Here is a 56,368-nt window from a genome sequence, read left to right on the forward strand (position 1 = left end):
CTTTCGATCGGCCTGTGGCTCGGCAATGCCGTCTCCGTCGGCGCGATTGCCGTTGCGATCGGTCTCGCGCTGCGCATGAACGGCATGTCGCAGTGGATCATGTGGGAAGTTTCCGCGCTCTTCGAGAATATCGGCGTCGTCATCGATGGCATGGACATGATGGCGAAGGAGCGGGATGTCGTCGACAAACCGAATGCGAAGCCGCTGCAGACGCGGAAGGGGCGCATCGATTTCGACGGCATCCGCTTCCATTACGGCAAGGACAACGGCGTCATCGAGAACCTGACCCTGTCGATCGCCGCCGGCGAGAAGATCGGCCTGGTGGGCCGTTCGGGTGCCGGCAAGACAACGCTGATCAACCTTCTGCTGCGGTTCTACGACGTGGAGGCGGGCCGTGTGCTCATCGATGGACATGATGTTTCTGACGTTACGCAGGACAGCCTGCGATCCCATATCGGCGTGGTGACGCAGGATACCTCGCTGCTGCACCGGTCCATTCGCGACAACATCGCTTATGGTAAGCCGAAAGCGAGCGATGCGGAGATCATTGAGGCGGCGAAGCGCGCCAATGCCTGGGGTTTCATTTCGGAACTGAGCGACCAGCAGGGTCGGACCGGGCTCGACGCACATGTAGGCGAGCGGGGCGTGAAACTGTCGGGCGGCCAGCGGCAGCGCATCGCGATCGCACGCGTGTTTCTGAAGGATGCGCCGATCCTGGTACTCGACGAGGCGACGTCCGCGCTCGATTCCGAGGTGGAAGCCGCGATCCAGGAGAACCTGTTCGACCTGATGGAGGGCAAGACGGTCATCGCGATCGCCCACCGCCTGTCAACGATCGCGGAGATGGATCGGCTCGTTGTGCTCGACGAAGGCCGGATCGTCGAGACTGGCACGCATGGCGAGCTGGCGGGGCGCGGAGGTCTCTATTCGGACCTGTGGTCGCGCCAGTCCGGCGGGTTCATCTCGACCGAACCCCGACAGGACGAAGCGGCCGAATAGCCATTCCTCAGGCAAAGGCACGTTCCCACGATTGCGGGAGCGTGCCAGCGCATTATATGCGGGTCGATGGTCAAGCGCATTTTCCGGCTGTTCGAAGGCTGGGTGGATCCCTTTCGCGAAACGCAGAACCTCCAGCCGCCCTCCAGCGTGCTGGCCTTTATCTGGTTTTATATCCGCCAGGCGCGCTGGCCCTTCTTCGCCATGCTGGTGCTTGGCGGCCTCGTCGCCCTGCTGGAAGCGGCGCTCTTCTATTTCGTCGGCCGGATCGTCGATCTGCTCGACACGGTCGAGCGTGCCAGCGGCTGGGACGGTCTAATCGCCATACATGGTCCCGAACTGCTCTTCATGCTGTTCGTCATCGTCGTGGCCCGCTTCGTGATCACCGCGCTTGCGGCGCTCGTCGAAGAGCAGACCATCGTGCCAGGGTTTTACAATCTCGTGCGCTGGCAGGCCTATTCGCATGTGGCGCGCCAAAGCCTCAGCTTCTTCCAGAACGATTTTGCAGGCCGTGTGGTCACCAAAGTGTGGCAAGCGGGGCAGGCGACCGGCGATTTCATGGTCAGCCTGCTGCAGGTCGTCTGGTTCGTGATCATTTATACTGCGACGACCATGGCGCTGATCGCGCAGCTCGATTGGCGGCTTTCCGCCATGGTCGGGCTCTGGATCGCAGCGTTTTGCGGGCTTGCCTATTTTTTCGTGCCGCGCATCCGCCGCTGGGCGCGGGCGTCCGCCGAGGCGTCGTCGATGCTGAACGGCCGGCTCGTCGACAGCTACCAGAACATGCAGACGCTGAAACTCTTTGCCCGGGAAGACGAAAACGACCGCTATATCCGTGACGGTTTCGACCGCTTCATCGCGGCCATCATCCCGTTTACGCGAAACCTGACGGCGGTTCGCGCGACACTCGCGCTTCTGTCGGGCCTGATGATCGCGATGATCGGTGCCTTTTCGGTCCACCTCTGGTTGACGGGTGCCGTAACCAGCGGCGCGGTCGCCTTTACCATGGCGCTCGTCTTGCGGCTGAACATGCTGCTCGGCCGCATGATGACGCAGCTGAACGGCCTGATGCGCAATTTCGGCACGATCCAGAATTCGGCCGAACTGGTGGCCCAGCCGATCGGTCTCGTCGACCACGCCGGGGCGGAGACGCTCACCGTCCATCGACCGAGCATCGCGTTCGAGAACGTCACCTTCCACTATGGCAAGGGCTCGGGCGTCATCGACAATCTGTCGCTGACGATCAAGCCCGGCGAAAAGGTGGGCGTCATCGGCCGGTCCGGTGCCGGCAAATCCACGCTGGTCAGCCTTTTGCTCAGGTTCTTCGATCTGGAGGGCGGCCGCATCCTGATCGATGGCCAGGACATCGCAAAGGTGACCCAGGAAAGCTTGCGGGCACTGATCGGCATGGTCACGCAGGACACATCGCTGCTGCATCGCTCGATCCGCGACAATATTCGCTTCGGACGTCCGGATGCGGACGACGCCCTGTTGCTGAAGGCCGCGGAGCGCGCAGAGGCGGCGGGCTTTATCGGCAAGCTCGAAGATGCCAGGGGGCGCACCGGTTTCGACGCGCATGTGGGCGAGCGCGGGGTGAAGCTTTCGGGCGGCCAGCGACAGAGGATCGCGATCGCGCGCGTGATGCTCAAGGACGCACCGATCCTCATCCTCGACGAGGCGACGTCGGCACTCGATTCCGAGGTGGAAGCCGCGATCCAGGACAATCTGGCGCGCCTGATGGAAGGTAAGACGGTGATTGCGATCGCGCACCGCCTGTCCACGATCGCGGCGATGGATCGGCTGATCGTCATGGACGAAGGCCGGATCATCGAAGACGGCACGCACAAGGAGCTCGTCGCGCGCGGCGGCCTCTATGCGGACCTCTGGTCGCGCCAGTCGGGTGGCTTCATCGCAGGAGACATGGCAGCGGAATAGGGCCACTGTTGCCACATTGTGGCGTTCGGACCGCAAAGAGCTTGTGGAACCTCAGCGTGCGGGCGCGACAATCTGCCCATATGACTGTGACGAGACTGGACATAATTTGACTGTGAGCATAGAACGCGCCCAATTGACGGGCGATCGGCGAGGGCTGTCGCGCGGGGGAATTGTCTCCTGTTCCACAGGCCGCAGCCGCGTTGCTGCGACGTCCGCCATGATCATGCGCAAAGGATGTTTGAGCCGTGAGCGAACACGAAACGACAGCAGACCTCAGCGGTGAGCCCACCCGCCGGGACTTTCTTTATCTGACGACGGGCATGGTAGGTGTCGTCGGTGCGGCGGCAGTCGCCTGGCCGTTCATCGACCAGATGCGCCCAGACGCATCGACCCTCGCCCTCGCTTCGATCGATGTCGACGTTTCCGGCGTTCAGCCCGGCATGTCGCTGACGGTTCAGTGGCGCGGACGCCCGGTCTTCATTCGCAACCGTACGGAAGAAGAAGTCGCCGAAGCCCAGGCCGTCGAGCTTTCCGATCTGAAGGATCCGACGTCGCAGAACGAAAATGCGCCTTCCGAGCCTGCCACCGATCTCTACCGTTCCGCCGGTGAAGGCCGCGAGAACTGGATCGTGATGATCGGTTCGTGCACGCATCTCGGTTGCGTGCCGCTCGGTCAGGCAGGCGATTTCGGTGGCTGGTTCTGCCCATGCCACGGCTCGCACTACGATACCGCGGGCCGCATCCGTACCGGTCCTGCGCCGCTCAATCTGCCGATTCCCCCCTATACATTCGCATCCGACACGATGATCACGATCGGCTGAGGCGAGGAGAGATTTCCAACATGAGCGGTGAACACTCTACCTACGTACCTGCGTCCGGCGTCGGCCGGTGGATGGACAGCCGGCTGCCATTGCCGCGGCTGTTGCACGATTCGTTCGTCTCCTATCCGGTCCCGCGCAACCTGAACTACGCCTACACGTTCGGCGGCATTCTTATGGTCATGCTGGTCATCCAGATCCTGACCGGTATCGTGCTGGCCATGCACTATGCGGCGGAAACAGGCGTTGCCTTCGATTCCGTCGAAAAGATCATGCGCGACGTCAACTCCGGCTGGCTGCTGCGCTACATGCACGCCAATGGCGCGTCGTTCTTCTTCATCGCCGTCTACATCCACATCGCTCGTGGTCTCTACTACGGCTCCTACAAGGCGCCGCGCGAAGTGCTCTGGATCCTCGGCGTTGTGATCCTGCTTCTCATGATGGCAACGGCCTTCATGGGTTACGTTCTTCCTTGGGGCCAGATGTCCTTCTGGGGTGCGACCGTCATCACCGGCTTCTTCACGGCATTCCCGGTCATCGGTGAGCCGATCCAGCAGCTGCTGCTTGGTGGCTTCGCGGTCGACAATCCGACCCTGAACCGCTTCTTCTCGCTGCACTACCTGCTGCCGTTCATGATTGCCGGCGTCGTGATCCTCCACGTCTGGGCGCTCCATGTGACGGGCCAGACGAACCCGACGGGCGTCGACGTGAAGACCAAGACCGACACGGTCGCCTTCACGCCTTACGCCACGACGAAGGATGCGCTTGCACTGGTCGTGTTCCTGGCGGTCTATGCCTACTTCATCTTCTACATCCCGAACTATCTCGGGCATGCGGACAACTACATCCCTGCCAATGCGCTGGTGACGCCGTCGCACATCGTTCCGGAATGGTACTTCCTGCCGTTCTACGCGATCCTGCGCGCCATCACCTTCAACATCGGACCGATCGACTCCAAGCTCGGCGGCGTTCTGGCCATGTTCGGCTCGATCATCGTCCTGTTCTTCCTGCCCTGGCTCGACACGTCCAAGGTTCGGTCGGCTGTCTATCGCCCATGGTACAAGCTGTTCTTCTGGATCTTCGCCGTGAACGCCGTCTTCCTCGGCTGGCTCGGCTCGCGCCCGGCAGAAGGCTGGTACGTGACGGCTTCGCAGCTTTCCACCCTCTACTACTTCGCATTCTTCCTGATCATCATGCCGCTTCTCGGCATGTTCGAGACGCCGCGTCGCGTCCCGAATTCGATCTCGGAAGCCGTGCTTGCGAAGAATGCTGGTGCGGGCCGACCTGCCGCAGCGCCTGCTTCGCCGGAACACCGTGGTTGACGTCCAGACGAGTCTGAAAGGAAATTCTCATGAAAATTCGTCTGGCTAGCCTTCTGTCGGCCGCCTTGGCCGTCGGTATCGCCTTCACGGCGACACTCGGCGCGCAGGCTGCGGAAGGTGAGACCCCGCATTACCCGATCAACAAGCCGCGTCACGTGGACTGGTCGTTTGCAGGTCCGTTCGGCACCTACGACAAGGGCCAGTTGCAGCGTGGCCTGAAGGTCTACACGGAAGTTTGCGCCGTCTGTCACTCGATGAACCGCGTTGCTTTCCGCAGCCTCGCCGATCTCGGCTACTCCGAAGATCAGGTTCGCACCTTCGCGGCCCAGTACGAGGTTCAGGACGGTCCGGACGCCAATGGCGACATGTTCACGCGTCCGGCAACTGGCTCCGACCACTTTCCGGCACCGTTCGCCAACCCCCAGGCCGCTGCAGCGGCGATGGGCGGCGCCATTCCGCCGGACTTCTCGTTGCTCGCCAAGGCACGCGCGGTCGAGCGCGGGTTCCCGAACTTCGTCTTCGACATCTTCACGATGTATGCCGAGAACGGTCCCGATTATCTGTACTCGCTGCTGACGGGATACACGGATGCGCCGGAAGGGGTGACGATCCCCGAGGGCACCTACTACAATCCGTACTATATCGCGGGTCCTTCGCTTGCGATGGCGCCGCCGCTCTCCGACGGCCTCGTGACCTATGACGATGGTTCGCCGGAGACGCTCGACCAGTATGCGGCCGACGTCAGTGCCTTCTTGATGTGGGCGGCCGAGCCGCACCTTGAAGATCGTAAGCAGACCGGCTTCCGGGTCGTTATCTTCCTGCTGATCTTTGCCGTGCTGTTGTTCTTCACCAAGAAAGCGGTGTGGTCGCGGACGGATCATTGATCCGGTTTCCAAAACCAGTCATTGAGAAAAAGGCGTCACAAGAGTGGCGCCTTTTTCATGTCCACCACGCGCGTGCTTCGCGCTCCGAAACGTCCCAACTGGTCTCAGATTTCTGTTCATGCGTTTTCGGGACGGCGAGCCGTTAGCCGCTCTGTCTTGTCACGCGCCACGCCCTGTAGGAGAGCTTGATGGAAAACCGCTATCGCGACCTCGTTTCGTCCATCCGCGCCATTCCGGATTATCCGAAGCCGGGCATCGTCTTCCGTGACATCACGACGCTGCTTGGCGATCCGCGGGCGTTTCGCCGGGCGGTGGATGATCTCGTGCATCCCTATGCTGGCACCAAGATTGACAAGATTGCGGGGATAGAGGCACGCGGGTTCATTCTCGGCGGCGCGGTTGCGCATCAGCTCTCGGCCGGCTTCGTGCCGATCCGCAAGAAGGGAAAGTTGCCGCACGACACGGTGCGGATCGCCTACAGCCTGGAATACGGCGTGGACGAGATGGAGATGCATCGCGACGCGATCACGCCTGGCGAGAAGGTCATCGTCGTCGACGATCTTATCGCCACAGGGGGAACGGCCGAGGCCGCCTGCAAGCTTCTGACGCAGATGGGGGCGGATATCGTTGCGGCTTGCTTCGTGATCGATCTGCCGGAGCTGGGCGGACGCAAGAAGCTCGAAGACATGGGCATCGACGTGCGCACCCTCGTCTCCTTCGAAGGGCACTAAGCCCCAACGGTCTCTCAGATCTGGATCAGCACAGCGCTGTCGAATTCCATGACGCGCTCGCCTTGAGCGTTTTCGGCAAAGTTGCGCGTTTCGACGATGCCCCAGCCGGGCTTTGAGCGCAGTTCTCGGGCGTTCACGACGTCGCAGCCGAAGCGGATCGTCTCACTGGCGAAAACCGGCTTCAGCCAGCGCATGTTGCGGATGCCGGGGGAGGGGCCGAGGATCGGCGGAGTGCCGCCTTCCGCCTTGATGCGCGCGGTTTCCTTTTCGCGGAAATCGCAGATCTTGCGCATCCAGACGGCGCCAGTATGCCAACCGGACGCACAGAGGCCGCCGAAGAGGCTCTCTTTCGCTGCGGCAGCATCCACATGGAATGGCTGCGGGTCGAATGCTTTTCCGAAGGCGATGATCTCTTCGGCGGTAAAGGTGTGCGTGCCGAAATCCTGACGCGCGCCGATCTCGTAATAATCAAGCGGGCTCATGCCGTGGCTCCTGCCGTGGTGTGGTCACGACGGCGGATCATGGTCGGCTGCTTCGTCTCGCAGACGAGTTCGCCGCGCTGGTTATAGAGCTTGTTTTCGATCGTCACGATGCCGATCTGGGGTCGCGACGCTGACGGGCGAGCCTCCAGCACGGTGCAGGTGCCGGTGAGCGTATCGCCGGCAAGCACGGGCTTCTTCCATTCCGCGTAATCAATGCCTGGGCCGCCTTCGGAAGCCGTGCGGCGGATCATGGCATCGTACATCATGCGGTGCAGGATGGCGCATGTGTGCCAGCCGGACGCTGCCAGGCCGCCGAGAATGCTTGCCTTGCCGGCTTCTTCGCTCAGATGCATCGGCTGCGGATCGAACTGGCGGGCAAACTCGACGATCTCTTCCGCCGAGACCGTGACCGGACCAAGCTCGAAAGAGCGGCCGGGTTCCATGTCCTCGAAATGGATGAAGCTTTGATCGTACATGGCGGGTCTGGCGGTCGCTTACGTGTTGAAGCGGAACAGGAGAACGTCGCCGTCCTGAACGACATATTCCTTGCCTTCGTCGCGCGCCCTGCCGGCTTCCTTGGCGGGCACTTCGCCGCCGAGCTCGACATAGTCGTCATAGGCGATCGTCTGTGCGCGGATGAAGCCACGCTCGAAGTCCGAATGGATGACGCCGGCGGCCTGGGGGGCCTTGGAACCACGCTTCACGGTCCAGGCGCGCGTTTCCTTCGGGCCGGCCGTGAAATAGGTGATGAGCTCGAGCAGGCGGTAGCCCGCGCGAATGAGGCGATCGAGGCCGGGCTCTTCGAGGCCCATGGCGTCGAGGAATTCGCGCGCTTCGGCTTCCGGCAGCTGGGCCACTTCCGACTCGATCGCGGCGGAGATGACCACTGCCTCGGCGCCCTGGGCGGCAGCCATCTCGGCGACAGCCTTCGTGTGCGCGTTGCCTTCCGCCGCATCGCCTTCGGCGACGTTGCAAACGTAGAGCACGGGCTTCGAGGTCAAAAGGTTGAGCGTGCGCAAGATCTTCAGGTCTTCCGCAGCCATGCCCTCGAGCAGCAGGCGCACGGGCTTGCCTTCCTGCAGAAGCTTCAGCGACGCTTCCATCATCGGCAGGAGCAGAGCGGCTTCCTTGTCCTTGCCGGTTGCGCGCTTGCGGGTCTGTTCGGTGCGGCGCTCGAGGCTCTCCAGATCGGCGAGCATCAGCTCCGTCTCGATTGTTTCGGCATCGGCGACCGGATCGATCCGGCCTTCCACATGGGTGATGTCGTCATCCTCGAAGCAGCGCAGCACGTGGACAATGGCATCCACTTCGCGGATGTTGGCGAGGAACTGGTTGCCGAGGCCTTCGCCCTTCGAGGCGCCGCGCACGAGGCCAGCGATGTCGACGAAAGAGATCCGCGTCGGGATGATCTCCTTCGACTTCGCGATCGCCGCGATCTTGCGCATCCGCTCATCGGGCACTGCAACTTCGCCGGTGTTCGGCTCGATGGTGCAGAACGGATAGTTCGCTGCCTGGGCTGCCGCCGTCTTGGTCAGCGCGTTGAAAAGCGTCGACTTGCCGACATTGGGCAGTCCGACGATGCCGCATTTGAAACCCATGGATGGTGCGTCCGCTATTGCTTAAAAGATGATTGGGTGGCGTATGCGGGAAGGGGTCGACGATCGTCAACCGCTTTCACCGTCACTCGCCGTTCTTGTTGCCGAAGAGCCGCTTCAGCATGTCTGCCATCGGGCCGGAAACCGGCTGATTTGTGCCCATGGGGCGGTTGGCCTGTCGGATGTGGCTTTTTGCCTTGCCAGCGCCTGAAGTCTTTGCGGAAGGCGCATCGCCGGTATTTTCCGAAGAGCTGCCGATCGCGGTGGCGATCTTGTTCATGAAGCCGGCATCGTCGCCTGAGACGAGAAGCCCCGCATGGGTGCCAATCGCATCGAGCAGCGGATCGCGCCAGACTGCATCCGCCTTCGCAAAATCGCCGAGCACATGGTTGTGCACGAGCTCCTTCGCGCCCGGATGGCCGATGCCGAGGCGCACGCGGCGGTAGTCCTTGCCCACATGCGCATCGAGCGACTTGATGCCGTTGTGGCCGCCATGGCCGCCGCCGGTCTTGATCCTAACCTTGCCGGGCGCAAGGTCGAGCTCGTCATAGATCACGGTCAGCGCATCCGGGCCGAGCTTGTAAAAGCGCAAGGCCTCGCCAACGGATTCGCCCGACAGGTTCATGAAGGTCTGCGGCTTGACCAGCAGAACCCGCTCGCCGCCGATCTCGCCCTCCGCGATCTCGGCCTTGAACTTCTTCGACCAGCCGGAAAAGCCCTGAGCCCGCGCGATCGCGTCGACGGCCATGAAGCCGATATTGTGGCGGTTTGCCTGATAGCGCGAACCGGGATTTCCGAGCCCTGCAATCACCAGCATGCGCGTGATCCTTACCTTGCGGCTGTTTCAAGGTCGTATAAAGCGATCGGCCCGGAGCGCCAAGCGTCCGGGCCGACCCAAAGACAACAGGGACAAGAAGAATTACTTCTCTTCGCCGCCTTCTTCTTCTGCTTCGTCGTTCTGCTCGATGGCTTCGACTTCATCGGCTTCCGGCGCTTCCTGGCCTTCAGCTTCTTCCTCGGCCGTCAGGACAGCCGGAGCAGCGATCGTTGCGATGGTGAAATCGCGATCGGTGATCGTCGGCTCGACGCCTTCCGGAAGGGTGATGTTGGAGATGTGGATGCCGTCGCCGATTTCGAGACCGGTGAGGTCTGCAACAAAAGCGTCCGGGATCTTGTTTGCCGGGCAGTGAACTTCGACCGTGTGGCGCACGACGTTGAGGACGCCGCCTTGCTTGATGCCGGGCGAGGCTTCTTCGTTTTCGAAATGAACCGGGACTTCGACCGTGACGACCGTGTTCTTGCCGACGCGCAGAAAGTCGACATGCATGGTGAAGTCACGGACGGGATCCAGCTGGTAGTCCTTGGGGAGAACCTGGATCTTCTTGCCATCCACGTCGATCGTTGCAACCGTGGTCATGAAACCACCGCCACGGATCTTCAGCGTCACTTCCTTGGAGGGAAGCGTGATGGCCATTGGGGGCTGCTTGTCACCGTAGATGACTGCAGGGACTTTGCCGTTGCGGCGGAGTTCACGGGCGGACCCCTTACCAACCCGTTCGCGCGCCTCGGCCTTGAGCTCGTATGTGTCGCTCATGGCATTTCCTTTCGAGGTATGATCTGGAGCGCCCCGCCTTTCCATTTCAGGAAAGTCGCGGAACGTGGAACCGCTCATGTCGAGAGATCCATCCGCGTTGCCTCCAAGGGTGTCTACGCGGACGGCGCGTCTATAACCGACAGGTGGAAAAAGCGCAAGCACGGGCGGCTTTCGCGGCCATACGTCAAATTTTGAAAAGCCTTGCCTTGTGATCAAGGCTGCGGCCGGTAGAACGACACGGAACTGTTACACGGGCGCGGCATGGGCGCCTGAGTAAAACGCATCTTATCAGGACCGCGACGATGACAGTGCAGCGATCGACGATGACCAGCGACAATCTCGCTGCCGAACGGCCAACCGTCGAGATGGGCGAGCTCTTTCAAACCTTCGGCAAGATCGGGCTTCTCTCCTTTGGGGGGCCTGCGGGCCAGATCGCGCTCATGCATCGCATTCTGGTCGATGAAAAACGCTGGTTGTCCGAGCCGCAGTTCCTTCATGCGCTGAATTTCTGCATGCTGCTGCCCGGCCCCGAGGCCATGCAGCTCGCGACCTATTCGGGATGGCTTCTGAAAGGTGTCCGCGGCGGACTTCTGGCTGGGCTTCTCTTCGTCTTGCCCGGCTTTTTCGTGCTGCTGGGGCTTTCGATCCTCTACATCACGCTGGGCGATGTCCCGATCGTCGATGGGTTGCTGTTCGGCCTGAAGGCAGCGGTTCTCGCAATCGTGCTGGAAGCAATGATCAAGGTCGCCAAGCGCGCGCTGCACGGACGCTTCGCCTATGCCATCGCGGTTGCCGCTTTCGTGGCGATAGCGTTTCTGCAGGTGCCGTTCCCGCTGATCATCGCGACCGCAGGCCTTGTGGGTATCCTTCGTCATCGCCTCTCGGGTGCAGGTCCGGATAATGCAACGGATGTGGTGCTTCCGGAACCGCGCGTGCCGGTGTCGGCGACCCTGAAGACGCTCGCCATCTGGGGCGCAATCTGGCTCGGGCCGCTTGCTCTGCTGCTCGTTTTCTTCGGGCGAGCGCAGGTGTTTGCGGATCAGGCTCTGTTCTTTTCGCAAACCGCGATCGTCACATTCGGCGGGGCCTATGCGGTGCTTGCCTATGTGGCGCAGCAGGCGGTTGAGTTTTATGGCTGGCTGCGGCCGGACGAGATGCTGACGGGCCTGGGACTGGCTGAGACGACGCCGGGGCCGCTCATTCTCGTGCTCGTTTTCGTCGGCTTCCTGGGCGCATCGCGCATGTCCGGTCTCGATCCGGTCACGGGCGGCATTCTCGGCGGCACGACAGCGCTCTTCTTCACGTTCATTCCCTGCTTCCTCTGGATCTTCGTCGGCGCGCCTTACATCGAGCGCCTGCGCGGCGTGAAATGGCTTTCGGCAGCACTTTCTGCCATCACGGCAGCCGTGGTGGGCGTTATCGCCAATCTTGCCGTCTGGTTCGGCCTGCAGGTTCTCTTTGGCGAAACGTCGAGTGTCGATTGGGGCCCGTTCTCGCTCCCTTCGTTCGATCCGGCGGCGCTGGATATTGCGGCTCTTGCCATCGCGGTCGCCGCCGGCATTGCGCTCATCCGGTTTCACCTCAACATCTTTCTCGTTCTCGGAGCGGCTGCAGCCGCGGGCGTGGTTCTCACGCTCGGCTGAAGATCCGGCAGCGGAAATTCCGCTCCATCGGTGGACAAAGCCGGATGCTTGACCGAAGGTGCGGCCCGAATTACGCAACGGCATTTCCTGACACTGACACGGATTGAAATAATCATGCCCGCATATCGCTCCCGCACCACGACCCATGGCCGCAACATGGCCGGCGCGCGCGGCCTCTGGCGCGCCACCGGCATGAAGGACGGCGATTTTGGCAAGCCGATCATCGCGGTCGTGAACTCCTTCACCCAGTTCGTGCCGGGCCACGTGCACCTCAAGGATCTCGGCCAGCTCGTCGCGCGCGAAATCGAGGCCGCCGGCGGTGTCGCCAAGGAGTTCAACACGATCGCGGTCGATGACGGCATCGCCATGGGCCATGACGGCATGCTCTATTCGCTGCCGTCGCGCGAGATCATCGCCGACAGCGTGGAGTACATGGTCAACGCGCATTGCGCGGACGCCATGGTCTGCATCTCCAACTGCGACAAGATCACGCCGGGCATGCTGAACGCTGCCATGCGCCTCAACATCCCTGCCGTCTTCGTGTCCGGCGGGCCAATGGAAGCCGGCAAGGTGGTGCTGAACGGTAAGGTGAAGGCGCTCGACCTCGTGGATGCGATGGTGGCTGCAGCCGACGACAGCGTGTCCGACGAAGACGTCAAGGCGATCGAACGCTCCGCCTGCCCGACCTGCGGCTCGTGCTCAGGCATGTTCACGGCCAATTCGATGAACTGCCTGACCGAAGCCCTCGGCCTCTCGCTGCCGGGCAACGGCTCCACGCTCGCCACGCATGCGGATCGCAAGCGGCTGTTCGTGGAGGCCGGTCACCTTATCGTCGATATCGCCAAGCGCTATTACGAGCAGGAGGACGAAAGCGTCCTGCCGCGCAATGTCGCGAACAAGCGGGCCTTTGAAAACGCCATGTCGCTCGATATCGCCATGGGCGGTTCGACCAACACCGTGCTGCATATCCTCGCCGCCGCCCACGAGGGCGGGATCGATTTCACCATGGACGACATCGACCAGCTGTCGCGCAAGGTGCCGTGCCTGTCGAAGGTGGCGCCGGCGAAGTCGGATGTGCACATGGAAGACGTCCACCGGGCAGGCGGCATCATGTCCATCCTGGGCGAACTGGAAAAGGGTGGGCTCATCCATCGCGACAGTCCGACCGTGCATGCCGCGACGCTCGGCGATGCGATCGACCATTGGGACATCGGCCGCACCTCGAGCGAGACGGTGCGGAAGTTCTTCAGCGCGGCACCCGGTGGCATTCCGACCCAGGTGGCCTTCAGCCAGGAGGCGCGTTGGGAAGAGCTCGACATCGACCGCGAAAACGGCGTCATCCGCTCCGTCGCCAATCCCTTCTCCAAGGATGGCGGCTTGGCCGTGCTCAAGGGCAACATCGCGCTCGACGGCTGCATCGTGAAGACGGCGGGCGTCGACGAGTCGATCCTGAAATTCACCGGGCCGGCAGTCGTCTTCGAAAGCCAGGATGCAGCGGTGAAGGGCATTCTCGGCAATGAGGTGAAGGCCGGTGACGTCGTCGTCATCCGCTACGAAGGCCCGAAAGGTGGGCCCGGCATGCAGGAAATGCTCTACCCGACGAGCTATTTGAAGTCGAAAGGCCTCGGCAAGGCCTGTGCGCTCGTCACCGATGGCCGCTTCTCGGGCGGCACGTCCGGTCTCTCCATCGGCCATGCATCGCCGGAAGCGGCGCAGGGCGGGATGATCGGGCTGGTGCGGGACGGCGACATGATCGAGATCGATATCCCGAACCGGACGATCAATCTCGCCGTCTCCGAAGACGAGCTCGCTGCGCGTCGCACCGAACAGGACAAGCTCGGCTGGAAGCCGGCGGCACCGCGCAAGCGCAACGTCACAACCGCGCTCAAGGCCTACGCCGCCTTCGCATCGAGCGCCGATAAGGGCGCGGTGCGGATCTTGCCGGAGTAGGAGCTCTCCACGGTCCAATCGTGAAAAAGGCCGGGCGCATCGCCCGGCCTTTTTTCGTTAAAGCGATCGGAATGTTGATCAGTCGAAGAGGCTGGAGACCGACTCTTCCGCTGCGGTGCGGTTGATGGCTTCGCCGATCAGGTTCGCCGTCGTGATGACGCGGATGTTGTGGGCCGCCTGGACCGCTGGCGACGGCTGGATGCTGTCGGTGATGACCAGCTCTTTCAGCTTGGAGGAGGTGACGCGGGCGACCGCGCCGCCGGACAGCACGCCGTGGGTGATGTAGGCGGTGACGCTCGTCGCGCCCTGGTTCAACAGCGCTTCGGCCGCGTTGCAGAGCGTGCCGCCGGAATCGACGATGTCGTCGATCAGCAGGCAGTCGCGGCCGACGATGTCGCCGATCACGTTCATCACTTCGGACTCACCGGGCCGGTCGCGGCGCTTGTCCACGATGGCGAGTTGCGCGTCGAGGCGCTTTGCCAGCGAGCGGGCACGCACCACGCCGCCGACGTCGGGCGACACGACGGTGATGTTCGAGAGATCGTAGTGTTCCTTCACGTCGCGCGAGAGGATCGGCACGGCGTAGAGGTTGTCGGTCGGGATATCGAAGAAGCCCTGGATCTGGCCAGCGTGGAGATCGAGCGTCAGAACGCGATCGGCGCCGGCATGGGTAATCAGATTGGCCACAAGCTTTGCCGAGATCGGCGTGCGCGGACCGGGTTTGCGATCCTGGCGGGCATAGCCGAAATAGGGGAGCACCGCGGTGATGCGGCGGGCCGACGACCGGCGGAACGCGTCGATCATGATCAACAGTTCCATGAGGTGGTCGTTGGCGGGGTAGGAGGTCGACTGGACGACGAAGACGTCTTCGCCGCGCACGTTCTCCTGGATCTCGACGAAGATTTCCTGGTCCGCGAAGCGGCGGACGCTGGCCTTGCCGAGTTGTAGATTGAGATAGGTGCAGATGGAGTCGGCAAGCATCCTGTTGGAATTGCCCGCGAAGATTTTCATGATTGTCCGCCCGTGCTGCGCGCCGTTGCCGGCCTTTTAGCCAGTCTCGTCTCGATTGCAAGCCGCGGCGGCAGATTGTTCGCCAAGGATCAGCCCTGCCGCTGGCTTTCCCACAGTGTGAAGGCTTGAAGGCTCTGCTCAGCCACGCTCTCCATGGCTGCGCTCGGGATGTCATCCCAGGACGTCGCGCCTGCCTGGCTCGGCTTTTCGGCTTCGATCGTGCCGCGAATGCGGTGGAGACGGTTGCCGCTGCCGTCGAGCACGTCCCAGACGTAATAGACCGTGTTGGTGGTCTCGCCGCGCTCGGCCGACAAATAGCCTTTCAGCACGTAGGCGCTGGTTTCGTCCTGGAAAGGCAGGACAGTCAGGCCCAGCCGTCCCGCTTCGGTGCGCAAGCGGCGTGACATCGGTGTCACGGCTTCCAGCGGAGCACCGATGATCGGCATGAAGCGGATTGTCGGCGTGGCGGACTGGTCTGAGGTCGGTGGGACAAGGGCGAGCTCGGCACCATCGCCTTCGCCAGCCGGTGTCGCGTAGGTCGCAGCGTCGATTTCGATCGGGCTGGTCGGATTGCTGCTTTGACCGGCTGTCTCGATGGCGGCAACAGGGCCATCGGTCGATGTGCAGGCGGCCAGCCCGGCAAAGAGGCCGAGCGCCAAGATGATCCGGATCGGTCCGGGAGCACGCCTCATGCCGTTATCCCTGTCGTCTCAACGTCCCGTTTGCAGCTGGGCACACAAGTGCAGCCCCGGGCCAACTTATGGTTCGGGGCGTTCGGCCAAGTCAACGCTGAATAAGTTCAAGCTTATGTTTGGACAGCGCTTCCGGCGCGCCCGGCGTCGTCAGATAGGTTTGCCCGAGCGTCATGGCGACGCCTGCGTCGGAGTCCATGATGATCATGTGGACGAAGAGCGACATGTCCGGCTCGATCGGCTGCGGGCTGCCCTGGTAAAACATCTGGTGTTCCATCCATGACGGCGCAAAGCGCGCGCCGAGCGAGTAGCCGCAAGCGTTCAGCCGGTGACGGGCAAGGCCACGCTCATCCATCACCCTGGCATGAACGTCGAAAACCTCGCCAAAGGTGTGACCCGTCGTCAGCACCGGCTCGATCTGCTGGATCGCATCGAGGCAGGCGTCGAAAAGCTCGATGTGGCGCTGCTTGGGCTTGCCGATCATGATCGTGCGCATCATGGCGGCATGGTAGCGCGCGCTGGTGCCGGCCCACTCGAGCGTCAGTTGATCGGTCTTGTTGAGCTTGCGACGACCCGATTTGGAGCGGCAGAGCAGGGCATCGTCGCCCGAGCCGATGATGAACTCATTGCCGGGATACTCGCCGTCGCCAGCCAGTACGGCGCCCTGCATGGCAGCCAACAGATCCGCTTCGCGTGCACCGGGCTCGATCAGCGGCAAGGCCGCGTCGAGCGCGGCATCGGCGAGCTTTGCCGCCTTGCGCACATGCACGATCTCGGCCGGGCTCTTGGTAAGGCGCAGATTGCTGACGACGTAGGATGCATCGATGATCTTGCCGAAGGATTGGAGCTGGTTGTCCAGTCGGCGCGTGTTCGTTCCGGTCAGCCCGTGCGTGTCGTATTCGACGCCGATGCGCGCGCCGAGCAGGTCCATCTCGTCGAGCAGGTTCTTCAGTTCCACCGTCGGATCGGCGTTGGCGCGATCGGTCCACACGGTGATGTTCTCGATCGTGGACGTGTGGCGTGCCTGACGAAGATCGGCCGAGCGCGTCAGAAGGCTCATCTGCCCATCGGCCTTCACGATCAGGCTCTGGAAGAAGCAGAAGCCGAAGGTGTCGTAACCGGTCAGCCAGTACATGCTCTCCTGGGCAAACAAAAGCAGCGCGTCGAGCCGCTCCTCCTTCATGGCCATGAGCAACCGTTCGAGACGGCCGGAATATTCTTCCGGGGCAAAGCGCGGGGCCATGGGGGTTACTCCGTGATTGCGATCGCTGCGATCTGCCGACCGTAGTCCGGCTCGCCGCGATGGGTGGTGCGCCTATAGGAGAAGAAGGCGGCCTCGTCTTCATAGGTGCAGTGGCCGGTCGATTCTGCCGCGACGCCGGCCCGCTTCAAACGGTGAAGCGTGTAGGCCGGCAGATCGAACATGGCATGCCCGGCACGATCGGAATCGGCAAAAAAGCGCTGGTTGTCGGGATCAGCGTCTGTGAAACGCTCCACGAACTCCGGGCCGACCTCGTAATTGCGCACGCTGATGGATGGGCCGAGGCTTGCTCGGATCGACCGACGGTCGGCACCAAGGTTCTCCATGGCGGCGATCGTATTTTCCAGCACGCCGGTCAGGGCGCCGCGCCAACCTGCGTGTGCCGCTCCGACGACGCCTGCATCCGGGTCGCAGAACAGGATGGGTCCGCAATCGGCCGTCAAGACGCCGATGACGACGCCGGGGATGTTGGTGACCACGGCGTCCGCCTTCGGGCGCTCGTCCCCGAAAGAGCCGGTGGCGACAACCACATCCGGCGAATGGATCTGATGCGGCGTGGCGAGATCGTCGATCGACCGGTTGAAATGGCCGCAGACACGCACGCGATTCTCGATGACTGCATCCCGCTCGTCATTGGAGCCGAGGCCCACATTAAGGCCCTGATAGATCCCTTGGGAAACACCGCCGTGGCGGGTGAAAAACCCATGTCTGATAGGGGTTCCGCTCGTCGCCTGCGCGATCAGATCGCTCTCGATCGGCTGGGGTGGTGAAGTGGCAAGCATCAATCGTCCCGTCCCTTGGTCGAAGCGCGGCGATGGTGGCGACGGCTCGGCAGTCTGTCAATCATCAAGCTCAGCGGCCCTTGGCGGCGGGTTCGCCGAAGCGTGCAAAGGGAGCGAAATCCATCGGCTGGCCGGAGATCGCAAGCACCTTGAACAATTCGCCCATCCGCCCTGGCCCCGTCCCTGCGATACGGTCCACCGCAACTTCGATCGCCTTTTGCGTTTCCCGGTCCTTGTCCGCACCGAGCCGGCCCGCGCGATCAAGTAGACCAAGGCCGAGGAGAAAGTCGCTCTGGCAGGTCAGGCCGAGCACGTGTGCGCCCGAAGCCTGTGCAGCGGCGCTAAGGCTCGCGAAATCCACATGGCTGGTCAGGTCGGCTTCGCCGGGATGCGCCAGCGGATCGTCAAAGGCGTGGTTGCGCATGGCCTGCAGGGTGTCGCCGAAACCCGCCACGCGATGACCGTAGTCGATGACAGCGGCAAGCCCGCCTTGAGCGCGAAGTTTCGTCGCGAGCGCGGCCATGAACGCTTCGCGAATGGGCGAGGCTTCGAACACGGTGCCCTCAGGCTGGCTTTCCCAGTCATGAGGGAGAGCGCTTGCCTCGATTACCGCCGGTCCGATGCCGAAGGTGAGCTCTCCTGCCAGGTCGAGGCCAATGACCTTTTCGCGAAAGGCCGATCCGGATTTGACGAACTGCCGGATCGGAAGCGCGTCGAACAGCTCGTTGGCGGCAAGCAGCATGTGCCCCTTCGGCACATCTTCGAGGCGCTCGTGCCATGAGCAGCGATCGGCATAATCCCGCAGCGTTTCGGCCTGGATGGCGCGAAGCCGCGGGCTCGTCTCCACGAGGTGGGCGCTCCAGCCGGCCATGTCGGCGCCCAGCACCTTGCGGATCGTGCGCAGCATGTCCTTCATCAGCGTGCCGCGGCCCGGTCCCAGTTCCACCAGGCGCACCGGTCTAGGCATTCCGGCCGCCTGCCAGCCGCCGAGCAGGAAGATCGCGATCATTTCGCCGAAAAGCTGCGTGACCTCCGGTGCGGTAATGAAATCACCAGACGCACCGAACGGCTCGCGGGTCATGTAATAGCCGTGTTGCGGATCGGACAGGCATATATGGAAGTAGTCGGAGACGCTGAGCGGTCCGCCCGTTTCGATCAGGCGGACGATCTTGTCGGCAAGTGGTGTCTTGCGCGGTGGGCGCCCGCTCATGTCAGGATGGAGCGCCACTGGTCGAAGCCGCCTTGCGGCCACCAGCCGTGGCCATGGCCCACAGGCCAGCAGCGAGCATCGGCAACGACAGCAGCATGCCCATGGTCAGCCAGCCGCCCGATAGGTAGCCGATATGAGCGTCCGGTTCGCGGAAGAACTCCACGAAAATGCGCGAGGCCGCATAACCGGCGACGAACGTGCCGGCAATGAAGCCCGGCTGCTTCAGCTTGCGGCCGAAATGGATGAGCAGCCAGATCACGACGAAGAGCACGACGCCTTCAAGCGCTGCCTCGTAGAGCTGGCTTGGATGGCGCGGCTCCGGTCCGCCTGTCGGGAAGACGAACGCCCATGGCACGTCCGTCGGCCGTCCCCAGAGCTCCGAATTGATGAAGTTCGCGAGGCGTCCGAACAGAAGGCCGACCGGAACGACGGCAGCCACGGTGTCGAGCAGCGTCCAGGCCGGGATCTGGCGCGATCGCGCAAACAGGATGATCGCGATCGTCGTGCCGAGGAAGCCGCCATGGAATGACATGCCCCCGGTCCAGACGGCGAAGATCGACAGGGGGTTCGCGAGGAAACTCGCGAAATCGTAAAACAGCACATAACCGATGCGCCCGCCGGCGACGATGCCGACCGCCGCCCACAACAGGAAGTCATCGAGATCCGTCAGCGTCATGGGCGCCCGGCCTGTCGGCCACAGACGCTCGTTCGCGACGAGCCTGCGGGCATAGATCCAGCCGAGGATGATGCCGGCCACATAGGCCAGTCCGTACCAGCGAACGGCAATCGGGCCGATCTGCACGATGACGGGATCGATCGTCGGGAAGGGGAGGACCGCAAGCGGTGTCAGGAGATAGTCCAAGCTCTCGGAACCCTGGTTGATGGCGGGCGGAAGATGACGGTGGAACGTGGTGTGGTCAAGGCGCGAGACACAAACGTCCCGACCATCCTCTATTCGCTTGAATTTAGGGCCTCGCGCTCCTAGTTCGAAGGCTTAAAGGTCGTGGTCGGCCTGACAGAGACAGAAAGGGTACTTCATGGCCTCCGGATCGAACCGAATCCTCGACGAATTCGCCAAGCTGATGACCGACGCCGCCGGCACGGCGCAAAGCGTGCGGCAGGAATTCGAAACGGCATTCCGCAGCCAGGCCGAACGCGTCTTGAACACGATGGACGTGGTCAAGCGCGAGGAATTCGAGGCCGTGCGCGACATGGCGATCAAGGCGCGCGACGAGAACGAGCGTCTCCTCAAGCGCATCGAAGCCCTCGAAGGCAAACTCGCGTCGAGCACGACCGCCACAGGCACGACCGCGACGGGCACGACCGACAAGATCGGCTGATCGTCGCTGGATCATCGGTGCTGGCCCGGGACATGCCGCGGGTCGTCGACACACTTATCCATAGATTTTTAATCATGCCCTTCCGGCTCCGGCCGGAGGGAAAAAGACGAGGCGGCAGAGTCAGTTATGACTCACCGCTGAATCTGTCTGGCAGGAACTGTCCACACCCCATTTCCATCCTCCGCCGTGACAGGGCTGGCGCAAGCAATCTCCCGTTATAGACTGATTTTTAATGATGATTCGAAACGGGCTCTTTGAGTTCGGCTTGGCGCATGATGCGCTTGGTGAACACGGATCGTCGTCCAAGGGGTAGGTCCGGCAAGACTGTCGCATAAGCGCCGCGGTTTCCTGATGAGAGGGATACGGGTGCGATGGTTCCGGCTGACAAAGGGTGTGGCATGAGCCTTCAGGAAGTGAGCTTCGAACGCGCAACGAATCCGGTCGATATGATCGAGTTCGTAGCTGCGACGAACCAATGGTCGTTCGAACGCTCAGGCGAAGACGAAATCGCCATGACAGTCGAAGGCAAGTGGTCCGACTACCACATCTCCTTCTCCTGGATGGAAGAGTTCGAGGCGCTGCATCTGGCCTGCGCCTTCGACATGAAGGTTGCGCCGAGCCGCGTCACCGAGGTCGTGCGGCTTCTGTCGCTGGTCAACAGCCAGGTGCTGATGGGCCATTTCGATCTGTGGGAGCAGGAAGACGTCGTGATCTTCCGTCAGTCGCTGCTGCTGGCCGGCGGTGCGGAGCCGACCAACCAGCAGGTGGAAGTGCTGCTTTCGAGCGCGCTCGAGACTTGCGAGATCTATTTCCAGGCTTTCCAGTTCGTGGTCTGGTCCGGCATGGAAGCGAAGAGCGCTCTGGAAACGGTTCTGTTCGAGACCGTCGGCGAGGCTTGAGGCCTTGGCGATCGGAGATATCGCAGCACACGGGCCTGTCGTCCTCGTTGGCGCAGGCAATATGGGCGGCGCCATGCTGCGCGGCTGGGTCGCCGCCGGCCTGTCGGGCGCGGATATCCGCATCGTCGATCCAAATCCATCTCCAGCGATGTCGGCCTATTGCGAGGCATCGGGCATCCAGATCGATGCGGCCGCTTCCGGTGACGTGAAGGCCGGCATCCTCTTTGTCGCGGTCAAGCCGCAGGCCATGGCGGCAGTGCTGCCGACCCTGCGTCCCCTTGTCGATGCACGAACGGTTGTCGTTTCGGTCGCTGCCGGCACGACGATCGACACTCTTCGCGAGGGGCTGGGAGCGGAAGCAGTCGTGCGCGCCATGCCGAACACGCCGGCCATGGTCGGGCGGGGCATTACTGCGGCCGTTCCGACGCACGCCGTCGATGACCGGCAGAAATCTGCGGTCGATGCGTTGCTCGCCGTTTCCGGTCCGGTGGAATGGCTGGACGACGAAGCGCTCATCGATGCGGTCACGGCTGTCTCGGGCAGCGGGCCGGCCTATGCGTTTTATCTGGTTGAATGCATCGCAGAAGCTGGCCGCAAGGCCGGCCTTCCGGAAGATCTGGCGATGCGCCTTGCGCGGGCCACCGTCTCCGGTGCCGGGGAACTGATGCATCGTTCATCCGATGATGCCGGGACGCTCCGCAAGAACGTAACCTCGCCCAACGGCACCACTGCGGCGGCGCTCTCCGTGCTGATGGAAGACGGCGCGATGCAGGCCCTCTTCGACCGGGCCGTTGCAGCCGCCAAGAACCGATCCGAAGAACTGTCCAAGAGCGAATGATGAGCGAAGAGACGAGTGCCGAGATCGCATGGAGCGACTTCGAAAAAGTCGATATCCGCGTTGGCACGATCGTGGAAGCAGAGCCGTTTCCGGAGGCACGCAAGCCGGCGATCAAGCTCAGGATCGACTTCGGGCCGCTCGGCATCAAGAAGTCGTCGGCGCAGATCACCAAGCATTATGAGCCCGGTGAGCTCGTTGGACGCCAGGTCATCGCGGTGGTGAACTTCCCACCGCGACAGATCGGCCCGATGCGCTCGGAAGTGCTGACGCTCGGATTGCCGGATGAAGAAGGTCAGGTCGTGCTGGCAGCAGTCGACAAGATCGTGCCGAATGGCGGCCGCCTGTTCTGATACAACTCAACCTCTGCCTTAACCTTTTCGCCACCACGCAGCTCAAATCTCGGCAACATCCGGAGAGTGTCCATTTCGGTTGACGTCGTCTTAGGGTTTCATCCTCAAAGGTGACGCCGTCAACGGGCAGGGCGTGGGTATGGGTTTCGATCAAGTGTCACTTCTTGCAGCGATCGGTTTTTCCGGCGCTGCATTGTGTCTCACCCTGCTGGGCGCCTGGATGGGGTCGCGCGCCGATCTCTTCCTGCTGAATTGGTCGGGCGGATTGGCAGCCATCGTGGTGGGCGTGATCCTGTTTGCGATGCTCGACGAAAGCTACAATGAACCCCTGCAGTGGGCCTCGTTCATGGCCTTTCTCTCGGGGTTCGGGTTGATCTATGGCGGGTCGATGCAGTTTCGAACCGGGCGCGCCAACTGGCGTCTGGTCGGGTTTGCCGTCTTCGCGGGTGTCGCACCAACCACCGTCGCCTTTCTTCTCGGTTACTCCGGCATCGGGACGATCGTCGGTAACGTGATGATCGGCGTGATCCTGCTTTTGATCGCAAGAGAATACTGGACCGGCCGTAAGGAAGTGCCGCTCGCCATGACGACCGGCGCCATGCTTTACGTCGCCACTGCGATCTCGTTCTTCCTCTGCGGCTTCGTCCTTGTTGCGGAGGAGCGGTGGGTCCTGACCGAGCGGCCTTCCAACTGGGCTGAAGACCTGAATTCGATCGTTGCTATCATCGGCCTCACCGGCATCGGCGCGCTATCGCTCGGCGTCAACCAGTCGCGTATCGCGCGCTATCATCATCTTCAGGCACAGACCGACCCGCTGACCGGCCTTTTGAACCGGCGCGGGCTGGCGGAGCGCTATGGCGCTGTCACGCAAAATGCCCGCTCGGCCGTCATCGTCTTCGACCTCGATCGCTTCAAGGCGATCAATGATCTCTACGGCCACGGGGTGGGCGATGTCGTGCTGTCGCGATTTGCAGGCGTGATGAGGGCGAATATCCGTTCGACAGACATTGCGGCCCGGTTCGGGGGCGAGGAGTTCTGCGTGATTCTCCAGGATGCCGACCAGCGGACGGCGGTCGCAATCGCGGAGCGCATCCGGCACGAATTGGCGGCGCAACTTTTCGCCGCCGAGGGTCGCAGCATCGCTGCCACCGTGAGCGCCGGCGTTACGGTGAGCTCGGAGCGCGGCCAGCCGATAGATGCGCTGATCGCCGTTGCCGATGACGCGCTCTACCGGGCCAAGACCGAGGGGCGCAACCGCGTCCGAAGCGGTCCGTATCCTCGAGCTGCCTGACGGTTCAGGTCGCGTCTGTCACGCCGGGACGCGGATGATTGCGCGCAGGCCGCCGATGGGGCTGTCGTCCAGCATCACGTCGCCGCCATGGCTGCGTGCGATGTCGCGGGCGATGGCGAGGCCGAGCCCGGTGCCGCTCTCGTTGAGATTTCGCGCTTCATCCAGCCGGAAAAACGGCTTGAAGACATCCTCGCGCGCCTTCAGCGGAATACCGGGGCCGTCGTCATCGACCGTGATCGTCAGCCATCGCGGCCCGTGGACCGCTGTGAGGCGCACATTGTCGGCATATCGAAACGCGTTCGACGTGAGGTTGTGGACGAGCCGCGAGAAGGCGTTCGGCCGGACGTTGACCAGCGGATCTCCCTCGATCGAGATCATGATGCCGGATTCGAGCAGTGCCGCCTCGTCGCGGATACGGCCGAACAGGGTTTCGATGTTCAGCGTGCCGATGTCTTCCTCCGCTTCCCCCTTGGCGAAGGAGAGATAGCCTTCCAGCATCAACTGCATGTCCTCGACATCCTGGTTGAGGCTTTTGACCTCCGGGCCATCGCCCAGGAAGGCCAGTTGCAGCTTGAAGCGCGTGAGGATGGTGCGCAGATCGTGGCTGACGCCCGATAGCATCGCCGTGCGCTGCTCGATCTGTCGCTCGATGCGCTCGCGCATCTGGATGAAGGCCTGGCCCGCGCGTCTCACCTCGTCGGCACCGCGCGGCTGGAAACCGGACAGCTTCTGGCCCTTGCCGAAATGCTCAGCCGCTTCCGCAAGCTTCAGGATCGGCCGGATCTGGCCGCGCAGAAACAGAATGGCGATGGCGAGCAGAACGAGCGACGTGATCACCATCCAGAGCAGGAAGATATGGGTGTTGGACGCATAGGCCTGGCTGCGTCGCGCGAAGATCCTGAGGATCGAATTGTCCATCTGGATGCGGACTTCGACGAGATCGGAATTGCCAACGGTGTCGATCCAGAAGGGACGGCGCACCTGGCGCGACAGTTCCTGAGACAGGATGCGATCGAGGATCGAAAAGAACGGCTTCGGCCGGGGTGGGGGCAGGTCTCCCGGCGGCTCGATGGCGATGTTGAGCGCCAGGCGCTCACGCGCGATGCGAATGATCTCGGCGTGGTCCGCTGTCTGCGGATAGGTCTCGATGACGTCGATGATCGCCGCGATGTCGCGCGTCACCGCCGTCGAGAGACGTTGCGTCACGGTCTGCCAGTGCCGCTCCATGAAGTTGAAGGCGATCACCGACTGCAGGATCACCATCGGCAGGATGATGATCAGGAGAGCGCGTGCGTAGAGACCGCGTGGCACGCGCCGCTTGAGCCAGCGCGTCACGCGGCGCAAGCCGCTCACGGGGCGGCGGTCCTCCAGCGCACTCACGGACAAGGCGTGCTGGCTCAGGCCCGCCTGCGACGGTGCCTGTGCCGCATCGGTCGGCTGTCTCTCGTGCCGACCCATCGGCCAAGCCTCCGTCTATTCCACGCTCAGGCGATAGCCGATGCCTCTGACGGTCTGCAGCCAGATGGGGTTTGCAGGATCGGTCTCGATCTTGCGGCGAAGGCGATTGATCTGCACGTCGATCGTGCGTTCGCCAACCTCGGCGTCGGAGCCGACGAGTTCATGGCGTGGGATCGTTTCACCGGCGCGTTCGGCGAACTGCGTCATGATCTCCTGCTCGCGGTCGGTGAGGCGGATCGGCTCGCCGGCACGTTTCAACTCGCGCTTGGTGATCACGAAGGTGTAAGGGCCGAAGACCACCTGTTCGATCTTGGGCGTTGCCGGCTGTGCGCCGCGCTTCAGGATGTTGCTGACCCTCAGTGCCAGTTCGCGCGGCTCGAACGGCTTCGGCAGATAGTCGTCCGCACCGGCTTCGAGGCCTTCGATCCGGTTGTCGGCTTCCGTCAACGCCGTCAGCATGAGGATCGGCACGTCCTTTACGGCCCGCAGGCTGCGCGTGAGATCGACGCCGGATTCACCGGGCATCATCACGTCGAGGATGAGCAGATCGAAATCGATGCCCTCGAGCTTGCGGCGCGCTTCCGCAGCGTCGGCTGCGGTCGTGACGCGGAAGCCGCGTTCGGAGAGATAGCGCTTGAGGAGATCGCGGATGCGGGTGTCGTCATCCACGACGAGCAGATGGGCAGCATCGTCGGAAATCGGTTCAGGCGATGGATTTTGTGTCACGCAGTACCTCTCACATCCTCTGCGCGCCGGGCGGCGGCAAAGGTCCACCGCCGGTCGCTACTTGCCCCCATCCAGCATGCCGCGCAGGAAACTCACGACCGTTTCGCGGCTCCCGGCGGGCAGATCGCGCAATGCCTTCGCGATACGGCGAGACTGTGGCTTTGCCAGATCGAGTGCGAGTTTGCGCCCTTTTTCGGTCGTATACAACTTCCGCTGCCGCCTGTCTTCAGCGCCCATGACTTGATGGATGTGGCCTGAATCGACCAACTGCTTCAGCACGCGTGCGAGGCTCTGCTTCGTGATGCGCAGCGTGTCGAGGAGATCGGCAACAGTCAGCCCTGGTTGACGGTCGACAAAGTGGAGCACACGGTGGTGCGCCCGCCCAAACTCGATGCGCTGGAGGATCTGGTCAGGGTCCGACGTGAAGTCTCGATAGGCGAAAAACAGAAGCTCGATAAGTTCCGTATCGATGGATGCGAGATCGGATGCCTGGCTTTTGCCTGCCTCGGCGGCTTGCGGTTTTGTTGCGCCTGGTGCCATCGTCGCGTTCGATCCTTTCAGATATGTCAGGCATATTGACATATTTTTACCGGATTGCTAGCTTTTCGTTCTGCCTCACACTGCACCGGCCGGGTTCGACGCGCAGCCGGGTTCATGCAGATGGGCGTCCACAACTAGAGCCGCAACCGATCCACAAGAGCTCCGGCGCGGCGGAGGAAACACGATGGCTTCCGTTCCTTTCGATCAACTCGATGGTCACATCTGGTTCAATGGCGAATTCGTGCCTTGGAAGGACGCGAAGATTCACGTGCTGACGCATGGCCTCCACTATGCTTCGTCGGTGTTCGAGGGCGAGCGGGCCTATGGCGGGCGCATCTTCAAGCTGACCGAACACACCGAACGCCTGATCAAGTCCGGCGAGATCCTCGGTTTCGACATTCCCTACAGCGTTGCCGAGATCGATGATGCCTGCATCAAGCTTCTCGAAATGCAGGGCTTCCAGGACGCCTATGTGCGCCCGATCGCCTGGCGCGGTTCGGAAATGATGGGCGTTTCGGCCCAGGCCAACCGGATCAATGTCGCGATCGCCATCTGGCAGTGGCCGAGCTACTTCAAGCCGGAAGAGAAGCTGAAGGGCATCCGCCTCGACATGGCGGAGTACCGCCGGCCTGATCCGCGCACGGCTCCCTCCAAGTCGAAGGCTGCCGGCCTTTACATGATCTGCACCCTGTCGAAGCACGCAGCCGAGAAGAAGGGCTACGCCGACGCCCTGATGCTCGACTGGCGCGGCCAAGTCGCCGAGGCGACGGGCGCCAACGTGTTCTTCGTCAAGGATGGCGTCATCCACACGCCGACGCCCGACTGCTTCCTCGACGGCATCACGCGCCGCACGGTCATCGATCTGGCCAAGCGCCGCGGCTACGAAGTGGTAGAGCGGGCGATCATGCCGGAAGAGCTGGAAGGCTTCGAGCAGTGCTTCTTGACTGGCACGGCGGCGGAAGTGACGCCGGTTTCCGAAATCGGGCCCTACAGCTTTACCGTCGGTGAAATCGCGACCAATCTCGTCAACGACTACGCTGCCGAAGTGCAGCCGAAACGTCTCGCCGCCGAATAGGGCAGCTCGAATATTGTGCCATTACGCCGGATCACGGGACGTGGTCCGGCGGAACATTTTCTGAGTGATCTTCGTTTTTGGGAGTGATGCTGCGCCCTCGGCGCCGCTTTCTCTATCATGGAAAACTCAGATGATTGATCGACACGGTGTTGTAACCCCCGTCGCTTCGTGGGGCAGCATTTTCGGCGGCACAGTAACTGTGATTGCCGTTTCCATTCTCCTTTCCCTTCTGGGCGCCGGTCTTGGCTTTGGCGCCGTAGATCCCCAGTCGAACGATCCGCTCGGCGGCATTGGTGTCGGGTTCGGGATCTGGTCCGTTCTGTCGCTCTTCATCAGCCTTGCCGCCGGCGGTTTCGTTGCAGGTTACCTCTCGCTGCAGGCTGGCTGGGTCCACGGTCTTCTGTCCTGGGCGACGGCCCTGATCGCCGCTGTCGTTCTTTCGGCATTCGCCATCAGCGGTGCGGCGCAGCTCGCAGGCTCGGCGATCGGCTCGGTCGCCTCGCTGACCGGCTCGGCCATTTCCACCACGGCTGGCCTCAGCGGTGATGCGATTTCCGCCGTCGTTACCAATTTCGACGAAGACCAATTCGCCGATGTGGACGCGGAAGGTGCGGCCGCCGACATTCGTGAGCTTCTCCAGGACACCGACATCGAGGCACTTCAGCCGGAAGCGATCGGTGAAGAGCTCGAGGGCGCGCGGGCCGACGTTGCCGACGCTTTCGAAGCGCTTCGCAGCAATCCCACCGAGTATGCAGCGGTTCTCGAAAACCTCGGCACCGACCTGCAGACGCGTCTCGAAGGATTCGGCGAAGAGATCGACCGCAATGCGATCGTTGCTTCGCTGACTGAAAACACCGACATGACCCAGCAGGAGGCCGAGCAGGCGACCGACCAGGCGATTGCCCGTTACGAAGAGTTCTCGACGTCCGTGCGCGAACAGGTCGATGCCGCTATCCAGTCGGTCCAGGGTCTCGGCACAGAGATCGAGCAGCTTGAAGCGCAGGCGCGCGAGCAGGCCGCTCAGGCCGCCGATGCGATTTCCAGCGCGTCGCTCTGGGCGTTTCTGGCCTGCCTCATCGGCGCCGGGATTTCGGCCGTTGCCGGCTTCGGCGGTGCGCGAACGCGTGAGCTGATGGAACTCTAAGCACACGTTTTTCGAGATTGCGATCTATGGGCCGTCTCTCAGAGGCGGCCCTTTTCACATGGAGCGCGAGGTGCTAGCCCGCGTCAACAACAAGGGTTTCGCTTATGGGACAACTTCAGGCAGGCATCATCTCGGTCACGGCATTTCAGCAGAATTGCACGATCCTCTTCGACAGCGAGACCAAGCGCGGTGTCGTTGTCGACCCGGGTGGTGAGGTGGACAAGATCCAGGAAGTGATCGCGCAGAACGGTCTTGTGATCGAGGCGATCTGGCTGACGCACGGACATATCGACCACGCGGGCGGTGCCATGGAGCTCAAAGAAGCACTCGGCATCGACATCATCGGTCCCCACAAAGACGATGCCTTTCTGCTCGAGGGTCTGGAAGAGCAGGGCCGCCGGTTTGGCGTCGACGATCCGGTGCGCAATTGCACACCCGATCGCTGGCTCGAAGATGGCGAGAGCGTGAGCGCCGGCGGTCATGTCTTCACCGTGCGCCATTGTCCGGGGCACGCGCCTGGCCACGTCATCTTCGTCAATGACGAAGCGAAGATCGCTCATGTCGGCGACGTTCTGTTTCGCGGCTCGATCGGCAGGACGGATCTGCCGGGCGGCGACCATGAAACCCTCCTTCGATCGATCAAGGACAAGGTGCTGCCGCTCGGCGACGATTTCGGCTTTCTGTGCGGCCATGGGCCCGGCGGTCGCATTGGCGAGGAACGCCTGACCAATCCCTATCTGAAGGGTCTTTGACCCACAAAAACGAAAAGGCCGGTTCTCGCGAACCGGCCTTTTCGTTGAGGCGTTCGATCGATCGTTAGTTGGCCACGCAGAAGCGCTCCTGACCATCATAGCCCACGAACGTGCCTGAGGAGGGGTCGAAGGACCGGTAACGGCGAGAGCAATAGTCGTACCAGGCCGGGCTCCAGGGCTGATAACCCTGGCTGACGACTGGCCGGTAAACCGGGGCAGGGTGATAGGCCGGCGCCGGGTGATAGACGGGCGCAGGCCGGAAGGCCGGTTGATAGCTCGGTGCCGGCGGGTAGTAGGTCGGCTGCGGCGGGTAATAGGTCGGCGCCGGATCGATATAGACGCGGCGGTTGTTGTTGCTGTCGGCAATCGCCCCGCCGATGATGGCGCCGGCGGCGAGACCCAGCACACCGAGCGCAACGGCATCGCCGCGATCACGGTTGTGCCAATGACGATGGCCTGCTTCAGCCGGAGCCAGCGTGGTGAAGAGGGTCGCCGCTGCGGCGACACCAAAAACAAGCATCTGCGACAATTTCTTCATGGTCTTGATCCCCAAGGAGCCTCGCTCCTGAACAGAACCCCGCAGCCTTTGGAAGCGCTGGGCATGATGAGAATTTATCGGGTGCTGCCTGAACGCTGGCTGAACGAATTTCGTGAGCTTTCCGCCGCACGATTTTTATGAGCGGAGAGATGCCCGGCCACGCATGGCCGGGAGCTTTTCATGTCCGCAAGCACTTGGCCTCGAGCTGTCTGATCAGCCGTCTACGGCGAGGTTCACCGCTTTCGGCCCTTTCCCGTGTCGATCGGGCTCGGTGTCGAACTTGACCTTCTGGTTCTCGGCCAATCCCGACAAGCCGGAGGCCTGCACGGCGGAGATATGGACAAAGATGTCGGCGCCGCCCCTGTCGGGTTTGATGAAGCCGAAGCCTTTTTCGGAATTGAAGAATTTGACTGTACCGGTCTCGGGCATTCTACGCAGTCCCTTTTTCCGCCGCCCGCTGGGTGGCGCGCGGCCATGCTTGAACGACCCCACTGCATGCATGGGGCATGCCTCGGTCTCGATCGGTCATGAGAGGAAAAGTGTTCGTGTTGTTGCGGCTGCCAATGCTTTCGAAAAGCAAGGTCAAGTCTTTCCGCCCGGAGGATTCTTGCGTCTCCGGAACGCATCTTTCCTTCGTTCGCGACGGGTCCGAACAATGGGAAGACTGATTGAACTCATTGAAATTCGCAAGTGAAAGTTTCTTGCGGAATATCAACTGGAGGCGGCAGCGTTTCGAGCCTGACGCGCAGGCAGGACTTCGATGAGCAGGATGGCGACGAAGATGAGGAGGCCACCAAGATAGCCGAGGCTGCCGATGGTTTCGCCGAGCAGCACGGCGCCGAAAAGGGCGGCAAAAAGCACTTCGGTCGACAGCAGGATGGCGGCAGTGGCGGGCGAGGCGTATCGCTGGCCGATGGCCTGCAGGGTAAAGGCAAGGCCGCTCGCGATGGCGCCTGCATATAGAATCTCGGGCAATGCTGCCTGGATCGCTCTCCACTCGATGGGTTCGAAGACAAGCGCTGCGGCAAGACCAAGCAGGGTGCAGACGCTGAACTGCACGAAGGCCAGCGCAACAGGTCGGCCGGTCATCGATGCCTGCCGGCCGACGAGGATCACCTGCATGGCCCAGAAGACTGCGGCGAGAATGGTGAAGAGGTCGCCCGGCCGGAGCGAGGTGAGCGCACCATCGGAGAGGAGCACGAGGCCGGCAAAGGCGAGGATCGCGCCCGGCCACACGACGGGATGCGGCGGCCGCCTCAGGATCACCGTCATGAGAATGGGAACGAAGACCACGTAAAGGCCGGTCAGAAATCCGGAATTGGTGACGGTCGTGGTCACCAGTCCGATCTGCTGGAAGACGATGCCGCCAAAAAGAGCGAGGCCGGCAAGCACGAAGCCCGGGCTGAAGGCGATGACGGGGCCGTCTGCCGCCCTTCGACCTTCGGCGATCGCGAAGGGAAGCGTCACCAGCATGGCGATGGCGGAACGCAGGGCGACGAACAGCAGCGGACCGATCGCGTCCATCGCGGTCGACTGCGCCACGAAGCCCATGCCCCAAATGGCGCCGGCGGTCAGCAGGATGGAATTGGCAAGCAGACGGGACATCAAAAGCCAGCGGGAAGGAGAGGGGCAGGACGACGACAGGAGTCGGATTGCTATCGCCCGCACTTGCGCTAACAGTTGGTGAAAGCCGCTGCAAGACGCGCGGCATTATCGTCGCCACGCCGAGGATCTGCTGGATGAAAAAGGCCCACTTACAGCACCTTTCGCTCGCCGCAGTCGGGCTTTTCATCCTTACGGAGGCTGCAGTCGCCTCCGGATATCGCGAGTTTCGCGACTGGCAGGTGAACTGCTCCTCTGCGCTCACCTGCCGGCTGACGCCGACCCTGCCGGATGACGCGCCGTTCTATGCGTTCACGTTCAGCCGCAGCAACGCGCCGGATGCCCCGGTGGAACTCACCGTCGGCTTTCGGGAGACGCTTCCGGACGCAAGCGCCCGCATGGACATCGAGATCACGGACGGCCCGGCCCTCTCGCTCGAATTTGCCGAGGCGGAGCAGCGCGAGGATTATTCCGAGCTTCACTTTGAAGACGATGCCGTTCTGCGCAGCCTGATCGAGGCCATGAAGAACGGTACCGAGATGACTGTTTCTATTTCGTCCGACGATCCATCGGCGATCACCGAAGTGTCGCTTTCGGGCGTCACCGCGTCGCTGCTCTTCATCGACGAAAGTCAGGACCGCCTGGAGCGCACAGATGCGCTGCAGGCCATCGGCGATCGCGAGCCGCCGGCCTCGTCTCCGATCAGTGCGATCACCTCGTTCGACGAACTGCCGGCCCATATCGCCGCGGATTTCACCGACGACACGGGCTATTGCGGCGGCCTCGATGACGACCGCTTCGCCGCGATGGAAGGCGTGCTCGTGGATCGCGGCGATGAGGGCGTGATGCTGCTTTTGCCCTGCGGTCTCGGCGGCGCCTACAATTTCCCCTATGCGGTCTATATCGGCGGTGAACTAGCCACCTTGCGCGCACGGGATTTTCCGGTGATGGGCGAGGATGGCCCGCAATCGGAGCCCTTCGCCTACAACATCGATTTCGATCAGACGACCGACCGGATCACATCCTTCTTCAAGGGCCGCGGCATCGGCGATTGTGGAACGCTGTCGGTCTGGTCCGTGGAGAACGACGGGTACGGCCCCTCGCTTACGCTTGTCGAACAGCGCGTGAAGGACGACTGCGACGGCGATTATGGCGACGGCCCAGAGTCCTGGCCGCTTGTCTGGCCGGCTGCGCAGTAGCGCCTGCTCACCTGACGCCGAAAAGCTCTTCCAGCCGCTTCCTGTTCGTGCCGAGATCCGATCGCCCCAGTTTCGAGCGGGAATAGGCGCGGATGGCGGGTGCGCCATCCGAATGTTCAGTGACTTCGATGTCCAGCGTGTCGGGGAAGCGCATCAACGGCGTGTAGATGACGAAGCGGGCATAGAGGGGATTGCTGCGATCATCGATCCGACGCACATGCGCTTCGATGGCTGCGAGCCGTTCGGCAAGCCGGGCAACGATCTCGGCCGGCGACCCGTCCGGCGTCGCGATCGTGATGTCGGGCGCAGTGCAGGCGCCCTCGGTGCACGCAAGGGCATCGTTGGGCGAACCGCTGCGCCGGCCTTGCGTGAAATCGTAGCGGCCGAGATCCGCCGGTCCGGTCATGCGTTCCCAGATGCGTTCGCGACCATAGACGATGGCCGCAAGAACGATGAGGCCGATGACGACGACGAGGATTACGAAGAACATCTTCATTCGATCGGAGCTTCAAGCTGAGCCGGCAAAACGGCAGCTTCAGGCCCTAGAGGATTCAGCGGCCACGCTTGCCGAAGGTCTTTCGGGCGAGGACCTGCCGCTGCGGGACGGGTGGCTGAGCGATGATCGACGGCGCTTCCGGTAGCACGGGAGCCGCTGCTGCCTCGTGAAGCCGCGGTGCCTCGGTTATTGATGAGGCGCCCGGTTGATCGGGGAAGAGATCGTTGAACTTGCCGAGGATCGTGTCCGGCTTCGCCAGCGCGTAGCCCTGCAGCAGATCCACCTTCAAGTCGATCGCGACATCTACATGCCATGGATGCTCCAGTCCCTCGAACAATGTCGCGATGCCGTTTGCCCGGAACCGCTGCACCGTGTCCCGCAGCAGGTCTACACCGGGTGCATGTTCCATATAGCGCAGCACCCAATCCCCGTCGAATTTCACGATGTCGGGCTTGAGCAGTTCGATGCGCGCGATGTCGGAATCTTCCGCGCCATAGTCGTCGACCGCGATGCGGAAACCGCATCCACGGAAATCGTCTACGACGGCGACGAGCGCGGCGCGATTGGCAGCCTTCTTTTCGGTGATCTCGCAGACGATCTGCCGCGGTACCAGGCCGATCTGCGAGGTGAGATCCAGGAGGCGCGCGACTTCCGTTGCGGTTGTGCGCGCATCGTTGAAGAGCCTCGGATCGAAGTTGAGGAACAACGTCGCCGTTGGTCGATCGAGCTGGCCCATGTTCAGAAGATGCAGTTGGCGACAGAGCGCATCGACAGGCCCGCCATCCTCCGGGGGCACGCTTGCGAAAAACCCGTAGGGCGAAACGCTATGGCCGCCCTTGGTCGGCCGGATCAGGCCTTCGAAGGCTTCCAGGCGGAGTTTGCCGTGCCCGATCTGGCGAAAAATCGGCTGGAATGCGGATTTGAGCGCAAAGGGACCATAGACGGCAGCGTACCAGCCATCTTGCTGCCGAACGATATTTTGCGAGAGCGCATGGTTCTGCATCGCCCCGTCTCTCTCCCAAGCGGCCGATCAGGCACTGTCGCAGCTTCCAACTGACATCTTCTTAACACAACCGGCCCACTCATCTCACCGGTGCGCTTGAAAGTCGCCGGCAGATTGGACATACCAGACCGGCATTTTCCTCGCCGGCGCGTGCGGCAATTCATTCGGCGCACCGGTGCAATCGAACCGGAGTTAAGAGCATGGCTTTTCTCGCCGACGCGCTCTCGCGCGTCAAACCATCGGCAACGATCGCTGTCAGCCAGAAGGCCCGCGAACTGAAAGCGCAGGGCCGGGACGTGATCGGGCTTGGCGCAGGTGAGCCAGACTTCGACACGCCGGACAACATCAAGAACGCAGCCATCGCTGCGATCAATCGCGGCGAGACGAAATATACGCCGGTTTCGGGTATCCCGGAACTGCGCAAGGCGATCGCCGACAAGTTCAAGCGTGAAAACGGTCTCGATTACGATCCGTCCCAGACGATCGTCGGCACCGGCGGCAAGCAGATCCTGTTCAATGCCTTCATGGCGACGATGAACCCCGGCGACGAAGTCGTGATCCCGGCTCCCTACTGGGTGAGCTACCCGGAAATGGTCGCGATCTGCGGCGGTACCCCGGTCTTCGTCGAAACGACCATAGACAACAGCTTCAAGCTGACACCGGAAGCGCTCGACAAGGCGATCACGCCGAAGACCAAGTGGCTGATCTTCAACTCACCTTCGAACCCCTCTGGCGCCGCTTACAGCGAGGCTGAGCTGAAGGCCCTGACGGACGTGCTTTTGAAGCACGAGCATGTCTGGGTGCTGACCGACGACATGTACGAGCATCTCGTCTACGGCGACTTCACCTTCACGACGCCGGTTCAGGTGGAACCGAAGCTCTACGACCGCACGCTGACGATGAACGGCGTCTCGAAGGCTTACGCGATGACGGGTTGGCGCATCGGTTATGCGGCCGGTCCGCTGCAGTTGATCAAGGCCATGGACATGATCCAGGGCCAGCAAACCTCAGGTGCCTGCTCGATCGCTCAATGGGCCGCTGTCGAAGCGCTCAACGGCACCCAGGACTTCATTCCGGAGAACAAGAAGATCTTCGAACGTCGCCGCGATCTCGTCGTGTCGATGCTGAACCAGGCCAAGGGCATCAACTGCCCGACGCCGGAAGGCGCGTTCTACGTCTATCCATCCTGCGCAGGCCTGATCGGAAAGACGTCGCCGAGCGGCAAGGTCATCGAAACGGACGAGGATTTCGTAAGCGAGCTTCTGGAAGCCGAAGGCGTGGCCGTCGTGCACGGCTCGGCATTCGGCCTCGGCCCGAACTTCCGCATTTCCTACGCGACTTCGGAAGAGCTTCTCGAAGAAGCCTGCAGCCGCATCCAGCGCTTCTGCGCCGCCTGCCGCTGAGGCAGCCTATCTGACGCTGAACAAAGCGCTGTTCCCGGCTTCGGGGCGGCGCTTTTTCATTGCGGGAGGGCATCCGGACAAAAAAAGAGGGCCACGGGAAGACCCGGGCCCTTTTAAGTTTGAAGGTCAAAACCTCCAGAGGGGAACAGCAAGATGCGATGACGTGGGAGGAAAGTAGTCACCGTGTGCATCTGCTGTAGGCGATATGATGCTTCGATAGGCAAACGGCAAGGTTCGGCCGCGCATTTCTGCCATGCGTCTCGCACATATCGCGTTGAAATTGAGCAGGGGAGGCTGCGCTCCGCTGCCGCAGGTTCTCCTAATAGTTCCAATTTCTGGCTTTTGAGATCAGGAAATCGCGAAAGGCCTTCAACTTTGCGGCGTTCTTTATTTCTTCCGGATAGCAGAAATAGGTGTCGAAGGAGGGGGCGTCAGCGGTCGTCTCCAGTTGCACGAGGCCGGAATCGCGGCCGACCATGTAGTCGGGCAACATGGCGATGCCGATGCCCATCTGCACCGCCCGCTTAACGGAAGTGAGATTGTTGATCTGCAGGTGCGGCACGCGGGGATTGTCGGCGGTTCGACCGGCGACCTCGAGCGAGTTGAGGCCGAGGAGATAGCCTGGTGCCGGCTCACCGAAGGTGATGATGCGGTGGCCGTCGAGATCCTGCGGCGATTTCGGCTCGCCGAAGCGGTTGATGTAGTTGGGCGACGCGTAGACATGCAGGTGCACGGTGAAAAGCTTGCGCTGGATGAGGTCCGGCTGTTGCGGCTGGCGCAGGCGGATCGCGCAATCGGCGTGGCGCATGTTCACGTCCAGCTCCTCATTGTCGAGGATCAGCTGGAGCTGCATTTCCGGGTAGAGTTCGAGGAACTCCTGAACCTTCTCGGTCAGCCAGCCCTGGCCGAGGCCGACCGTCGTCGTCACCCGCAGCTTGCCGCTCGGCTTGTTACTGGTCTCGGTCAGCCGGGCGCGGACCGTCTCCAGCTTGAGCAGCACGTCATGCGCCGTGTGGTAGAGCATCTCGCCCTGTTCGGTGAGGATCAAGCCGCGGGCGTGGCGGTGGAAGAGCTTGGTGCCGACTTCGTGCTCCAGCGCGCTGACCTGGCGGCTGATCGCGGACTGCGACAGATGCAGGGCGTCTGCCGCGTGGGTAAACGAACCCGCCTCGGCGGCTGCGTGAAAAATGCGCAGCTTGTCCCAGTCCAAAGGAGCTACCATGTGATCAGACCATCCCCTCAGGTCGTCTTGTTTATTCGGCGGCTTCCGCGATGTGGACGTAGCCGGCAAGATAACGTTCCACTTCGAGCGCTGCCATGCAGCCCATGCCCGCTGCGGTGACCGCCTGCCGGTAAACGTCGTCGGTCACGTCGCCGGCGGCGAAGATGCCCGGCACGTCGGTCGCCGTCGAATCCGGCGCGCTCCAGAGATAGCCGTTCGGCTTCATCCGGAGCTTGTCCTTGAACAGATCGACGGCCGGCGCATGGCCGATCGCGACGAAGACGCCATCGACGGCGAGGTCCTTGATCTCGCCCGTCTGCGTATCCTTGAGCCGCACACCCGTCACGGAAGGTGGCATCGGCGGCTTGGCCGGCGTTCCGGTGATCTCGTCGATCACGGCGTTCCAGACCACACTGACGTTGTCCTTGGCGAAGAGGCGGTCCTGAAGGATGCGTTCCGCACGAAGGCCCTCGCGCCGATGAATGAGCGTCACGGACTTCGCGAGATTGGAGAGGTAGAGCGCTTCTTCGACCGCGGTGTTGCCACCACCGACGACCGCGACATCCTTGCCGCGATAGAAGAAGCCGTCGCAGGTGGCGCAGGCGGAGACGCCGAAGCCCATGAAGTTCTGCTCGCTCTCGATGCCGAGCCATTTGGCCTTGGCGCCGGTGGCGATGATCAGGGCATCGGCGGTGAAGACCTGCCCACCATCCGTGCGCACGCGGAAGGGGCGGCGGTCAGTCTCGACCTCGACGACGAGGTCGTTGACGATTTCCGCGCCCACATTGATCGCCTGGTTGAGCATCTGCTCCATCATCCAGGGACCCTGAACGGGATCGGCATAGCCCGGATAATTCTCCACATCCGTGGTGATCATCAACTGACCGCCCTGTTCCATGCCGGCGATGACGATCGGCTTCAGCATGGCGCGGGCTGCGTAGATGGCGGCGGTGTATCCCGCGGGGCCGGAGCCGATGATCAGGACCGGCGTGTGACGCTCGCTCATGTCGGTAATGTCCTATTGGTCTTTGGCGACAGTCCATATCACCACTGTCGCTAATCTACGAATGGGGACGCCGCCGTTTCAAGGCGTACCCACGACTTTCTCACAAGAGGTATCTCGCATTTGCGGCGATTGTGCTACTTGGAGACACAAGAATCGCCCCGCAATAAAATTGCGTGAAACGGCGAAATGAACGCAATCTTATTGCCAGAGGCATCAGGAATGGTATTTCGCGCAGATCTCGACGCGATCGATATGAAAATCCTCCGCGAATTGCAGCGGGAAGGCCGGATCACCAATGTCGAACTGTCCGAACGCGTCGGTATCTCCGCTCCGCCCTGCCTGCGCCGGGTGCGCAAGCTGGAGGAAGCCGGCATCATCCGCGGCTACCGCGCGCTGATCAACGCACAGGCGCTCGGCTATGACTTGGTGGCCTTCACCATGGTCGGGTTGATCCATCAGTCGGACGGCAATCTGAAAGAATTCGCCGCCATGACCACGACGTGGCCAATCGTGCGGGCCGCGTGGATGGTTTCGGGCGAAAGCGACTTCCTGCTGCATTGTGTCGCAAAGGACCTGTCGAGCTTCCAGGATTTCGTCGTGGATACGCTGACGGCGGCACCGAACGTGGACACCGTTCGCACGATGCTGACCATTCGCCAGATCAAGGACGAAGGCGAAGTTGCCATCTGAGGTCTCGCGTCGAGCCTCTCGAGCATCGCAACCTCAAGACACAAGGAGCGCAGCGGTTTCCCGCCACGCCCCTGAACTATCGTCGTGCAATGGGCTGGAGCCTGTGGCTCAGCCCCAGTTGATCGCGAGGATCTCGTAGGCCTTGGAGCCGCCGGGCGCGTTGACTTCGATCGAGTCGCCGACGCTCTTTCCGATGAGGGCGCGCGAGATCGGCGAGGAGATCGAGATCCGGCCATCCTTCACATCGGCTTCCTGGTCGCCGACGATCTGGTAGGTCTTTTCTTCTTCGGTATCCTCGTCGACGATCTTGACGGTCGCGCCGAACTTCACCGTATCGCCGGACATCTTCGTCAGGTCGATGACTTCAGCGCGTGCTAGCAGGTCTTCGAGCTCGGTGATCCGGCCCTCATTGTGGCTCTGCGCTTCCTTGGCGGCATGGTATTCCGCGTTTTCGGAGAGATCCCCATGGGCGCGAGCCTCGGAGATCGCCTCGATGATGCGCGGGCGCTCTTCCTGTTGGCGCATGCGCAGCTCTTCCTGCAGCTTCTTGAAGCCGGAAGGCGTCATGGGCACTTTGTCGACCATTGTCGTATCCCTTTCCGTAGCGTCCCGATTCAAAGCACCATCGCCCGGTCCGTGTTCCGGGCCGCTGCAAGGTGCTCAATCGGGCAAAAAAGAAAACGGTTCTCGAGCAGTGATCTCGGAACCGTTCTCGCTGTCCATCGCGAGTGATTATCAAATAATGCCGGCGAATTCACCTGAAAAGATGCGATCGCATGGATCGCACTCTTCTTAAATGCTGAAATAACTCTGCAAAGGCCGCACTTCAAGATTTCCGGCCTTCAGTGCAGCGATTGCCTTCGCGGCTGCCACGGATCCGGCCATAGTCGTGAAGTACGGCACCTTCTGCATCAGCGCTGCACGGCGCAGCGATTTCGAATCAGACACGGCCTTGGCGCCATCCGTCGTGTTGATCACGAGCTGGATCTGGCGGTTGCGGATTGCGTCTTCGACATGCGGCCGGCCTTCAAGGACCTTGTTCACTCGCTCCACCGTGATGCCGTGCTCCTTGAGGAAGCTCGCCGTGCCGCTCGTCGCGATCACGCGGAAGCCGACCGAGACCAGCGTCTCGATGGCAGGAAGCACGCGCTCCTTGTCGTCGTCCTTGACCGAGACGAAGACGGCACCGTCTCGCGGCAGCTCAACACCGGCGCCGAGCTGCGCCTTGGCGAAAGCCAGCGTGAAGTCGCGGTCGAGGCCCATGACTTCACCGGTCGAGCGCATTTCCGGGCCGAGCAGCGTGTCCACGCCCGGGAAGCGGGCGAAGGGGAAGACGGCTTCCTTGACGGCGATATGGTCGAGCTTCTTCGGCTCGGCGGAGGCGCCGTAGGCAGCAAGCGCTTCCGACAGCGTTTCGCCGGCCATGATGCGCGCGGCGATCTTGGCGATCGGCGCGCCGATGGTCTTGGCGACGAAGGGCACCGTGCGCGAGGCGCGCGGATTGACCTCGAGCACGTAGATCGTGCCGTCCTTGACCGCATACTGGACGTTCATCAGGCCGCCGACATTCAGCGCCTTGGCCAGGGCCTCGGTCTGGGTCTTCAGCTGTGCAACGATGTCTTCCGGCAGCGAATAAACTGGGAGCGAGCAGGCGCTATCGCCGGAATGGATGCCGGCTTCCTCGATGTGCTCCATGATGCCGCAGACATAGACGTTCTGGCCATCGCACAGGCAGTCGACATCGACCTCGATCGCGTTCGTCAGATAGCTGTCGAAGAGCAGCGGATTCTTGCCGAGCAGCGTGTTGATCTGGCCGGTCTTGTCGTTGGGGTAGCGCGCCTTGATGTCTTCCGGCACCAGTTCCGGCACCGTGCCGAGCAGGTAGTTGGAGAGCGTCGTCTCGTCCCGAATGATCTGCATGGCGCGGCCGCCGAGCACGTAGGATGGGCGAACGACGAGCGGGAAGCCGATCTCCGCCGCGACGATGCGTGCCTGCTCGACGGAATAGGCGATGCCGTTCTTAGGCTGGGCGAGGTCCAGCTTGACCAGTAGCTTCTGGAAGCGGTCGCGGTCTTCGGCAAGGTCGATCATGTCCGGCGCGGTGCCGAGGATCGGGATGCCGGCTTTCTCAAGAGCTTCTGCAAGCTTCAGCGGCGTCTGGCCGCCGAACTGGACGATGACGCCGTGCAGCGTGCCCTTCGACTGCTCGATGCGCAGGATCTCCAGCACGTCCTCAGCCGTCAGCGGCTCGAAATAGAGCCGGTCGGACGTGTCGTAGTCGGTCGAGACCGTCTCCGGGTTGCAGTTGACCATGATGGCTTCATAGCCCGCATCGGCGAGCGCGAAGGCTGCGTGGCAGCAGCAATAGTCGAACTCAATGCCCTGGCCGATGCGGTTCGGCCCGCCGCCGAGGATCACGACCTTCTTGCGATCCGAGACGAAGGCTTCCGAGCGCAATTCGCCTGCAAAGGGTGTCTCGTAGGTCGAGTACATGTAGGCGGTCGGCGAAGCGAATTCGGCCGCGCAGGTGTCGATGCGCTTGAAGACCGGATGCACGTCGAGCGCTGTGCGCAGCTTGGCGACATCCTTTTCGCTCTGGCCGGTCAAGCCCGCAAGGCGGGCATCGGAAAAGCCCATGCTCTTCAGCATGCGCAGGTTCTCTGCATCCTGCGGCAGGCCTTGGGCGCGCACGCGCGCCTCCATGTCCACGATCGCCTTCAACTGCGCGAGGAACCAAGGATCGATCTTGCAGCTTGCGTAGATTTCCGCTTCGCTCATGCCGAGACGGAGCGCCTGCGCCACCATGCGCAGGCGATTGGGTGTCGGCGTGCCGAGTGCGGCCTTGATCGCATTGCGGTCGTCGGATCTGTCGCCATCGGTGCCAAGCCCTGGGATCTCGATCTCATCGAGGCCGGTCAGGCCGGTCTCCAGGCCACGCAGCGCCTTTTGTAGGCTCTCCGCAAATGTACGGCCGATCGCCATCACTTCGCCGACCGACTTCATTGCCGTCGTCAGGGTCGGTTCGGCGCCTGGGAATTTTTCAAAGGCAAACCGCGGGATCTTGGTGACGACGTAGTCGATCGACGGTTCAAACGAGGCAGGCGTCGCGCCGCCGGTGATGTCGTTGTCCAGTTCATCGAGCGTGTAGCCGACGGCGAGCTTGGCCGCGATCTTGGCGATCGGGAAGCCGGTCGCCTTGGAGGCAAGTGCGGACGAGCGTGACACACGCGGGTTCATTTCGATGACGACCAGGCGGCCATTGTCCGGATTGACGGCGAACTGCACATTCGAGCCGCCAGTCTCGACCCCGATCTCGCGCAGCACCGCGATCGAGGCGTTGCGCATGATCTGGTATTCCTTGTCCGTCAGCGTCAGAGCTGGCGCGACAGTAATGGAGTCGCCCGTGTGCACGCCCATCGGATCGATGTTTTCGATGGAGCAGACGATGATGCAGTTGTCGGCGTGATCGCGCACGACCTCCATCTCGTACTCTTTCCAGCCGAGCACGCTTTCCTCGATCAGCACTTCGGTGGTCGGGGAGGCATCGAGGCCGGAGGAGATGATGTCGAAGAATTCTGTGCGGTTATAGGCGATGCCGCCGCCGGTGCCGCCCATGGTGAAGGATGGGCGGATGATGGCCGGCAGGCCGATCGTGTCGAGCGCCTGCGCTGCGATTGCCATGGCGTGGCTCATGTAACGCTGCTTGCGGTCGCTCTCGCCAAGGTTCCACTGCGTTTCGAGATCGTCGAGCGCCTTGTCGAGCGCATCGCTCGAATGGTCGGCGCGAATCTTTGCCTTCAGTGCTTCGTGGGCCTTGCGGTCTTCTTCCTTGATGGCGGTGGCGTTGGCGAGCAGCGAGCGGGGCGTTTCAAGGCCGATCTTCGCCATCGCCTCGCGGAACAGCGCGCGATCCTCGGCCTTGTCGATTGCCTCGGGCTTGGCGCCGATCATCTCGACATTGTAGCGCTCCAGCGTGCCCATGCGCTTCAGCGACAGGGCTGTGTTCAGCGCCGTCTGACCGCCCATCGTGGGCAGCAGCGCATCGGGCCGTTCCTTGGCGATGATCTTGGCGACGACTTCCGGCGTGATCGGTTCGATATAGGTCGCGTCCGCAAGCTCCGGATCGGTCATGATCGTCGCCGGGTTGGAGTTGACCAGGATGACCCGGTAACCTTCCTCTTTCAAAGCCTTGACGGCCTGGGTGCCCGAATAGTCGAATTCGCAGGCCTGGCCGATGATGATGGGGCCGGCGCCGATGATCAGGATCGATTGGATATCGGTTCTTTTCGGCATGGGTCATCCATCTGTCAGGTCGGCACCGGGTATGGCATGGCCAAGATTGGCTCATGCGGCACCCGCGCTCGTCTATCGATTTTGTGGCTAGGCCGGCCTTATAGGGTAAAGGTTCTGAGAGGAAAACCCTGCACGCGCACGTTCCGACGCTTTTTCAGGCAGGGGTCAAACCTGCGCTCATTCGCTCTCGTAAATCAGTTCGGATGCGTCATAGCGGGTGACGCCCTGGGAAATGGCATAGCAGGCCAGCGCGACGGCAACGGGGATTTCAACGGCCTTACCGTCCCGGTCGCCCTTCTCGTAGTATTGGATGACGCGCTTCTTCAGTCCGAGCGCGTCGGCGGCATCTTTCTGCTTGAGCCCGAGCGCCTTGCGCCAACGGCGGAAATCATCTGGCGTCATATCGTGTCGCTGCCCGTTTTCTGATGCCAACCCGTTTGCCAGCAATCCCGTTATGAACCCCGTAGTCCTAATGATTCGAATCGGCCCATACTTAAAAAGCATAAACTTAAATACATTGATTTGCTTGCCCGTTTATTCGGTTATCAGCTGACCATGCCTTCCATCGGCACAGCTTGGGCCGCACTGTTGCAGATGTTTGTGACAGATGTGTTCGACCGCCTTTGAAGTGGTGAGGGGAGGCTGGCCGAGGTCCGCGGATTCGATAAGATCGTCGGCCAGTGACGTCGTTCCGGAACCAAAATGACGGCGGGCACTTTCGGTGGATCGAAGATCCTTTTCGCGGAGAGATGCGGATGCGTTGGCGGGGCAGGCGACAGAGTTCCAACATCGACGATCGGCGCGGCCGGTCGGGTGGCTTCGGCGGTGCCGGACCGCGCATGCGCATTCCCGGCGGGGTGATCCGGGGCGGGCGCGGTGCAGGCGGCATCGGGTCAATCTTCGTGCTCATCGTGCTCGGCATCATCCTATGGGCAGTCGGCATCAATCCGATGATCCTTCTCGATGGCGGGAGCGGTACTCCGACGAGCGTCGAGCAACAGGCAGGGCCATCCACGCAGGGCCTTGCTCCGGGTCAGCGCGACGAAGCGTCGGAATTCATCGCGACGGTCCTGGCTGAAACCGAAGATACCTGGAACGGCATCATGGAAGCGGAGGGTGCGGATTACCCGGAACCGACGCTGGTGCTCTTCGAGGGCGCCGTTTCATCGGCTTGCGGCCAGGCGAGTTCCGCGGTCGGACCATTCTACTGCCCCAACGACCAGCAGCTCTACATCGATCTCGGCTTCTTTAACGAGCTGGCAGAACGGTTCGATGCGGCGGGCGATTTCGCGCAGGCCTATGTCGTGGCTCACGAAGTCGGGCATCACGTCCAGAACGTGATCGGCGTTCTTCCGCAGTTCAACCAGACGCGCCAGCAGATGGGTGAAACGGAAGCCAATGCGCTTTCCGTTCGGGTCGAACTCCAGGCGGATTGTTTCGCGGGCATCTGGGGGCATTACACCGCCGAGCGCGGGTTGCTCGAAGCGGGCGACCTTGAAGAAGCGCTGAATGCCGCGACGCAGATCGGCGACGACACGCTGCAGCGGCGCACGCAGGGCTATGTGGTGCCTGACAGCTTCAATCACGGCACATCGGCCCAGCGTCGCGAGTGGTTTCAGCGCGGCTTCGAAAGTGGCCGTCTTGAGGACTGCGACACGTTCAATGGTCCAGTCTAGGCCTTGGGCATCTGAAGAAGCGTTATGAAATGGGAAAGCAATTCCTCAACATGACGACACCTGAATAATCCTAGGGTCTGAATTCACTGAAATTTTAGTGCTTTCTGGTGATGTGAAACATCATTCTGGGGAGTGCTTTGATGCTTCGTCGTTTCGCAACCAATCGGTCCGGCAATTTTGCGATCATGTTCGGTCTGGCGATGGTTCCGATCGTCGGAGCCGTGGCGCTTGCGGTCGACTACACGGCTGCGTCCCGTCAGCGGAGCGAATTGCACAATGCCGCCGATGCCGCGGCGCTCGCCCTTGCCCGCCGCGGGGACGAGCTCAGCCAGCTGGAGGCCGAGCAGCTCGCGGATGAATTCATCCAGGCGCATTTCGCCGGTTCCTACTCCGATCTTACGGTCGTCAAGACCGACGATACCTGGTCGGTTGCCGTGGCGGCGTCGTCCGCGACGCGGTTTGCCAAGATCTTCGGGGTCGATGCATCGAGCGTATCGGTCGAGTCGGCCGCTACATTCGCGCTGAACACTTACGAGATCGGGCTTGTTCTCGATACGACCGGATCAATGCGCGGCGAAAAGCTCGAGCAGCTGAAATCCGCTGCAACGGAGCTCGTCGATACGATGGCCGAAAGCGCGGTCGATCCCGACATGGTGAAGATGGCGCTCGTGCCATTCTCGTCCTTCGTCAATGTCGGCCCCCAGTTCGGACCGCAATTCGACGCCGACGGCAAGGTGACGCGCGAGGCTGCGCCGTGGCTCGACATGCGCGGCAAGAACCCTATCCCGCAGGTGGAGCTTGCGCACAATCTCAGCCGGTTTCAGATGTTTCATCATCTGGGCCAAGAGTGGGAAGGCTGCATCGAGACACGTCCGCCGCACAAGGACATAGCTTATGATGTGACCGATGCGCCTGCGACCTCCAAGGACCGGCGCTCGCTTTTCGTGCCGGCTTTCTCGATCGACGAACCGGATGACAGAAGCCGGACGGGACGTCCTCTCTACCCCAACAGTTACCTGGAGGACGACGGCACCACGCTGCGCGATCCCAAGCGCAAGCGCCTGCGCGAAAAGTATCACGTCGAGTTGCAGGGATCCGGTGACCCAGATCTGATCGGAGGGCTCCTCGACACGGTGACGGATGTGCTTTTCGAAGAGCCGCCGGCAGTCGACGATTCAAGAGCCGTATTCTGGAGCGGCGAGAACTGGTCGAAGGGGCCGAACCTCGACTGCCAGGCCCAGCCCATCCTGCCGCTGACCAGCGACTACGATCTCATCAAGGAGCGCATCGACGGTCTGGTCGCCGAGGGCGCCACCAACATGCTCGAGGGTGTCACCTGGGGTTGGCGGGTGCTGTCTCCGGGCGAGCCCTTCGCCGAGGGCCGCGCCAAGAGTGTGGCCAACAACGAGAAGATCATGATCTTCCTGACTGACGGGGCCAACACCTGGAACCAGCTCAGCAACAGCCTGGGCTCTATGTATTCCAGCTTCGGCTACGCGGTGGACGAGCGCCTTGTCAGTGCCGGATCGGGTGCGGTGATGGTCTCGAATGCTATGGATACCAAGACGCTCGCAGGCTGCACGAACGCCAAGGCCGACGGCATCACCATCTATGTGATCCGGCTGGAACTGCAGGACAAATCGACCGGAACGCTGCTGTCACAATGCGCGACGTCGGAGGCGCATTATTTCGACGTGCCCGATGCGGCAACGCTTGACGAAACCTTCGGGAAGATCGCCGACAGCATCCGCCGGGTCCGGATCAGTTCCTGATCGACTGGAAAGAGGATACCGGCCGATCAGGCCGGTTCCGCGGCCTGCTTGGCCTGGTGCGCTTCGACCATGTCCATGAACCGGCGGAACAAGTAGTGGCTGTCCTGCGGGCCGGGCGAGGCTTCGGGGTGGTGCTGGACCGAGAACACCGGCTTTCCCTTGACCGCCAGGCCGCAATTGGTGCCGTCGAAGAGCGAGATGTGCGTCTCCTCGACACCCTCCGGCAACGACTGCGTGTCGACCGCAAAGCCGTGGTTCATCGAGACGATCTCGACCTTGCCGGTGGTGAAGTCCTTCACCGGGTGGTTCGCGCCGTGATGGCCCTGATGCATCTTCACGGTCTTGCCGCCAAGCGCGAGCGCCAGCATCTGGTGTCCGAGACAGATGCCGAAAATGGGGATGTTGCTTTCCATGAGCTTGCGGATTGTGGGCACCGCGTAAGCTCCCGTGGCGGCAGGGTCGCCGGGACCGTTCGAGAGGAAGATGCCGTCCGGTGCCAGGGCCAGGATATCCTCGGCCTCCGTAGTGGCAGGTACGAGCGTGATGCGTGCGCCGAGGCCGGTGAGGAGGCGCAGGATATTGCGCTTCACGCCGTAATCGATCGCGACGATGTGCGGACCCGTTGCGTCGTCGCCTACCGTTTCATAGCTCTTGTCCCATGCCCACGGCTTCTCGCTCCAGCGTGAGGACTGGCCGCTCGTGGCCTCCTTGGCGAGATCCAAATCAAGCAGCCCATGCCACTGCCTGGCCTTGTCCTTCAGCGCGTCGATGTCGAACTCGCCGCGGGAATCGTGGGCGATGACGGCGTTCGGCGCGCCATTCTCGCGGATCCATGCGGTCAAGGCGCGGGTGTCGATGCCCGTCATGCCGACGATGCCGCGTGCTTTCAGCCAGGCATCGAGATGCTGGACAGAGCGGTAGTTGGAAGGGTCGGTCACGTCGGCCTTGAAGATCGCGCCGACGGCGCCGCGCCGCGCGGCGGGCGTCAGGTCTTCGATGTCTTCGTCATTGGCACCGATATTGCCGATATGCGGGAAGGTGAAGGTGACAATCTGGCCGAGATAGGAAGGGTCGGTAAGGATTTCCTGGTATCCAGTCAGTGCGGTGTTGAAACACACCTCAGACTCGACCGTGCCCGTCGCTCCGATACCGCGGCCCTTGATGACCGTACCATCGGCCAGCACGAGAACCGCAGTCTGCGGTTCGGCGGTCCAGGGGGCGGGGCTGTGCGCAGGGGTAGCGGTCATGAATTCAGGTCCTTCTGTGTCCCGGTCGGCTCTTGAAGAAGCGCAGCGTCAGTGCCATCTGATGCTGCTGGTGGCCGAAGCCGCGTTCCGGCCCCCAGTCATCGTCGATGACAGGTAGGAGACGCGGCACTATGTGGATGCTGTGGCCGGAAAATAGAGATTGCGTTGCGGATCGTCAATGATGCGCTCGCACCTATCGGCAGACGAAAAACTCTTATCAATACAGGTTCTTAGTTTCGTCGCCTTTGCCCAAGTGGCATTGCGCGCTAAGGTTAGGTGTTCAATTCCAGGAGTTCAGGGCGATGCGCGACAGGTTCGCACAGTCGTTGAAAGATGCATTGAAGGCGCGCGATAGCCGCAAGGTTTCCACGTTGCGCTTGATCCAGGCTGCCATAAAGGACCGCGATATTGCCAACCGCGGATCGGGCAAGGACCATGTGAGTGATGACGACATCACCCAGATCCTCGCCAAGATGATCAAGCAGCGCGAGGAATCGGCCAGGATCTACGACGAGGCGTCGCGCTTCGAACTGGCCGAGCAGGAGCGCGAGGAAATCGCGATCATCAAAGAGTTTCTGCCCGCGCAGCTGTCCGAGGCCGAGGTGGAGAAGGCGTGCGCCAAGGTCGTCGAGGAAACCGGCGCTCACGGCCTACGTGATATGGGCAAGTGCATGAACGCTCTGAAGGAGCGTTATCCCGGTCAGATGGACTTCGCCAAGGCTTCCAATAAGGTCAAAGGCCTGCTTCGCTAATCACGAAGCCGCACTGTCGATCAACTGGACGTGCGCTTGCCGAGATAAACAGGCGCTGAGAATTCTTGAAAGCCCGGTTCTCCGGGCCTTTTTCTTGACTGCCGATCACAATCACTGCGGCTCACCTTCCGCTCAAGTCCATGTGACGCGACCGGATCAAGCGCCGGGAATATATCTTTGTCATCTGATTGTAAGCGCGGCGGTGGTCGCGGCGCTGCAGATAATCGAGGCGCGTAAGGCCGGCAATACCGCCGCCTTATATTCGCCATTGACCGTAAAAGGGATGACTTCGATGAAAACTCTTCTTGTTTCTGCGATCGCTCTTGCTGCTCTCTCGCAGGCTTCATTTGCCCAGAGCACGCATAATCGCGTCATGTCTTTCGAAGGGCCGGTTCTGGAAAGCCCGCTCGGCGGCAGTTCCACCGGTATCGACCGGTTCACGACCGGCAGCGTTACGAATGATGCCCGCTCCGACGGCCGCTCGAATTCCTTCGTCATGTCGACGAACGGCCCGGCTTATCTCGACAAGTAAGGCAATCCAGGCTGATCACCGTTCAAGCCGGTCCGGCACAACGCCGGGCCGGATTGAACGTCTAAAACTATTGCGGCGTGGCGCCAGTCGGGCCATGGTCAAGCGGGGACGCTAAGTGTAGGTCACGCGCTCCCGACAGCTGGATGAACCATGCGCTTTTCACCCGCCTTTCTCGATGAGATCCGCGAACGCGTCCCTATCTCGGACGTCATTGGCAAGCGCGTTTCCTGGGACAAGCGCAAGACGAACACCGGTCGTGGCGACTGGTGGGCCTGCTGCCCGTTCCATGGCGAGAAGTCGCCGAGCTTCCACTGCGAGGATCGCAAGGGCCGCTATCACTGCTTCGGGTGCGGCGTGTCGGGCGATCATTTCCGCTTTCTCTCCGAACTGGAGGGACTGTCCTTTCCAGAGGCCGTCGAACGGGTCGCGGATATGGCCGGCATCGCCATGCCGGTCGCCGATCCGCAGGCGGAGCGCCGGGAACGTGAGCGCGCGAGCCTGCTCGACGTCATGGAGATGGCGGTGGCCTGGTTTCAGGATCGGCTGCAAAGCTCCGACGGCGCGAAGGCGCGGGCTTATCTGCGTGATCGCGGGCTGACCGGGCGCTCGCTGGAGACCTTCGGGCTTGGTTATGCGCCACCATCGCGCAATGGGCTGAAGGAGCATCTCGCTTCCAAGGGAATCGAGTTGCAGCAGATGGAAGCATGCGGGCTTCTGGTGCACGGCCCCGACATTCCGGTGTCCTACGACCGCTTTCGCGACCGCATCATGTTCCCGATCCTGTCTGCGCGGGAAAAGCCGATTGCCTTCGGCGGTCGTGCCATGGCGGCGGACGCGCCGGCGAAATACCTGAACTCCAACGAGACCGAGCTCTTCCACAAGGGGCGGGTGCTCTACAATTTCACCCGCGCACGGCGCGCCGCGCAGCAGTCCGGGACCAGCGGTCAGATCGTGGCTGTCGAAGGCTATATGGACGTGATTGCGTTGCATCAGGCCGGGTTCGAGCAGGCGGTCGCGCCGCTCGGGACAGCGTTGACGGAAGATCAGCTGGAGCTTCTGTGGCGCATCGCGCCGACACCCGTTCTCTGCTTCGATGGCGATGGAGCGGGGCAGCGCGCTGCTTTTCGCGCGGTCGATCTTGCGCTGAAGGGGTTGAAGCCTGGCCGGTCCGTCCAATTCGCGATGCTGCCCGAGGGCAAGGATCCGGATGATCTCGTGCGTCGCGAGGGCAGGGCGCCTTTCGACGCGGTGCTTGCCGCGGCCCGGCCACTGGCCGACATGGTGTGGCTGCGCGAACTTGGTGGCGGATCCTATGATACGCCGGAGCGGCGCGCGGAACTGGAAGCCAGGCTGAAGGCGGTGACGGCGGCGATCCCCGATGACAGCGTGCGCTATCATTACGCCCAGGACATGCGTGAACGAATGCTCGGCCATTTCCGTGCGGCACCCCAAGGGCGGGCCAGCAGCGCGGTGGCCAGCCGGGTCGTCGATCGGGCGGCGGGCGAGGGCAGAATGCGGGCGGGTTCGGGACGACGCCGGCGCGCCTGACACCATCGGATCGGCTGACGCGCTCTGCGCTGGTGCGCGGCGTCTCGGATGTGCCGGCGCTTCGGGAAAGCGCGCTCGCTCTGACCGTCGTCAATCATCCTAGCCTGATCATCGAGGAGTTCGACGAGATCACCAGCGTCGAATTCGACAATGTCGATCTGGATCGGCTGTGGAAGGCGATCCTCGGCGCTTCGACAGACAGCGCCCGCATCGATCGCGAACGCATGCTTGCGCATCTGGAGGCGCAGGGGTTTTCGCCGCTCGTTGCCACGCTGGAACGCCAGATCCGGAACGCGCGCCTTTGGGTGGCGACGCAGGACGCTGCCCTTGAAGATGCCCGGGAAGGGTTTTTCCAAGCGCTCTCGCTCAACAAGCGGGCCCGTGTGTTGAAATGGCAGAAGCAGGAACTTGAGCGCGACATCGCGGAAGCGACCGAGGCCAGCGACGAAGAGCTGATCTCGACCTTGTTGCTCAATCTCGAGCAGGTTCAGATGGAAATCACCCGATTTGAGAATCAGCACGCCATCATCGACGGGTTCGGCGTGCTGTCAGGGCGGTCGAAGGCCGTCGCCCGCGTCTGATGTGTTTCGCTCCTTGATCGGGAACATCCAGCCGAACTCACGGTTAAAGCATCGCCTCAGCCCTTGCGAAATGGGAGTCGACACCTAAATCTAGTGCTGACTGTACAGCCGCTCGCAAATTGGCAGGCGCGCCACTGGCTATCGTTATTCTCGTTGCGGCGTCTGGCCGGAGTGGAAATCGGGCGAAAAGGCCCTTTTTTCAGTGTGAGCCTTGACGACGACCGAATTTGTGGGAATCACCATTGCCTATGGCATTAACCCAAAATCTTACGGTGTTCGGGAGACCCGATTTTCCCGGAGCGGTTGTTGCGACGTCAACGGGATCGCATTTTTTTGCCCCAGTGACGTTACCTTATCAGATTGTGAACCAAAAACTTGCAGATAGCCGCGAGCGCAGCCGGCGCGCCGCAGCCGATTTGGCTTCGGAATGTGCGCCTCGCTCCATCGGCGTCGAAGGAAAGTGATCAGACCATATGGCCACAAAAGTTAAGGAAAACGAGGAAGCCGAAGTCGAACGCGAGGGTTCCGGCGATGGCCCGCTTCTCGATCTTTCCGATGACGCCGTCAAGAAGATGATCAAGGCCGCCAAGAAGCGCGGCTATGTCACTATGGACGAGCTCAATGCCGTCCTGCCGTCCGAAGAAGTCACGTCCGAGCAAATCGAAGACACGATGTCCATGCTTTCAGACATGGGCATCAATGTGGTCGAGGACGAGGAAGAGCAGGAAGAGAAGCCGGACGACAGCGCCGACGAAGAGAGCGATGGCAACGAGATTGCCACGAGCAGCGGCACTGCGCTCGCCACGGCCAAGAAGAAAGAGCCGACCGACCGTACCGATGATCCGGTCCGCATGTATCTGCGCGAGATGGGCTCGGTCGAGCTTCTGTCGCGCGAAGGCGAAATCGCGATCGCCAAGCGCATCGAGGCTGGCCGCGAGACGATGATTGCAGGGCTTTGCGAAAGCCCGCTCACGTTTCAGGCCATCATCATCTGGCGCGACCAGCTGAACGAGGGTTCGACGCTGCTGCGCGAGATCATCGATCTCGAAACCACCTATTCCGGTCCGGAGGCGAAGGCTGCTCCGCAGTTCCAGAGCGCCGAGAAGATCGAGGCGGACCGCAAGGCTGCCGAGGAAAAGGAAAAGGTGCGCCGCGAGCGTGCTGCGAGCGACGACGTCACCAACGTCGGTGGCGAGGGCCTTCCTGGCGAAGAGGAAGAGGATGACGACGACGAGTCGAACCTCTCGCTCGCCGCGATGGAAGCCGAGCTGCGCCCGCAGGTCATGGCGACCTTCGACCTGATCGCCGAGACCTACAAGAAGCTGCGCAAGCTGCAGGACCAGCAGGTGGAAGCGCGCCTTGCCGCTTCGGCCACGCTGTCGCCCAGCCAGGAGCGCAGCTACAAGAAGCTGAAGGAAGAGCTGATCACGGCTGTGAAGTCGCTGGCGCTCAACCAGAACCGCATCGACAGCCTCGTCGAGCAGCTCTACGACATCAACAAGCGCCTCATGCAGAACGAGGGCCGCTTGCTGCGTCTTGCCGAGAGCTATGGCGTCAAGCGCGAGTCCTTCCTTGAGGAATATCGCGGAGCCGAACTCGATCCGAACTGGATGAAGTCGATCGCCAACCTTTCTGCCAAGGGCTGGAAGGAGTTCGCCAAGAGCGAGAATGGCGCGATCAAGGATCTCCGCGGCGAAATCCAGAATCTTGCCACCGAGACCGGTATTTCGATCACCGAGTTCCGCCGCATCGTGAACATGGTGCAGAAGGGCGAGCGCGAAGCGCGTATCGCCAAGAAGGAGATGGTGGAAGCCAACCTCCGGCTCGTGATCTCGATCGCCAAGAAGTACACGAACCGCGGTCTGCAGTTCCTGGATCTCATCCAGGAAGGCAATATCGGCCTGATGAAGGCCGTGGACAAGTTCGAGTACCGCCGCGGTTACAAGTTCTCCACCTACGCCACGTGGTGGATCCGCCAGGCGATCACCCGATCGATCGCCGACCAGGCGCGCACGATCCGTATTCCGGTGCACATGATCGAGACGATCAACAAGATCGTCCGGACATCGCGCCAGATGCTGCACGAAATCGGCCGCGAACCGACCCCGGAAGAACTGGCTGAAAAGCTTGCTATGCCGCTCGAGAAGGTCCGCAAGGTCCTCAAGATCGCCAAGGAGCCGATTTCGCTCGAAACGCCGGTTGGCGACGAGGAAGATTCTCACCTCGGTGATTTCATCGAGGACAAGAATGCGATCCTGCCGATCGACGCTGCGATCCAGGCGAACTTGCGTGAAACCACCACGCGCGTTCTCGCCTCGCTGACGCCACGGGAAGAGCGCGTGCTGCGCATGCGCTTCGGCATCGGCATGAACACCGATCACACGCTGGAAGAAGTTGGCCAGCAGTTCTCGGTGACGCGCGAACGCATTCGCCAGATCGAGGCGAAGGCACTGCGCAAGCTCAAGCATCCGAGCCGGTCGCGCAAGCTGCGCAGCTTCCTCGACAGCTGATACAACACCATTCGAATGCAAAAGGGACGCCCTCGGGCGTCCCTTTTTTCGTTTATCGCTCCGCCGCGCTGGCGGCCAAGCCTTCGATCAAGCCGTGCAAGGCAGCGCGGTGATCAGCGATGGCATCGCCCATCTCAATGCCGAGCGCGGCTGCGTCGAAGGCTGCCGATAGCTGGGCTGTCAGGGCGCCAGCCGGAAGAGCAGGGAGCGCGCCTGCTGCAATGGCTGCCTCGATGCCCTCGCGCAGCGCCTTGCGCGCGTGACGTTCGTCGATTGCCCGCATTGCGGCTGGTCCCAGCACGGCGGGACCATCGAGAAGCAAAAGCCGCGTGCGGCCCGGTTCGGTCATGGCCGTGACGAAAGCTTCGCCGCCCTTGATGAGAGCGTCGATGGCCGTGAGTTCGCCATCGCCCACCTCGTCGATGGAGCGTGCCACTGCCTCAGCCTCTGTCTCCACCACTGCCTGGAAGAGCGCTTTCTTGTCTTCGAAATGGTGATAGAGCGCTCCGCGTGTCACTCCGGCCGCCGCGACGATGTCAGGTGTCGAGGTCTCCGTGTAGGATTTAGCCACGAAAAGGGCTCTGGCGGCGTCGAGCAAAGCTCTGCGCATCGCCTGGCTCCGTTCCTCGTTACTGATACGCGGACGTTTCGCTTGCATGCATACAGCCTGTATGTTATTAACGTGCAATCAGTATGTATGTTCCGAAGTCGGAAGGAAAGGCCATGCAGATCAAAAGCTATTACCCCGTCATCATGACGGACCGAGTGGCGGAGACCGCCGCGTTCTATCGAACCCATTTCGGTTTCGAGCCGGCGTTCACGAGCGAGTGGTACGTGCACCTGACGATGCCCGAGCAACCGGATGTCAATCTCGCCGTGCTCGATCGCAATCATGACACCATCCCCCAGAGCGCGCGGGGCGGATCGGCATCGGGTCTGCTCCTGAACTTCGAGGTCGATGATGTCGATGCGGAGTGGGAGCGGCTTCAAGGCGCCGGCCTCCCCATGCTGCTCCCGCTCCGTGACGAAGCCTTCGGCCAGCGCCATTTCATCACAGCCGATCCGAATGGCGTCTTGATCGACGTCATCAAGCCTATCGCGCCAGCGGCCGAATTTGCCGATGCCTACGCGCCCGGATCAGCCGCATCATGAAGCCTGAGTGTTAGCATTTGCTACAGCATCGTTACGGAAAATTCACCAGAACGGGCGCCTGATCGCCCCAGTGCTGCTGGGGTGCTCCATGACACATTCAGGACGTCGGAATCGATTTTTGGCGGTCGCAGTGCCGCTCGTGCTTTTGGGCATCAACAGCTGGTTTCTCCACACAAGTGTCAATCAGCTATTCCTGGCAAGCCAATGGGTGCGCCAGTCGCTGGAAGTGCGCGAGACATTGATTGGCATCAAGGCGGACCTGTTGAGTGCCGAAACTGGCCAGCGTGGTTATCTGCTGACGTCCGAACAGCTTTATCTTGCGCCCTATCACCAGGCGGAGGTGGAGCTGCGCCAAAAGATGCGGGCGCTCGACCAGACGCTCGCCCAGACGGAAGACTATCGGCGCCGCTTCCGGGAAATGAACCGGCTTGTCGACCAAAAGCTCGACGAACTGGCCAGCACGATCCAGGTGCATGGGGAACAGGGCAGCGACGCTTCCAACGCGTTGGTCGCGCAAAACCGCGGCAAGTTCATGATGGATCGGCTGCGGCTGCTCATCGGTGAATTGCAGCAGTTGGAGAACCAGGAGCTGAGGGAACGCGAAGCGCGCTATGAAGCAGCGCGTATCGTTGCTTTCATCTCCTTTGCCGTGCTCATGGCTGCTGTCGTGGGCCTGTTTGCCACCATCTGGTGGAGCACGCGGCGCGCGGTGCTCAACAAGCACGAAGCTGCCAAGCAGATCGAGAGCTATGCGAATTCATTGAACGATACAGTTTCGCGGCTCACCGTGGAACGATCGGAAATCACGCTTCTCAACGAAGCTGGCAGCTTTCTTCAAAGCTGCAACACCATGTCGGAAGTGGCCGATCTGGCCGGGCCTTTTATGCAGCGGCTGTTCCCTGCGCTTTCCGGCGGGCTCTATATCTATGCGGCGTCACGCAATCAGCTGACCGTCCTGGTCCAGTGGGGCGAGGGCACTCCGGATGAGGTCATCGATCCGCAGGAGTGCTGGGCGCTGCGCCGCGGCATGGTGCACCATCATGAACAGGCCGGCTCTGCACCGTCGTGCCGGCACCATCATGACGCGCGCGACACGTTGTGCCTGCCTCTGCTCGCTCACGGAGAAGCGATCGGCCTATTGGCGCTCAAGGTGCCGGAAAACGGTAATCAGATTGCACCTGAGACGATCCGGTTGGCCAACATGCTTGTCCACCAACTGGGCCTGACGCTCTCCAACATCCGCCTGCGCGAGACGTTGAACGAACAATCAATTCGCGACCCGCTGACCAATGCCTTCAACCGACGCTATCTCGACATGGTGGCGGAGAAGGAAATCGCGCAGGCCCGTCGCCTGGGCCAGAACGTCGCCATTGCGATGCTGGATATCGATCACTTCAAGCGGTTCAACGATCTGAACGGCCATCTGGCAGGCGACGTGGCGCTTTCGAGCGTCGTCGATCATCTGCAGGAAAATCTCCGCTCCGGCGACTGGCTTTTCCGGTATGGCGGCGAAGAGTTCCTCGTGATGATGCGCGGGGTCTCACCCGAAAACGCGCAGTCACGCTTCGAGCGGATCATCGCGAGCGTCTCGGAACTGCAACTCTCGCACGAAGAGCGGGCATTGCCGAAGGTCACGATCTCTGTTGGCATGGCGATGTTCCCGGAGAACGGCTTCGACTTCACCGATCTGGTGGCACTCGCCGACGACGCGCTCTATCGGGCCAAGAAGGAAGGCCGCAACCGGCTCTGTGTCGCCGAGCGCACCGAGTCGCTCATGCTCCTGACCGCCTGAGGCTTTCGCAGCCCGCATTGCCCGCCTAGAGTGGC

53 protein-coding genes and 1 pseudogene (1 of these 54 running past the window's edge) are annotated in these 56,368 nt (G+C 61.9%); 28 read left to right on the forward strand and 26 right to left on the reverse strand.

From position 1 onward, the window contains the following. From D5400_RS07570 to D5400_RS07595, 6 genes are all read left to right on the forward strand, one after another. A protein-coding gene (locus tag D5400_RS07570; protein ID WP_126009154.1) for an ABC transporter ATP-binding protein crosses the window boundary here: on the forward strand, nucleotides 1-999 show its 3' portion. It extends 855 nt beyond the left edge of the window; only the last 999 of its 1,854 coding nucleotides appear in the window; its start codon lies beyond the left edge, outside the window; its stop codon occupies nucleotides 997-999. 66 nt (nucleotides 1,000-1,065) lie between these two features. Next, nucleotides 1,066-2,931 (forward strand): ABC transporter ATP-binding protein, encoded by a 1,866-nt coding sequence (locus D5400_RS07575; protein WP_126009156.1) that lies wholly within the window; start codon nucleotides 1,066-1,068, stop codon nucleotides 2,929-2,931. A gap of 245 nt (nucleotides 2,932-3,176) precedes the next feature. Then, nucleotides 3,177-3,752, forward strand: a complete 576-nt coding sequence (gene petA, locus D5400_RS07580; RefSeq protein ID WP_126009158.1) for a ubiquinol-cytochrome c reductase iron-sulfur subunit — start codon at nucleotides 3,177-3,179, stop codon at nucleotides 3,750-3,752. A 20-nt stretch (nucleotides 3,753-3,772) separates the two neighbouring features. After that, a complete protein-coding gene (locus D5400_RS07585) occupies nucleotides 3,773-5,071 on the forward strand; it encodes a cytochrome b (RefSeq protein ID WP_126009160.1) in 1,299 nt (432 codons plus the stop codon). A gap of 29 nt (nucleotides 5,072-5,100) precedes the next feature. Next, nucleotides 5,101-5,955, forward strand: a complete 855-nt coding sequence (locus D5400_RS07590) for a cytochrome c1 (protein WP_126009162.1) — start codon at nucleotides 5,101-5,103, stop codon at nucleotides 5,953-5,955. 188 nt (nucleotides 5,956-6,143) lie between these two features. Then, the gene (locus D5400_RS07595; RefSeq protein WP_126009164.1) at nucleotides 6,144-6,686 is read left to right on the forward strand and encodes an adenine phosphoribosyltransferase; all 543 of its coding nucleotides are present in this window, start codon (nucleotides 6,144-6,146) and stop codon (nucleotides 6,684-6,686) included. Nucleotides 6,687-6,700: 14 nt separating this feature from the next. Here D5400_RS07595 and D5400_RS07600 read toward each other — a convergent pair whose 3' ends face one another. The 5 genes from D5400_RS07600 to D5400_RS07620 form a co-directional block, all read right to left on the reverse strand. After that, nucleotides 6,701-7,168: a MaoC family dehydratase gene (locus D5400_RS07600; protein WP_126009166.1), complete on the reverse strand. Its 468-nt coding sequence runs from the start codon at nucleotides 7,166-7,168 to the stop codon at nucleotides 6,701-6,703. Continuing rightward, nucleotides 7,165-7,644, reverse strand: coding sequence for a MaoC family dehydratase (locus tag D5400_RS07605; RefSeq protein WP_126009168.1), 480 nt, complete (start codon nucleotides 7,642-7,644; stop codon nucleotides 7,165-7,167). Before D5400_RS07605 ends, D5400_RS07600 begins: the two co-directional genes overlap by 4 nt. A gap of 18 nt (nucleotides 7,645-7,662) precedes the next feature. Beyond that, a complete protein-coding gene (gene ychF, locus D5400_RS07610; protein ID WP_126009170.1) occupies nucleotides 7,663-8,766 on the reverse strand; it encodes a redox-regulated ATPase YchF in 1,104 nt (367 codons plus the stop codon). A gap of 82 nt (nucleotides 8,767-8,848) precedes the next feature. After that, the gene (pth, locus tag D5400_RS07615) at nucleotides 8,849-9,580 is read right to left on the reverse strand and encodes an aminoacyl-tRNA hydrolase (RefSeq protein WP_126009172.1); all 732 of its coding nucleotides are present in this window, start codon (nucleotides 9,578-9,580) and stop codon (nucleotides 8,849-8,851) included. A gap of 102 nt (nucleotides 9,581-9,682) precedes the next feature. Beyond that, a complete protein-coding gene (locus D5400_RS07620) occupies nucleotides 9,683-10,357 on the reverse strand; it encodes a 50S ribosomal protein L25/general stress protein Ctc (protein WP_126009174.1) in 675 nt (224 codons plus the stop codon). A gap of 323 nt (nucleotides 10,358-10,680) precedes the next feature. Here D5400_RS07620 and chrA point away from each other — a divergent pair, with 323 nt between their 5' ends. Next, nucleotides 10,681-12,000, forward strand: coding sequence for a chromate efflux transporter (chrA, locus tag D5400_RS07625; protein ID WP_205665572.1), 1,320 nt, complete (start codon nucleotides 10,681-10,683; stop codon nucleotides 11,998-12,000). 114 nt (nucleotides 12,001-12,114) lie between these two features. Continuing rightward, nucleotides 12,115-13,950 (forward strand): dihydroxy-acid dehydratase, encoded by a 1,836-nt coding sequence (gene ilvD, locus D5400_RS07630; RefSeq protein WP_126009178.1) that lies wholly within the window; start codon nucleotides 12,115-12,117, stop codon nucleotides 13,948-13,950. A 78-nt stretch (nucleotides 13,951-14,028) separates the two neighbouring features. Here ilvD and D5400_RS07635 read toward each other — a convergent pair whose 3' ends face one another. The 6 genes from D5400_RS07635 to lgt form a co-directional block, all read right to left on the reverse strand. After that, a complete protein-coding gene (locus D5400_RS07635; RefSeq protein WP_126009180.1) occupies nucleotides 14,029-14,961 on the reverse strand; it encodes a ribose-phosphate pyrophosphokinase in 933 nt (310 codons plus the stop codon). An 89-nt stretch (nucleotides 14,962-15,050) separates the two neighbouring features. Further along, nucleotides 15,051-15,653, reverse strand: coding sequence for a hypothetical protein (locus tag D5400_RS07640; RefSeq protein WP_126009182.1), 603 nt, complete (start codon nucleotides 15,651-15,653; stop codon nucleotides 15,051-15,053). A gap of 91 nt (nucleotides 15,654-15,744) precedes the next feature. Then, nucleotides 15,745-16,896 carry a M24 family metallopeptidase gene (locus tag D5400_RS07645; protein WP_126009184.1) on the reverse strand — a complete coding sequence of 384 codons (1,152 nt, stop codon included), beginning with the start codon at nucleotides 16,894-16,896 and terminating at the stop codon, nucleotides 15,745-15,747. A 5-nt stretch (nucleotides 16,897-16,901) separates the two neighbouring features. Continuing rightward, a complete protein-coding gene (gene pgeF / locus D5400_RS07650; RefSeq protein ID WP_126009186.1) occupies nucleotides 16,902-17,696 on the reverse strand; it encodes a peptidoglycan editing factor PgeF in 795 nt (264 codons plus the stop codon). 70 nt (nucleotides 17,697-17,766) lie between these two features. Beyond that, complete coding sequence (locus D5400_RS07655) at nucleotides 17,767-18,906, reverse strand: class I SAM-dependent methyltransferase (protein WP_126009188.1); 1,140 nt, start codon at nucleotides 18,904-18,906, stop codon at nucleotides 17,767-17,769. Nucleotide 18,907: 1 nt separating this feature from the next. Next, on the reverse strand, nucleotides 18,908-19,768 hold the full coding sequence (gene lgt / locus D5400_RS07660; RefSeq protein WP_126009190.1) for a prolipoprotein diacylglyceryl transferase: 861 nt from the start codon (nucleotides 19,766-19,768) through the stop codon (nucleotides 18,908-18,910). 175 nt (nucleotides 19,769-19,943) lie between these two features. On the opposite strand from lgt, the gene D5400_RS07665 reads away from it, so the two are divergent. From D5400_RS07665 to D5400_RS07685, 5 genes are all read left to right on the forward strand, one after another. After that, on the forward strand, nucleotides 19,944-20,246 hold the full coding sequence (locus D5400_RS07665; protein ID WP_126009192.1) for an accessory factor UbiK family protein: 303 nt from the start codon (nucleotides 19,944-19,946) through the stop codon (nucleotides 20,244-20,246). Between the two features lie 398 nt (nucleotides 20,247-20,644). Beyond that, the gene (locus D5400_RS07670) at nucleotides 20,645-21,145 is read left to right on the forward strand and encodes a type III secretion system chaperone family protein (protein WP_126009194.1); all 501 of its coding nucleotides are present in this window, start codon (nucleotides 20,645-20,647) and stop codon (nucleotides 21,143-21,145) included. Nucleotides 21,146-21,206: 61 nt separating this feature from the next. Continuing rightward, nucleotides 21,207-21,983, forward strand: a complete 777-nt coding sequence (gene proC / locus D5400_RS07675) for a pyrroline-5-carboxylate reductase (RefSeq protein ID WP_126012934.1) — start codon at nucleotides 21,207-21,209, stop codon at nucleotides 21,981-21,983. Next, nucleotides 21,983-22,333, forward strand: coding sequence for a tRNA-binding protein (locus tag D5400_RS07680; protein ID WP_126009196.1), 351 nt, complete (start codon nucleotides 21,983-21,985; stop codon nucleotides 22,331-22,333). Before proC ends, D5400_RS07680 begins: the two co-directional genes overlap by 1 nt. Before the next feature lie 139 nt (nucleotides 22,334-22,472). Continuing rightward, complete coding sequence (locus tag D5400_RS07685) at nucleotides 22,473-23,624, forward strand: GGDEF domain-containing protein (protein ID WP_126009198.1); 1,152 nt, start codon at nucleotides 22,473-22,475, stop codon at nucleotides 23,622-23,624. 18 nt (nucleotides 23,625-23,642) lie between these two features. Here D5400_RS07685 and D5400_RS07690 read toward each other — a convergent pair whose 3' ends face one another. The 3 genes from D5400_RS07690 to D5400_RS07700 all read right to left on the reverse strand — a co-directional run bounded on the left by D5400_RS07690 (nucleotide 23,643) and on the right by D5400_RS07700 (nucleotide 26,348). Continuing rightward, nucleotides 23,643-24,977, reverse strand: coding sequence for an ATP-binding protein (locus D5400_RS07690; protein WP_425364917.1), 1,335 nt, complete (start codon nucleotides 24,975-24,977; stop codon nucleotides 23,643-23,645). A gap of 120 nt (nucleotides 24,978-25,097) precedes the next feature. Then, nucleotides 25,098-25,808 carry a response regulator gene (locus D5400_RS07695; RefSeq protein ID WP_126009203.1) on the reverse strand — a complete coding sequence of 237 codons (711 nt, stop codon included), beginning with the start codon at nucleotides 25,806-25,808 and terminating at the stop codon, nucleotides 25,098-25,100. Between the two features lie 57 nt (nucleotides 25,809-25,865). Next, a complete protein-coding gene (locus D5400_RS07700) occupies nucleotides 25,866-26,348 on the reverse strand; it encodes a MarR family winged helix-turn-helix transcriptional regulator (RefSeq protein WP_126009205.1) in 483 nt (160 codons plus the stop codon). A 184-nt stretch (nucleotides 26,349-26,532) separates the two neighbouring features. Between D5400_RS07700 and D5400_RS07705 the strand changes: the two genes are divergently transcribed. The 3 genes from D5400_RS07705 (at nucleotide 26,533) to D5400_RS07715 (ending at nucleotide 29,319) form a co-directional block, all read left to right on the forward strand. Continuing rightward, complete coding sequence (locus D5400_RS07705; RefSeq protein WP_126009207.1) at nucleotides 26,533-27,423, forward strand: branched-chain amino acid aminotransferase; 891 nt, start codon at nucleotides 26,533-26,535, stop codon at nucleotides 27,421-27,423. Nucleotides 27,424-27,553: 130 nt separating this feature from the next. Continuing rightward, nucleotides 27,554-28,567, forward strand: a complete 1,014-nt coding sequence (locus D5400_RS07710) for a coiled-coil domain-containing protein (RefSeq protein WP_126009209.1) — start codon at nucleotides 27,554-27,556, stop codon at nucleotides 28,565-28,567. Nucleotides 28,568-28,671: 104 nt separating this feature from the next. Then, a complete protein-coding gene (locus D5400_RS07715; protein ID WP_126009211.1) occupies nucleotides 28,672-29,319 on the forward strand; it encodes an MBL fold metallo-hydrolase in 648 nt (215 codons plus the stop codon). Nucleotides 29,320-29,383: 64 nt separating this feature from the next. Here the strand turns inward: D5400_RS07715 and D5400_RS07720 are convergent, their stop codons facing one another. The 3 genes from D5400_RS07720 to D5400_RS07730 all read right to left on the reverse strand — a co-directional run bounded on the left by D5400_RS07720 (nucleotide 29,384) and on the right by D5400_RS07730 (nucleotide 31,462). After that, the gene (locus D5400_RS07720; protein ID WP_126009213.1) at nucleotides 29,384-29,857 is read right to left on the reverse strand and encodes a BA14K family protein; all 474 of its coding nucleotides are present in this window, start codon (nucleotides 29,855-29,857) and stop codon (nucleotides 29,384-29,386) included. Nucleotides 29,858-30,070: 213 nt separating this feature from the next. After that, nucleotides 30,071-30,286 carry a cold-shock protein gene (locus tag D5400_RS07725; protein ID WP_126009215.1) on the reverse strand — a complete coding sequence of 72 codons (216 nt, stop codon included), beginning with the start codon at nucleotides 30,284-30,286 and terminating at the stop codon, nucleotides 30,071-30,073. 282 nt (nucleotides 30,287-30,568) lie between these two features. Next, nucleotides 30,569-31,462, reverse strand: coding sequence for a DMT family transporter (locus D5400_RS07730; RefSeq protein WP_126009217.1), 894 nt, complete (start codon nucleotides 31,460-31,462; stop codon nucleotides 30,569-30,571). A 134-nt stretch (nucleotides 31,463-31,596) separates the two neighbouring features. Here D5400_RS07730 and D5400_RS07735 point away from each other — a divergent pair, with 134 nt between their 5' ends. Further along, on the forward strand, nucleotides 31,597-32,658 hold the full coding sequence (locus D5400_RS07735) for a DUF1176 domain-containing protein (protein WP_126009219.1): 1,062 nt from the start codon (nucleotides 31,597-31,599) through the stop codon (nucleotides 32,656-32,658). Between the two features lie 7 nt (nucleotides 32,659-32,665). Here the strand turns inward: D5400_RS07735 and D5400_RS07740 are convergent, their stop codons facing one another. Both D5400_RS07740 and D5400_RS07745 read right to left on the reverse strand, forming a co-directional pair. Next, the gene (locus D5400_RS07740) at nucleotides 32,666-33,154 is read right to left on the reverse strand and encodes a DUF1499 domain-containing protein (RefSeq protein ID WP_126009221.1); all 489 of its coding nucleotides are present in this window, start codon (nucleotides 33,152-33,154) and stop codon (nucleotides 32,666-32,668) included. Nucleotides 33,155-33,209: 55 nt separating this feature from the next. Continuing rightward, entirely contained in the window at nucleotides 33,210-34,157 is a 948-nt protein-coding gene (locus D5400_RS07745; RefSeq protein WP_126009223.1) for an EAL domain-containing protein, read from the reverse strand. Nucleotides 34,158-34,357: 200 nt separating this feature from the next. On the opposite strand from D5400_RS07745, the gene D5400_RS07750 reads away from it, so the two are divergent. Then, complete coding sequence (locus D5400_RS07750) at nucleotides 34,358-35,560, forward strand: pyridoxal phosphate-dependent aminotransferase (RefSeq protein ID WP_126009225.1); 1,203 nt, start codon at nucleotides 34,358-34,360, stop codon at nucleotides 35,558-35,560. Between the two features lie 319 nt (nucleotides 35,561-35,879). Here the strand turns inward: D5400_RS07750 and D5400_RS07755 are convergent, their stop codons facing one another. Together D5400_RS07755 and trxB are read right to left on the reverse strand one after the other, a co-directional pair. Continuing rightward, entirely contained in the window at nucleotides 35,880-36,782 is a 903-nt protein-coding gene (locus tag D5400_RS07755; protein ID WP_126009227.1) for a LysR family transcriptional regulator, read from the reverse strand. A 31-nt stretch (nucleotides 36,783-36,813) separates the two neighbouring features. Continuing rightward, a complete protein-coding gene (trxB, locus tag D5400_RS07760; RefSeq protein ID WP_126009229.1) occupies nucleotides 36,814-37,788 on the reverse strand; it encodes a thioredoxin-disulfide reductase in 975 nt (324 codons plus the stop codon). Nucleotides 37,789-38,007: 219 nt separating this feature from the next. Here trxB and D5400_RS07765 point away from each other — a divergent pair, with 219 nt between their 5' ends. Further along, complete coding sequence (locus D5400_RS07765) at nucleotides 38,008-38,478, forward strand: Lrp/AsnC family transcriptional regulator (RefSeq protein WP_126009231.1); 471 nt, start codon at nucleotides 38,008-38,010, stop codon at nucleotides 38,476-38,478. Nucleotides 38,479-38,586: 108 nt separating this feature from the next. Here D5400_RS07765 and greA read toward each other — a convergent pair whose 3' ends face one another. The 3 genes from greA to D5400_RS07780 form a co-directional block, all read right to left on the reverse strand. Beyond that, nucleotides 38,587-39,063 carry a transcription elongation factor GreA gene (greA, locus tag D5400_RS07770; protein ID WP_126009233.1) on the reverse strand — a complete coding sequence of 159 codons (477 nt, stop codon included), beginning with the start codon at nucleotides 39,061-39,063 and terminating at the stop codon, nucleotides 38,587-38,589. A gap of 207 nt (nucleotides 39,064-39,270) precedes the next feature. Further along, complete coding sequence (carB, locus tag D5400_RS07775; protein ID WP_126009235.1) at nucleotides 39,271-42,771, reverse strand: carbamoyl-phosphate synthase large subunit; 3,501 nt, start codon at nucleotides 42,769-42,771, stop codon at nucleotides 39,271-39,273. A 177-nt stretch (nucleotides 42,772-42,948) separates the two neighbouring features. After that, a complete protein-coding gene (locus tag D5400_RS07780) occupies nucleotides 42,949-43,173 on the reverse strand; it encodes a helix-turn-helix domain-containing protein (RefSeq protein WP_126009237.1) in 225 nt (74 codons plus the stop codon). Nucleotides 43,174-43,526: 353 nt separating this feature from the next. Between D5400_RS07780 and ypfJ the strand changes: the two genes are divergently transcribed. Next, a complete protein-coding gene (ypfJ, locus tag D5400_RS07785; protein ID WP_126009238.1) occupies nucleotides 43,527-44,447 on the forward strand; it encodes a KPN_02809 family neutral zinc metallopeptidase in 921 nt (306 codons plus the stop codon). A 140-nt stretch (nucleotides 44,448-44,587) separates the two neighbouring features. After that, a complete protein-coding gene (locus tag D5400_RS07790; RefSeq protein ID WP_126009240.1) occupies nucleotides 44,588-46,219 on the forward strand; it encodes a pilus assembly protein in 1,632 nt (543 codons plus the stop codon). A gap of 26 nt (nucleotides 46,220-46,245) precedes the next feature. Here the strand turns inward: D5400_RS07790 and carA are convergent, their stop codons facing one another. Beyond that, the gene (gene carA / locus D5400_RS07795) at nucleotides 46,246-47,466 is read right to left on the reverse strand and encodes a glutamine-hydrolyzing carbamoyl-phosphate synthase small subunit (RefSeq protein WP_126009242.1); all 1,221 of its coding nucleotides are present in this window, start codon (nucleotides 47,464-47,466) and stop codon (nucleotides 46,246-46,248) included. Nucleotides 47,467-47,768: 302 nt separating this feature from the next. Between carA and D5400_RS07800 the strand changes: the two genes are divergently transcribed. The 5 genes and pseudogenes from D5400_RS07800 to rpoD all read left to right on the forward strand — a co-directional run bounded on the left by D5400_RS07800 (nucleotide 47,769) and on the right by rpoD (nucleotide 53,389). Then, a complete protein-coding gene (locus D5400_RS07800) occupies nucleotides 47,769-48,218 on the forward strand; it encodes a GatB/YqeY domain-containing protein (RefSeq protein ID WP_126009244.1) in 450 nt (149 codons plus the stop codon). Nucleotides 48,219-48,510: 292 nt separating this feature from the next. After that, nucleotides 48,511-48,750: a hypothetical protein gene (locus tag D5400_RS07805; RefSeq protein ID WP_126009246.1), complete on the forward strand. Its 240-nt coding sequence runs from the start codon at nucleotides 48,511-48,513 to the stop codon at nucleotides 48,748-48,750. Nucleotides 48,751-48,900: 150 nt separating this feature from the next. Then, nucleotides 48,901-50,173: pseudogene (gene dnaG / locus D5400_RS21820) on the forward strand (DNA primase); the annotation flags it as partial. A gap of 157 nt (nucleotides 50,174-50,330) precedes the next feature. After that, nucleotides 50,331-50,879 (forward strand): hypothetical protein, encoded by a 549-nt coding sequence (locus D5400_RS21825; protein WP_425364904.1) that lies wholly within the window; start codon nucleotides 50,331-50,333, stop codon nucleotides 50,877-50,879. Nucleotides 50,880-51,352: 473 nt separating this feature from the next. Next, nucleotides 51,353-53,389 carry an RNA polymerase sigma factor RpoD gene (rpoD, locus tag D5400_RS07815; protein WP_126009248.1) on the forward strand — a complete coding sequence of 679 codons (2,037 nt, stop codon included), beginning with the start codon at nucleotides 51,353-51,355 and terminating at the stop codon, nucleotides 53,387-53,389. 52 nt (nucleotides 53,390-53,441) lie between these two features. On the opposite strand, the gene D5400_RS07820 is transcribed toward rpoD, so the two are convergent. After that, nucleotides 53,442-54,047: a TetR/AcrR family transcriptional regulator gene (locus D5400_RS07820; RefSeq protein ID WP_126009250.1), complete on the reverse strand. Its 606-nt coding sequence runs from the start codon at nucleotides 54,045-54,047 to the stop codon at nucleotides 53,442-53,444. A gap of 65 nt (nucleotides 54,048-54,112) precedes the next feature. On the opposite strand from D5400_RS07820, the gene D5400_RS07825 reads away from it, so the two are divergent. Both D5400_RS07825 and D5400_RS07830 read left to right on the forward strand, forming a co-directional pair. Further along, on the forward strand, nucleotides 54,113-54,541 hold the full coding sequence (locus D5400_RS07825; protein WP_126009252.1) for a VOC family protein: 429 nt from the start codon (nucleotides 54,113-54,115) through the stop codon (nucleotides 54,539-54,541). A gap of 118 nt (nucleotides 54,542-54,659) precedes the next feature. Next, entirely contained in the window at nucleotides 54,660-56,333 is a 1,674-nt protein-coding gene (locus D5400_RS07830; protein ID WP_164527821.1) for a diguanylate cyclase, read from the forward strand. Nucleotides 56,334-56,368 lie beyond the last annotated feature (35 nt).

This window comes from Georhizobium profundi, from assembly GCF_003952725.1.
In the GTDB taxonomy this organism is placed as follows: Bacteria; Pseudomonadota; Alphaproteobacteria; order Rhizobiales; family Rhizobiaceae; genus Georhizobium; species Georhizobium profundi.

Coding starts and splice junctions, on each gene's coding strand:
- D5400_RS07575 (WP_126009156.1), top strand. CDS start 1,066: ATGGTCAAGCGCATTTTCCGGCTGTTCGAAGGCTGGGTGGATCCCTTT.
- D5400_RS07585 (WP_126009160.1), top strand. CDS start 3,773: ATGAGCGGTGAACACTCTACCTACGTACCTGCGTCCGGCGTCGGCCGG.
- D5400_RS07590 (WP_126009162.1), top strand. CDS start 5,101: ATGAAAATTCGTCTGGCTAGCCTTCTGTCGGCCGCCTTGGCCGTCGGT.
- D5400_RS07595 (WP_126009164.1), top strand. CDS start 6,144: ATGGAAAACCGCTATCGCGACCTCGTTTCGTCCATCCGCGCCATTCCG.
- D5400_RS07600 (WP_126009166.1), bottom strand. CDS start 7,168: ATGAGCCCGCTTGATTATTACGAGATCGGCGCGCGTCAGGATTTCGGC.
- D5400_RS07605 (WP_126009168.1), bottom strand. CDS start 7,644: ATGTACGATCAAAGCTTCATCCATTTCGAGGACATGGAACCCGGCCGC.
- ychF (WP_126009170.1), bottom strand. CDS start 8,766: ATGGGTTTCAAATGCGGCATCGTCGGACTGCCCAATGTCGGCAAGTCG.
- pth (WP_126009172.1), bottom strand. CDS start 9,580: ATGCTGGTGATTGCAGGGCTCGGAAATCCCGGTTCGCGCTATCAGGCA.
- D5400_RS07620 (WP_126009174.1), bottom strand. CDS start 10,357: ATGAGCGACACATACGAGCTCAAGGCCGAGGCGCGCGAACGGGTTGGT.
- chrA (WP_205665572.1), top strand. CDS start 10,681: ATGACCAGCGACAATCTCGCTGCCGAACGGCCAACCGTCGAGATGGGC.
- ilvD (WP_126009178.1), top strand. CDS start 12,115: ATGCCCGCATATCGCTCCCGCACCACGACCCATGGCCGCAACATGGCC.
- D5400_RS07635 (WP_126009180.1), bottom strand. CDS start 14,961: ATGAAAATCTTCGCGGGCAATTCCAACAGGATGCTTGCCGACTCCATC.
- D5400_RS07640 (WP_126009182.1), bottom strand. CDS start 15,653: ATGAGGCGTGCTCCCGGACCGATCCGGATCATCTTGGCGCTCGGCCTC.
- D5400_RS07645 (WP_126009184.1), bottom strand. CDS start 16,896: ATGGCCCCGCGCTTTGCCCCGGAAGAATATTCCGGCCGTCTCGAACGG.
- pgeF (WP_126009186.1), bottom strand. CDS start 17,696: ATGCTTGCCACTTCACCACCCCAGCCGATCGAGAGCGATCTGATCGCG.
- D5400_RS07655 (WP_126009188.1), bottom strand. CDS start 18,906: ATGAGCGGGCGCCCACCGCGCAAGACACCACTTGCCGACAAGATCGTC.
- D5400_RS07665 (WP_126009192.1), top strand. CDS start 19,944: ATGGCCTCCGGATCGAACCGAATCCTCGACGAATTCGCCAAGCTGATG.
- D5400_RS07670 (WP_126009194.1), top strand. CDS start 20,645: ATGAGCCTTCAGGAAGTGAGCTTCGAACGCGCAACGAATCCGGTCGAT.
- proC (WP_126012934.1), top strand. CDS start 21,207: ATGGGCGGCGCCATGCTGCGCGGCTGGGTCGCCGCCGGCCTGTCGGGC.
- D5400_RS07680 (WP_126009196.1), top strand. CDS start 21,983: ATGAGCGAAGAGACGAGTGCCGAGATCGCATGGAGCGACTTCGAAAAA.
- D5400_RS07685 (WP_126009198.1), top strand. CDS start 22,473: ATGGGTTTCGATCAAGTGTCACTTCTTGCAGCGATCGGTTTTTCCGGC.
- D5400_RS07700 (WP_126009205.1), bottom strand. CDS start 26,348: ATGGCACCAGGCGCAACAAAACCGCAAGCCGCCGAGGCAGGCAAAAGC.
- D5400_RS07705 (WP_126009207.1), top strand. CDS start 26,533: ATGGCTTCCGTTCCTTTCGATCAACTCGATGGTCACATCTGGTTCAAT.
- D5400_RS07710 (WP_126009209.1), top strand. CDS start 27,554: ATGATTGATCGACACGGTGTTGTAACCCCCGTCGCTTCGTGGGGCAGC.
- D5400_RS07715 (WP_126009211.1), top strand. CDS start 28,672: ATGGGACAACTTCAGGCAGGCATCATCTCGGTCACGGCATTTCAGCAG.
- D5400_RS07720 (WP_126009213.1), bottom strand. CDS start 29,857: ATGAAGAAATTGTCGCAGATGCTTGTTTTTGGTGTCGCCGCAGCGGCG.
- D5400_RS07725 (WP_126009215.1), bottom strand. CDS start 30,286: ATGCCCGAGACCGGTACAGTCAAATTCTTCAATTCCGAAAAAGGCTTC.
- D5400_RS07730 (WP_126009217.1), bottom strand. CDS start 31,462: ATGTCCCGTCTGCTTGCCAATTCCATCCTGCTGACCGCCGGCGCCATT.
- D5400_RS07735 (WP_126009219.1), top strand. CDS start 31,597: ATGAAAAAGGCCCACTTACAGCACCTTTCGCTCGCCGCAGTCGGGCTT.
- D5400_RS07740 (WP_126009221.1), bottom strand. CDS start 33,154: ATGAAGATGTTCTTCGTAATCCTCGTCGTCGTCATCGGCCTCATCGTT.
- D5400_RS07745 (WP_126009223.1), bottom strand. CDS start 34,157: ATGCAGAACCATGCGCTCTCGCAAAATATCGTTCGGCAGCAAGATGGC.
- D5400_RS07750 (WP_126009225.1), top strand. CDS start 34,358: ATGGCTTTTCTCGCCGACGCGCTCTCGCGCGTCAAACCATCGGCAACG.
- D5400_RS07755 (WP_126009227.1), bottom strand. CDS start 36,782: ATGGTAGCTCCTTTGGACTGGGACAAGCTGCGCATTTTTCACGCAGCC.
- trxB (WP_126009229.1), bottom strand. CDS start 37,788: ATGAGCGAGCGTCACACGCCGGTCCTGATCATCGGCTCCGGCCCCGCG.
- D5400_RS07765 (WP_126009231.1), top strand. CDS start 38,008: ATGGTATTTCGCGCAGATCTCGACGCGATCGATATGAAAATCCTCCGC.
- greA (WP_126009233.1), bottom strand. CDS start 39,063: ATGGTCGACAAAGTGCCCATGACGCCTTCCGGCTTCAAGAAGCTGCAG.
- carB (WP_126009235.1), bottom strand. CDS start 42,771: ATGCCGAAAAGAACCGATATCCAATCGATCCTGATCATCGGCGCCGGC.
- D5400_RS07780 (WP_126009237.1), bottom strand. CDS start 43,173: ATGACGCCAGATGATTTCCGCCGTTGGCGCAAGGCGCTCGGGCTCAAG.
- ypfJ (WP_126009238.1), top strand. CDS start 43,527: ATGCGTTGGCGGGGCAGGCGACAGAGTTCCAACATCGACGATCGGCGC.
- D5400_RS07790 (WP_126009240.1), top strand. CDS start 44,588: ATGCTTCGTCGTTTCGCAACCAATCGGTCCGGCAATTTTGCGATCATG.
- carA (WP_126009242.1), bottom strand. CDS start 47,466: ATGACCGCTACCCCTGCGCACAGCCCCGCCCCCTGGACCGCCGAACCG.
- D5400_RS07800 (WP_126009244.1), top strand. CDS start 47,769: ATGCGCGACAGGTTCGCACAGTCGTTGAAAGATGCATTGAAGGCGCGC.
- D5400_RS07805 (WP_126009246.1), top strand. CDS start 48,511: ATGAAAACTCTTCTTGTTTCTGCGATCGCTCTTGCTGCTCTCTCGCAG.
- rpoD (WP_126009248.1), top strand. CDS start 51,353: ATGGCCACAAAAGTTAAGGAAAACGAGGAAGCCGAAGTCGAACGCGAG.
- D5400_RS07820 (WP_126009250.1), bottom strand. CDS start 54,047: ATGCAAGCGAAACGTCCGCGTATCAGTAACGAGGAACGGAGCCAGGCG.
- D5400_RS07825 (WP_126009252.1), top strand. CDS start 54,113: ATGCAGATCAAAAGCTATTACCCCGTCATCATGACGGACCGAGTGGCG.